Here is a 56,574-nt window from a genome sequence, read left to right on the forward strand (position 1 = left end):
TCCCATCCAACGGATCAACGAGATAAAAGAGGTCGCCAATCTCTGGCACAATCCCATTTGAAACTGCTTCTTCCGCGACGACCGGTATCTCCGGGGAGAGCTTTTCGAGCTCGCACAGGATAATGTGCTCGGCTGCGGCATCGGCCTCGGTAACAGGTGATGCATCTGATTTTGTTGAGATATCAAAATCAGATGCATAGATCTCCATGATCTTTGCCCCCGCTTTTAAGGCGATAAGGCTAAGTAAAATCGGGGAAATCTCTGTCACGTTCGAACTCCAAGGCACGCAGGCTAGGCATTAAAGAAACCGCAAGCGCACGGCACGGCCTCAGATTGAAGCCTTAGTCATCTCATCTATCGCACAAATGATATGATACAACGATGAGGCTGGAGCGGGTTCTTCAACAAATAACCCGTCCGGTGTAAGTTTATCCCGATATAGTCCTGCAATCGGCACATCGAAATATAATTCTAAGCCTTCGGCCGCCTTGATGAGTTTTGAGACGCATTCTTCCCTCTCCTCGGCGCTACCGGCTACAGATTGCAGAGCGACATACGCTTTCATTCGCTCTGTTTGGGCCCAAAGCCTCGCTTTTGCGTCTTTGACCGAAAAATCATCCCAGAGTTCGAATATCGTTACATTACGGTGATGGTCCGTGCCGTAATTTTCGGCAATCTCAACCAACCGTTTGGCTGGTGCGATGAACTTGTCGTCCCCGCTTATCGCTGCCCACCGAATTAGAAGCCACGCCCACTCAAACTGATGACCAGGCTCAATGATGCGCCCCATTTCCCCTTCAATCGGGTTCCAGTCGCCATCAAAGTATTCGCGCAAGGAACCATTTTCCGGATGCAAAAACTTATCGAGACAAAGCTCAGCAATCTCCGCCGCAATTTCCTTCCACCGGGCATCGCCGCCTGCCTCAACCCATGCAAGGCAGGCTTCGAACAGGTGCATATGAGGATTTGTTTTCAGCGGCAGCATACGAGGATTGGCTTCCTCAAAGCCCCTAACCGGATGTTTGTATCCGCTTATCAGCGCTTCACGGATTACAATGGCTCTCGATTCAAGATCTTTATCTTGCGGGCGAACTTTGAATGCCGTCGCATATGCGAGGAGCGCGAACGCGTGATCGTAAAAATCGAACTCTGCTCGGACGACCTCCTTATCTGCAGATACGACAGCGTTGAGCAAACCGTCATCTCTAAGCGCTGGTCCGTTAAGCCAAGCAAGACAGGCATCTATGACTTCGTCCGTTTCCCCAGGAAAACCCATGAGGCGGGCTTGGGCGTAACTATAAACTTGTCGGGCAGCGACGCGAGTTCGACGATTTGACCGTTCGGGAATTCCTTTCAAATTAATAGTTTCAAATACCCCCCCGTTGATTTTATCTACTCCCACATCTCGCCAAATCGGCAGCGCCGCGTCAAATAGCCACGATTTCAGTCTGGTTTGGGTCTGTGTCAAACGCTCGTTCAAATTGCTCATAAAAATGCCTCGACCGGTGAAATTGGATTTAGAGATACCTGAGCCCTTAAGGGATACCAACCAAAAAAAGCTTACCGGGGCTGAATTTGGAACTGGATAGCGATGACTTTTCCGCTTCCCCCAACAGGCGCATTTAGGCTCGAGTTACCTATGGTAACGACACGTATAAGCGGATCCCCACCTTCGGGCCGGTTACGCAGTCGCTCAAGTATGGGTTGCTCTCCGACAAGTGCTTGGTGAAAGGCCACCGAGCGCTCCAAAGAGAGGGCTTGAGCCGCGCGTCCTTCGACCGTGAAAGCATTGATATCGGCGGTTGCGACAATCGCGACTGACGCCATCTTTGCATCATTACTACATCCTTGCGCGTCCACCCCATACGCAAAACAAGGTAGGCGCAAAGCCAGACTTTTCGCCAGATCGATTACAGCCTTCTTACCCTCATCTGATAGATTGGCTGTGCCCGCCACAAAAATCCGATCGGCGTCAAAGGTCGTTGAGCCATCCGACAGACTAACGTTCGCGGCGGGCACAGTGCGGTTTAGATCGCCGTTGAGCGCGGAAGCAAACAAGGCCTGTGCAGCGGCAACCCTTTTGGAATCTTCAGTCTGCACATCGGCTGGAGACACACCTGAATAAGCGAAGCACTTTTTTTCTCCGGCGCCGCCTGATTCAAAAAGATCGGAGTCATTAAGGCAAACAATGCGGTTTTTGTAGTCGATATCGATGGCTGCATTTTTCGTCTGCAAACTGGTGGCAACCTTCAAGAGCGCTGTGGTTTGTGGATCTTTCGCTCTGGTGAGTTCAGAGGTCGTATCCCTGAAATTGAGGGCAAAATAGGCGAGCATGATGATGAATATGAACAGGACCCCGACCATCAGGTCCGTCATAGAGATGTAATAGCTTTCGCTCTCATGGGCCTCTTCAGACCGTCTGTGCCTGAAGCGCATCATGAGCGCGGATCCCGTGAAAGTGTGGTCTCGATGCGCTGAAGGCTCTTAAGATGCTCAAGCGCGACCTTCTCCGGCGGCATGAAATTCACGCAGCTGTCCAGCATGACAAAGAACTCGGCTTCCTGGCTTTTGATGGATGAGCGCCTTAAACGCGCAACGAGCCTCAGGATGATTGAGGAGGCCACCCCGGCTATAGACGTCCAGAATTTTGTAGCCGCAATCGCCAATAGCCCCATCAAAGAAGCTTGCATCGTCGCCCCGCTGGAGTCGGCCGACATAGCAAGCGTGGCTTCGGAAAGGGCCGCAACAATGCCGAGAAAGGTTATAACGAGACCGATGGCCACCATAATGTTTGCCCACCACTCGAGCCCTTTTGAGGACTCATCAAGGTGATCAAAAGCCTCTGCCGCGCGCACGGAGGTAACAAAACTATCGCCGTTTTCTACGAGAACACTGCGGTAATTTGACCAGCCAAGCAAAAGCGTCGCACCAGAGTTACCCGCACCGGCAGCGGAGGAAAACCGCCGGTCGATTTCGGGAAAACCTTTATAGAACGATGATGTTCTCCCTCGGCCATCGAGCGCATTGAGGAGGTTCCACCGATCACGCAGCTCAGAAACCAAAGGCTTATGCGCCTTAAATCCTGAGTAGATAACAAGACCGACTGTGAAGGCGAGTATGCAGCCGGCAAGACTGAGCGCGATACCCGGTGAGCCAAAGGCCGTAACGACGAGCGAAGTCACGGGATCTAGTTTGTGGGTCATGAAGTCTCTCTATGCGGATGTTAGCTAGGCAGCTATCGCCCCTCATTAAGCCGTAAAATCGGCACGGATATAAAGAACCGATGAGGATGGTTTATCGCTCCCTTGAGGGGCCGCCACGATCAATGGATCTTTCAAGATCAATTCCTGTATGCGTATGAACATAACCCGCGATCACTCCGGCCTGAAGCCGCTCCAGACTTCCTCCCGTCTGCAGCCTTTCCCAAAGCGCACTATAGGCATTAAAGGCGCAGCGATCCTCGGCGGGGATTTCAAATCCAGGTTTTTCCGCCCCGAGCGGCTTTTCATGGCCAGCGTCTCTAAATCGCGCAAACTTTCTTGTAGCCGCCATCTCAACACCTCGGTCTCTAAGCGCCTGTGCGTATCGCTCACGTAGGTACATAACCGAGCGCCAACCTGGACGAAAACGATCGCCTGCCAAAGACCTCGATTTTACAATGAGATGCAGGTGGGGGTACTCACTGGCTCTAGGGGAAGGGTCCGTCTCTTTCGTGTGCATGACTTTCACATACTGAAAACCCTCGAATGCCTCCGAGATCACTTCGGAGGCTGCGGAGTAGACGGTGCCAGGATCTACGGGCTTCGGGGCACAGAAAACAAAGCATTCGTATTCTTTATATGCACTTTCGTCAGGGATAGGACTTCCCCCATCGCGCCACTCAAGAGCGAGTGCGTGCAGCTGATCAGGACCTTGGATCTTTTCATCGTCCTCATTTGTAAGCGTAAGGTGTCCAGATCGGCTGACATAGTCCAATGCCCCCGCGACACTTCGGAAAGTCTTTCCTCCGCTCCACATCTTTACCACTGCCTCCGGAGCGCCCTTTGCCGCGTAGAACATTTCCGTGTGCCTGCGCTTTAGCCAGTCACCACGTCCGGCGGACAAGATGACCGTGCGAACCGCTAGACCGCTCGTAAGATTTATGCGCCGGGAGCCTTTCGCCTCGACCTCACCGTCGTTGAAAAAGGGTTCATTTCGTTTCTTTGGCATTGCCTCAGCCTCTAAGCGCCCACCTCATTTGATTGGCACGAACGAGCTCAGCTACGACATAAGTATGGCGTGCAATTTCGCAGGATACATCCTCAACCTGCTGCGCTACGTCCTTCGAGGATAGTGACCTCAAGGTTCGATTGAGCTTGAGAAGAGTTAAGTTCGATGACGTTAACGCTTCGAGTTCGAACTGGCCGAAGTGTGGCTCTCCCGTCAAATGTGCCCTGATGAGCCAATGGAGCCATCTTGCCTCACTTAGACCCACGGCCTGCGCAGCGGCGCTGATCGCGGCATACTCTGAGGCCGTGAGATAGGTTGCGCACGTTTTTGACACCTTCTCGCTGAGTCCCGGTTCAAATGTGAAGCGTGGCGGCCCCTCGGCTCTAACCAGATTGATGAGAGCTATTCTCACCGCTTCCGACAGTGTCAAACCATTGCTCTTAGCGTAGGCGAGCAGTTCGCTTTTCAGCGGTCCCAGTTGAGCCTGAATCCAGGAATTGTGCTCTGTCATGATCATCCTCCCAAGGGGGGAAATCTATCATCGCCTGTATATTGGTCAACTTCTATTTTAAGAAGAGTGAAAAAGATGGATACTCCTTCATCGCGGCGCGATTCAAAAGCTCTCTTATGAACCGGCCCGCACATTCGATGCGGTTCACCATAGTCTGCGCGTTGGACCTTGCTTTGCGCTGACAGCTAAGACCTCGGAGCTCAGAGTTAACGTTCTTGCCTATCGTTCAATTACGTCCCAGGTAGGCAATGAATAAAGGGTCAAGAAACACGCTGGATCCATGTTCGTTGGGATTATTGCAGACCACGCCCGGCTATCGGCGCTCGTCTTCGGCCTGAGTTTTCAGGTGACCGCAGTGGCAAGGTTTGTAGCTGACACCAGATTGATTGTGACCGCGAGAGGGACTGCCTTACACAAAACCAGTGGGCACCAGACCGAGCTTGTCCTCATTCCAGATGAGTGCGTGTGTCTCTGCAGAAATGTTCCCACCCGACAGGATGACCAAAACCGTCTTTTGCGCGTTTTGGGTTTTCAGCCAGCGCGTAACGCCCGCCATGGACATCGCGCACGTAGGTTCAATCACAAGCTTTAGAAGATGCGACAGCCACTGGGACCAGTAGGTGATCTCGTCCTCCTCAATCTCATAGAACCCGTCAATCTGTTGAAGATAGGCAAGCGTTCTTTCGGACACGGACAGGGTGCGAACGCCGTCGGCAATCGTCATAGGCGTCTCAGGGAAGCGAACGATTTTGCCGGATTGAACAGATTGATGCGCATCATTTGCCATCGATGGTTCGCAGGCAAAGACCTTTGCCTGCGGCCGCAACACCCGGGTCGCAAGCCATGTCCCGGACATTAGGCCACCACCGCCACAAGGCGCGAAAACCGCATCTGCCTGTACGCCGTCCTGGAGGGCTTCCAGGCAAGCAGTACCTTGGCCAGCGATGACATAAGGGTTGTCGTAGGGGTGCACGAAGGTCGCACCTTGCGAAATCAGATCCGCGACAGAAGCTTCAGCGATCTGACGATTTTCGGTTACGACAACCTCCGCCCCGCACGCGCGAGTAGCGGCGATCTTTACCGCCGAGGCCTGTTTTGGAATGAAGATTTTTGCCTTCACGCCAAGGGTCCGGGCCGCGTAGGCAACGGCCTGGGCGTGATTTCCGGATGAGAAGGCACAGACGGTACCGGCAAGCTCTCCCCACTCGCGGAGTGAAAGCAGCGTGTTCATCGCGCCGCGCAGCTTGAATGCACCTGTTTTTTGAAGGTTCTCTGCCTTAAAGACGATCCGATGGCCAAGGATCTGGTTGAGCGTCTCAGACTGAAAAAGGGGTGTATGATGGATGTAGCCTTCTATCCGTGCCTGGGCGGCGAGGATATCTGCTGGCGAGACATCAGACATTTGAAATTTCGCCTTCTGCGGGGGCACGAGAGAGACTCAAAAGAGGCAAATGATCAAACCAGTGCCGATTGCATCTGGGTTCGTAAAGATCGCCATGGCCGAGCTGGATCTCGACATTATCTTCAACTTTTTTGAAGGTCTTGTGCGCCGGTTGCCCACATACCGCGCAGTGAGCTTTAAGTTTAACGACTTCGTCAGCCATTGCCATGAGAAGCCCTGTCGCTGCGAAAGCTTCGCCTTTCCAGTTGGTATCAAGGCCTGCCGCCACAACGTCCGTGCCGCTTGCAAGGAGGTCCCTGATCAGCTCGACGACGTCACGGTCCATGTTCTGGAAAAACTGAACCTCGTCAAAGCACACGAGATCGGCCTCTTGCAGGCGCGCTTCGACATCTGAAAAGGCGTGCAAAACAACCGCCTCAGCGGCAAGCCCGTCATGAGTGATAACTTCTGTCCGGGAATAGCGCACATCAAATGCCGTCTTCAAAACGAGGACATCCTTACGCTCTCCGTTCCGCGCCCAGAGAATACGCTTGAGGAGCTCCGTCGTCTTCCCGGCAAACATAGGGCCGCAAATGACCGTCAATCGTCCATACATTTGCTTTCTCCCTTAACGTCGAATCAATACGCAGCTTAGCGTCCTGCTCAATGGCGCCAAAAGCCAAAACGCGGCTTGTCCACTATGGCGACTTAAGAAACGAAAATGTCACAAATCCGCTGACACTTGATCAAGTTATGATTGTGACACTTTTTAAAACGCGAGTTTACACGTAACGTGAGACGTTCTCTTGGCTTATCCCCGCAAAGCAAAAGAAAATGTCACAGCAAAACCCAGGTCTTTTCAAGCTGTCTCCTCGTGAGAAAGAGGTTCTTCGCCTTACCTTAGGAGGCCACACCCAGAAGGAAATCGCGCGTCTTCTGGATATTGGGCCTACCACCGTCAAAACGCACGCCAAAGCGGCCTGCATGAAACTCGGAAAAGACACAACGCGCGCGGCAGCCCGCATTCTCGCTGAGCACGAATGCTTATCCCCAGCCACCGCGGCGGCAGTCCTCCTTGAAGGAGGACCTCCCACAAAGAGGATCCCAGCTTCCGCGTCTGGTGACGATACTGCTCTGACAGGAGTGTCACGCTCGCAGGACGCCCTTGGTAGACTGTCAGATGCCGAAAGCAGCCCGCTCGATCAGGGTCTTAGCCAAGCCATCTCTAAGTCCACTGACAGATCGTCTGTGATGACGTGGGGCAAGCTTGAGAGGACGCTTAAAACAACAAGTACGGCTCAATGGCTTGCTATACTTGTTTTTGTCTCAATCGCGCTTGGCCTCACCGTCAGCTCACTCCTGTTTATCAGTGCGCATATGCTTCAAACCATCGACGGGATGATCCCCTAATGGCCGGAGGTCCGGCCTGACTGCAGGAGACGTAAAATGAAACGGACTGAAATTGTACACGCTGGCGCTGCGCGGCTAGTTCAGACAGAAGCCGCAATTGAAACGGCAATCTGCGAGACTGCCGATCTGATCAGTTATCTTGGTCGCACGCGCATGGAACAAAAGATAGCCCTCGAGGTAGGCGAAGGGGCGATGAAAAACCTGGTCGCTACGCTGACATCGCTCTCTGAAGCCCGGTCGTCGATTCTTCTGGTTCACGAGAACCTCAATACCGTCAAGAGCCAGCTGGGGTGCGCGACGGTTGCCCTAGGGACCGGCGAAAACAAATCGCCTCCAAAGCCGAAGGGGTTGCTCGTTGTGCCGGAGAAGGAACAGGCGGCATAATGGACCTGAGACAGGCAAACTTAGCTTGGAGCTGGCTAGGGCACATTCTCATGTGTGCCCTAGCTGCCTGGGCATTGTTCCGAGGCGGATTAACTGAAAGAACTGCAACCGCAATTGTGGGCCTGGGCTGGGTCATCACGCCATTGCTACAGTCAAAAGGAGTTGTAGGCCTGGATCTCGGCACCACCAGCGTCGATCTGGTCGTCTTCGTCCTTCTAACATGGTTGTCTTGCCGCACCCGGAAGTTATGGGTGCTTTTTGCCTCGTCATCAATCTTGCTGGGCGTCGCAGGTCATTTCTCTGTCATGCTGACGGATGACGTAAGTCTACCCGCCTATATCTCGAACAACGGTTTCTGGTCGGGCTATATGCTGCTGTTTGCGCTCTTCATCGGTATGGTGAACGCTGAGAGAACGCGACTATCTAATCAGTCCAGCACTAACATGCGAACCAGGGCCAAGACCCCCTTACGCTGATTAGCCGAGAGCTTCGAGAAATGCGAAGAGAGCTCAGCACCTTCCCGGGTCAACAGAAACTGCGTGACAGAGGCCTCGCTTTCAGAGCGATCAAGCTCCGTTTCGTTATCCAACCCTTCGAAAAAATATTCGATATGCACACCCAGGGCGCGTGCGGCGTCATGCATCTTAGACGCACTGATCCGGTTGAAACCCCTCTCGTACTTTTGCACCTGCTGAAATGTCAGCGATAAATGATTAGCCAGATCTGTCTGACTCATCCCTATTTCTTTGCGGCGCGAGCGAATGCGATGTCCAACGTGCACATCGACTTTATTGAGTGCTTCCAATGCCGTGCTCCTCAGGGCCGCAAATATGGCAACACGTTGCCTTAGTGCATATTGCCTGCATTTTGAAGCAACGCACAGACCAACGCAAAAAAAAGGTCACCCGGAAGGTGACCTCGATCTCAAGAATGACTGACGATCAAAGAAACAAAAGAATGACGTAACGTTAACATTTTATTTTGCACCGCACAATGAAAATCTCCCCCCCTCCCATAAACTCGGGAGGCAGATTTTGGGGTGCTGCATGCGTAAAGGGCTGATGTTCCGGGCCTGGTCTCGCCTCCCATCAGCATCCGAGGGCAACACCCTCCTGAGCCTTCTTCAGAAAATACTCAAGCATCAGAAAATGGTCCTCGAACATCACTGATCTCATTTTGAGTGCCGCCTCAATATCGACCCATTGCAACGCGGCAGCGTCGTCACCGGCCTCAAGCGTATCTAACGTCTGGCCGGTCAAATCAAAATGGACGGCATGCGTGACTGTGCGTCCACGCGAACTGCGGTTAGGATCGTCAAAGGTCTTTTTCTGAACCATGCAGGATCTGGCATAATCATAGCCAAGAGATAGCCCCGTCTCTTCCCGCAGCTCCCTCAGAGCCGCATCGAAAAGTGTTTCGCCCTCATCGACAAATCCTCCGGGAAGCGCCCAGAGCCCCCTGCCAGGCAGCCCCCCTCGTTGGATGAGAAGGACTTTGTTTTCGCATTGGATAAGTACATCTGCCGTGACGAGTACAGGCGGGTAAGGCGCGGCTTCCCAGCTTCTGCGATAGTTTAAAACGTATTGTTCTTCCTCCCAAAGACGGGCGCGCGTACCGTCGCCATCGGCGGCGGCCATCAGCTGCTGAACCTCAGGGGAGACGAGACTGCATCCGCCGGAGGCAAGCCATGTGTGCCTGGCTTCGTCCATGTCTTTTAAGACGCCCTGAGAAACGACTTCCACATTCCCACTGCGCCAATCATCCTTCAGGACGTTTGCATAGAAAGGATCAAAAAGGAGGATGTCAGCCTCGGGGCTGATCTCCGAGAATTGCCGTTTGCGCTCCTGGCGACTGAGAGCCTCTTTAATGGCGATCCCACGAACACCGATCGCCCCCAGCATCTCCATTTGTTCATCGACGGTAAATGGGTAGCGATGGGATCGAGGCGCGTCTGCCCCGATGAGGCATACCGTGACGGCGTAACCGGCATCAATCTTGGCTCTAAGCAGCGCTTCGCAGGCACGCGTTAGAGGATGAAACCGCGCAATCACTAGGCAAACACGATTCAAAGGAGATCCTTCCCTGTTCACAAATAACTTGCCAGCCGACAGCACTCGATTAGAATTCACAAGACGACCTGATCGGGGGGACACCGAATGCAAGACTCGTATAAGCCTACAGCGCGTTTCGACGCTCCAAAACTGCTAATTGCGTCTTTGGAAACACTCCTTGGCCTGATTGGTGCCGTAACGCTCATTTTGTATTTTGTGACCGGCTCCCTCTCAGGTGCAGGGCAAAAGGCTGATGCGGCGATTGCCGCTATCGGAGCCGTCGTCGCCGGTTTAGCCGGCCAGCCCTAGGCTAAAAGGCTTGACCAGGAGGCCTCACCCTCTTAATGCGCAATGCATTTCGTGAGCATCGAGGCGGACATGGTTCAACACCTTATCGAGAATAATCGTCGCTGGTCCCTCGAAAAGACACGGGTTGACCCTGATTTCTTTTCACGCCTTGTTCGTCAGCAACACCCCGAATACCTCTGGATTGGATGCTCTGACTCACGCGTGCCTGCCAATGAAATCGTCAATCTCGATCCGGGCGAGTTATTCGTTCACCGCAACGTCGCCAACCTGGCCCCCCAGCAGGACGCCAACTATCTGAGCGTCCTGCAATACGCGGTGAACGTGCTCAAGATTAAGCACGTCCTCGTCGTCGGCCACTACGGATGCGGCGGCGTGCGAGCGGCCATTGAATCCACAGATCATGGGCTTATAGACCACTGGCTGTCTCCCATACGCGATGTCGCGCATGAACACAGGCATGAGCTTGAAGGCTGCACGTCGCAAGACAAGCGCGTTGACCGACTGTGCGAACTGAACGTGATTGCCCAGGTGAGAAACGTCGCAACCAACCCCATCATTCTGAATGCCTGGCGCGAGGGACAGCCGGTTGCGATCCACGGGTGGGTGTACTCAATCGCTAACGGGCATGTCACAGATTTGAATATCTCGGTTCGAAATCTGGCCGATCGCGCGCGCATCTTCGACATTTAGGTCAGAACGCGCTCAACCGGGCTCTTGCACGACCAAGTATTGAAACCGTAGGAAAGACGGGCGCGAACAGCCCGCTACTTTTGCCTTGCTGAAAAAATAACACCGCTCCATGATCGGAACAACAGGCATGGCGCGGGAGGCAGAATGCAGACGATCTCGGTTGCCGTCACGACGTATAATGGCGAAACCTATTTAGAGCGCCAGCTTCAGAGCCTGCTCTTACAAACCCGTGCCCCTGACGAAGTTGTTGTCTGCGACGATGGCTCGACCGACAGGACCTGGGAGATTTTGCAGCGCCTGAAAGAGACCGCCCCCACCCGCGTACATATTTTCAGGAACGAAGACCGTCTTGGATTTCGGCGTAATTTTCTCAAGGCCGCCTCATTATGCCAGTGCGATCTCATAGCCTTTTGTGATCAGGACGATATCTGGGATCCCGAAAAACTCGAGCGGGTTATGAACACCTTCCGCCCCGGCGTTTCCATGGTGTTTCACGGCGCGCAGTTCATAGACGGCGCCGAAACCGACATAGGTGAGATGGGCCGCATATCGTCGACGACGAGGACCTTCAGCCCCTTAGAGCTCGATGCGTTCGTAAAGGTGCTGGGCTTTTCCATGGTGTTCCGACGGACACTTTGCCAGTTTGACGACCACCACTACCTGAGCATTGACGACACGGATGACACGCAAGTGGCTGCCCATGACCAGTGGTACACCTTCCTCGCCAGTGTTTTCGGTGAGGTTATGTATCTTCCCGACCCGCTTGTTCGCTATCGTTTACACGGCACGAACGCTATGGGCTTTCGTCGTAAACACGGTTTCATGGATTTGGTTTCGTCGTTTCAGCACTCGGGCCTGAATCTGAGAAAGCGTGTGCGGGTCTTGCGAGCCCGCTGCGAGATACTGGAACGCCTCGCAACAGAGCATACGCAGGCCAAAACGGCCCTTGAAAGCTATAGACATCTCGCAAACATTGGCGAGCTTCGCCTATCGCTCTATCTCGATACCAACCCCATCAGGCGCGCCCGCCGGTATTTTGGGCTGCGCAAGCTCGGTATCTATCGTTCGACGAAACTGCCTCTGTCGCGCTGGGATGAGCGAAAGGATCTTCTGGCAAGCCTTCTAGGCCCAGGGCTGATGCTGAAGGCATAGATACGCCGGGACCTTTAATCCTCAGCCCGTCACGCTGTTTCGTGACCTCAAGCGGCCTTCTTGTAAGCGCGGATATAGTCCACATACATGTAAGACGGGTTTGGCGTATTCGCGATGGACCAGCCTCCGCCCAGCGCCAGATTTACCAGGATCATCATCTCGTGTTTGTGCGTTTCAGGCGTCTTCGTACGCCACGTCTCAACGCCATCGAGATAAAAGATGATGAGGTCTGGTTCTACTGACACACCCCACGTATGGAAATCGGTCGTGAGGCTATTGGCCCGGACAGGCACCCGTGTGTTCCAGAAGGGGCCTATCTGTGTTCGATCCTTTGGCCAGAGCTTTACCGTCGAATGATAGACGTCGTTGAATTGCCCGTAATATTCCATCACGTCTATTTCGAGGCTCGGATCGTCAAACTGGCTCGGGACCATGCTGTCTAGCCAGAAGGCTGGCCATACACCTTCCCCCGGAGGCAGCTTGGCGCGCATTTCGAAATAGCCGTATTGCTGCTTAAACCCTACATTTCTGGCATCGACACTTGCCAGTAACCCAGACTCCCATTTGCCGTCTGCGCGCTTGCGGGCCTCGATGCGCAGAATGCCGTTGTCGACGCTAAACGGAAACCCCGGGACCGGATCGGCAAAGAGCGCGTCACCAAAATCACCGTGCCAAGGCGTGTGAGCCGTCCACTTCGTGCCTGGGCCGTTGGCGGAAACATCTATGGTGTCGAACTCGTCGTTGAAAGTCAGCGTGTAGCCGGCCTTTTCCATGCCCGTTGCAACCGAACTTGAAGACGAGGCCGAGGTGCCTGAACTCGCAGACGAAGAGGATGAAGAGGACGCGCTTGAGGATGAGACACCGGTCGCGGGGGCCGTACTACCACCTCCGCCGCCACCGCCGCCGCACGAGGCCAATAAGGCGGCCACGCCCGCAAAGACCGCGGCAAAACTCCTCACGAAAACCCGGGTACGCGACATACTCTGCTCCATGTGAGCGATGATCGATCACGGACAAACTGCGACCAATGAAAAGGCGTGTACCCAAAAGATCGCCTCGGTTCCGCTCACACATACACATAAGTTCGTTGTTAAAGTCTTGCCGACTGAGAGGAACAGTCCGGCCGACTTAACAGTGCCGCCCAAAAGCAGGCGATGTTCGCGCCTTCAGCCGTTGCACTGGCGAAGACAGCCGCACTCCGGTCACGTCAGGGGTACATTCGTTCTCAGCTCGTCAAGCCAAAGGCTCGCATCCCCGTCGGAAGGGGCGCGCCAGTCACCCCTGGGGCTCAAGGCACCGCCAGAAATGAGCTTGGGGCCATTGGGAACGGCGGAGCGCTTAAACTGCGAAATCGTGAAGAAGCGGAAGAGAAAGACCTCCATCCACTTTCGGATCTCCGAGAGAGTATAAGCGCGGCGTTCGGCCTGCGGATAGTCGGGTGGCCAGTCACCGAGTGCTTCGTTCTTCCAGGCGTGATACTGAAGAAAGGCAATTTTTGAGGGCTTAAGGCCATATCTCGTCAGGTAGTAGAGGGTAAAATCCTGCAAGGGATAGGGCCCTACCTTGTCTTCCGTGCGTTGCGCCTGTCCGTTTTGTACAGGCACGAGTTCGGGCGAGATCTCCCGCTCCAGGACCGATCGCAACACCCGACCGGCCTTTGCGTCAAACTCGGTGCGGGCAGCCCACCGTATCAGGTGCTGAATAAGCGTTTTGGGTGCCCCGCAGTTCACATTGTAGTGGCTCATATGATCGCCAACGCCATAGGTGCACCAGCCGAGGGCAAGCTCAGACAAGTCCCCTGTACCGACAACAAACCCATTATGCTGTCCGGCCAGACGAAACAGGAAGTCCGTTCGCAAACCCGCCTGAACATTTTCAAAGACGACGTCATAGACCGGCTCACCCTTGCCATAGGGGTGGCCAATGTCGATGAGCATCCGCTTTGACGCCGGACGAATGTCAATCTCTTCGGCACTGACGCCCAGTGCCCGCATCAGTTTATGCGCATCCGATTTTGACCCCGAGGTGGTGCCAAACCCCGGCATGGTATAGCCACGTATCTGGGCGCGCGGCAGCCCCAGACGGTCAAAGGCTTTACAGGCCACGATAAGCGCATGGGTCGAATCAAGACCGCCCGATACCCCAATGACGACGCTCTTTGCGCCTGTGCTCTCAATCCGGCGCATCAGGCCGTGAACCTGAATATTGAAGGCCTCAAAACAGTCTTCGTCCAGACGCTCACGCGCGTTTGGGACATAAGGGAAGCGATCAACGAGGCGATAAAAGTCTGAAAGCGTATGGGGTAGGTGAGTGAACAGATGGCGCGAAACCTCTGCGCCCGAAGTGATATGGCCCGCGTCCCTGAACGTACCCGTCCGAAGGCGCTCTTGCTGAATACGCTCAACATCGACATCCGCAATCGTCAGCGTGTCACTTAAAAAGCGCTCACCTTCCGCCAGAAGTTCGCCAAGTTCATAAATCAGTGACTGTCCATCCCAGGCGAGATCCGTCGTCGATTCTCCGGGCCCCGAAGCTGTAAATGCGTAGGCACACATCAGCCGCTCAGACGTCGCCTCACAAATGCGCTTTCTCACCCTGGATTTGCCAACCGTCACCGGAGACGCCGACAAATTGACGACTAAAGTGGCACCTTTAAGGGCAAGGTTCGTTGAGGGGGTTTGCGGCGACCACATGTCTTCGCAAATTTCGACGCCTAGCGCGAAGCTTTCAAACCCGCGGGCCTGAAAAATCTGGTGGGGCGTAACCCTTACACTCTGACCGGCGATTTCAAGCTGGGTGTTGAGATCTTGGCCGCTGCCGAACCACCGTTTCTCGTAGAACTCGCGATAATTGGGCAGAAAGGTCTTCGGGACGAGACCCAGAATCTGCCCATGATGTAAAACCGCTGCACAGTTATAAAGGACACCCTCAATGCGCAGCGGGACCCCGCAGACCACAATCGTACGCCAGGCCTTTGAGGCCTGTACCAACGCCTCCAGGCTCGCTTTCGCGGCGTCAAGAAGGGCGTCTTGCAAGAAGAGGTCGTCTAACGTGTAGCCCGTCAGGCTCAGCTCTGGAAACACAACGACATCCGCGCCGGCCGCGTCAGCGCGTGCAGCCACACTCAGATGCTCACTCAGATTGGCTTTAGGGTTTGCAATCTGAACCTTTGGAGTCGCGCACGCCACGCGCACAAAACCATGCGTCGCTGCAGAATAGAAGTTTTGGCCAGATTCTGTCATTGCGCCCTCATTCGGATCAACGAATACGGCTATATACGCCCATTTTTACCAAAGCCACAGGCCACGATTATGAGAATAGGCCAAAAAACCGAGAAATGTAGACATCTTCATCCTCACTTTTGGCATTTTGGTTTCCGTTGAAACATTATTCGATGCCCTGACCCGTTAAACCTTTTTGACTTGGGTTGCTGCCGTGAGGTCTGGTAAGGGATCGCAACTCCAACTGTGTGCGTGAGCGTCATGACCTTGCATCTCGAAGCGATCCAGGCGGCTGCCGAGCGGCTCAAGGGACACATCGCCGAAACCCCAATTGCGTTCTCACAAAAGCTGAGCGCAATGACGCGCACCAAGCTTTGGATTAAGTACGAAAATCAGCAGTACACGTCCGCCTTCAAAGAGCGGGGCGCACTCAACAAGCTCGCCATGCTAAGCGATAGTGAGCGCGCGCGCGGTGTCTTTGCCGCCTCAGCTGGAAATCATGCCCAGGGCGTTGCCTACCACGCTCAAAGACTAGGGATTCCGGCCACGATCGTGATGCCCCACGGGACCCCTTTCGTTAAGGTCCAAAAAACACAGTCCTATGGTGCAAGGGTCGTCATTGAGGGCGCAACCTATGATGAGGCGTCAACCCACGCACAGTCGATGTGTGAAGCTGTGGGCGGGGTCTATGTCCACCCGTTCAATGATTACGACGTCATGGCCGGCCAGGGCACCCTCGCCATAGAAATGCTCGAAGCGGTTCCCGACCTCGACGTCCTCGTCATCCCGATCGGCGGCGGTGGGCTTATCGCCGGTATGGCAACCGCGGCTAAGGCGCTGAAGCCCTGGATCAGAATTATCGGCGTGGAAGCGGCGATGTATCCGTCGTTTGTGGCGCGCCGCCGTGGCCTCAACATGCCGACGGGCGGCTCAACGATCGCCGAAGGCATCGCGGTGCGCGAAGTGGGCGACTTAAGCTTCTCTCTGGCCAATCCTCTGGTGGATGATGTCCTCGTGATCGACGAGGCCGATTTTGAACGGGCGATCGCGGCGTTTGTGAACGTTGAAAAAACGGTCGCCGAGGGTGCCGGTGCGGCTGGCCTCGCCGCCGTCATGCGCTATCCGGAGAAATTTGAAGGACTAAAAACAGGATTGGTTCTGTGCGGTGGCAATATCGACATGCGCCTTCTGGCGTCGGTTTTGCAACGTGAGCTCGTTCGCGAGAAGCGACTGGTCACCTACCGCATATTAGGCGATGACCGACCCGGAATGCTGTCTTTGATGGCCGATGTCATCTCCCGCAAGGGCGGCAACATCGTTGATGTCGCCCACAATCGTCTTGTGCTGGATGTCCCTGCCAAAGGGGCAGAATTCGATATTCTGGTCGAGACGCAAGATGCGCGTCACGCCCATGAAATTGCAGATGGTCTGCGTGCCACGGGCTACGCCCTGAGAATGGAATAGAGAGAAAAAACAATGCGTTTAAAATGGGTAAGACCGGTCTGTCTGTCTCTTTTTCTGACCTCAAGTCTGTCTCTGGCAGCCTGCAATCGCACCGATCCTGCCGCCGAGGCGGCCGCAGCGGCGAACATCAAGGCGGGCGAAGCCTTTCTGGCGGAAAAGGCCAAAGAGCCTGGTATTCAAAAACTCCCTAAGGGCCTGCTATACAAAGTTATCTCGCCGGCAAGCGACCCAAATGCGCCCAAACCCACTCTTCGCGATACCGTCAAAATCCACTACGAGGGCCGTCTCGTAGACGGAACGGTTTTTGATTCAAGCTATGAGCGCGGGGTGCCGGCCGCTATGCCCCTCGATGGCCTCGTCGAAGCCTGGAAGATCGCGGTGCCCCAGATGAAAACGGGTGAAACCTGGGAACTTTATGTGCCTGCACAGCTTGGTTATGGCGAAACAGGCGCGGGACCCATTCCGCCTAACAGTGTACTTGTCTTCAAGATTCAGTTGCTGGGGATCCAGCCCTGATCTAACCTGAGTTTCATTTTTTGATTATTTTCGTTTTGAGGTTTCTATGAGCACAGCCGTATTGGTTGCCGGCGGCGCCGGATATATTGGGTCACAAACCTGTAAGGTTCTGGCGTCTAACGGGTTTTTACCGGTAACCATCGACAATTTGTCGACCGGACACAAAGAGTCCGTCAAATGGGGCCCCTTGATTGAGGCCGACATTCGTGATGCCGTAGCCGTTCAGAAGGCCATCTCCGATTACGATATCAAGGCGGCCATCCACTTCGCGGCATTCTCGCTCGTGGGGGAAAGCACGAAAGATCCGGCAAAGTACTATGATAACAACGTCTCCGCCGCGACCGCGTTTGCCTCTCATCTCATCGAAGGCGGTGTAAAAGCTCTGGTCTTCTCGTCAACCGCCGCGGCCTATGGTGTGCCGCAGACGCGCCTCATCGGCGAAGACCATCCGAAGAAGCCGATTAACCCCTATGGCGATAGCAAACTCGCCTTTGAGACGGCCCTGCACTGGCTTTCGCAGGCCCACGACCTGAGCTATGTCGTGCTTCGTTATTTCAATGCCGCCGGAGCCGATCTTGACGGTGAGGTGGGTGAAAGCCATCGCTGTGAAACGCACCTTATTCCCCTGATCTGCCAGGCCGCACTCGGCACCGGCAAGGCGCTCACCGTGTTTGGCGACGATTATGCGACGAAAGACGGCACGCCCATTCGCGACTACATCCACGTCGTGGATCTCGCCAACGCGCACGTTGAAGCCATCCGCTACCTTCTGAACGGCGGCAAAAGCGATGCCTTCAATGTCGGCACCGGAGAGGGTCTGACCGTTCTCGAAGTTATCAAGGCGGCCGAGTCGATAATGGGCATGCCCGTGCCTCACAGCGTAGGTCCACGCCGTGAAGGCGACCCTGAGATACTCGTTGCCGACGTCAGCAAAATCCGCTCGACCTTTAACTGGTCACCACTTTACTCAGACGCGGACACGATCATCAGAACCGCGGCTCAGTGGCAGAAGACACGCCCGTACTGATCCGACGCGAGATCACTCAGAACAGGCCACCTCCTTTAGGAGCGGCGCTCAATGATAAAAAGGCCGGAGCATCTCTGAGATACTCCGGCCTCTTCATTTAATAAGTGGGACTGAGCGGGTCGTATGTGCCGTGCTCCGGCGATAGCGCCGTCTTGCGTGGCCCATCAGCGACCGCACGCCTCCCCAAATCCAACGCCTCAGATTTCCTGATTATAGGCGCCAACTTCAGGATGCGCGGCAAGACGAGGCTTGACCTCCTTGCGGAACAGATCGCGCATGTCATCCGCAGAATTCAGGCTCTCGACGACAACGACGAGTTCCGGCTTGTTGGACGAGGCGCGCACCAGAACCCAGGATCCGTCCTCCAGATGGACACGTGCCCCGTTGACCGTGATCACCTCGACAATCTTGCGACCGAGGATCTCGCCGCCCTTGGCATGCAAGTCGACGTATTCCTGTACGACTTTTTCGAGGACCTGATATTTGACCTCATCCCCACAGTGAGGCGACATGGTCAATGAGGTATAGGCCACCGGCAAAGCGTTTTTCAGTTCACTTAAGGCCTTACCCGGATTGCGATCGAGCATAGCCAGTACCGCCGCCGCCGCTACTAGGCCATCGTCATAGCCAAGACCGATCGGGCTATTGAAGAAGAAATGGCCAGACTTTTCGAAACCGGCCAGCGCCTTCAGCTCGGAAGTCTTGCGCTTGATGTAGGAGTGCCCCGTCTTCCAGTAGACGGTTTGGGCCCCATTGGCTTTCAGAATTTCGTCCGTCTTGTAGAGGCCGGTTGACTTCACATCGACAACGAAGGTCGCGTCTTTGTGAATAGCGGAGAGATCGCGAGCCAGCATAAGCCCGATCTTGTCCGCAAAAATCTCTTCGCCCGTGTCATCGACAACACCGCAGCGGTCACCGTCACCGTCAAAGCCCAGAGCCAGATCCGCTCCATGCTCTTTAACGGCCTTGGCCATCTCCATCAGCATGTGATGATCTTCGGGGTTGGGGTTATACTTCGGGAACGTGCTGTCAAGCAAGGTGTCCATTTCAATGACCTCAGCGCCCATGGCACGCAGGGCCTGAGGGGCAAAAGCGCCGGCCGTACCGTTGCCGCAAGCGCAGATGACCTTCAGCTTACGCTTCAATTGCGCCTTGGCGGCGACATCGGCCAGATAACGCTCTTGGACACCCGAAACGAGCTTGAGCGAACCACCCGCCCGCTCGACAGCGGCACCGGCCATGATGATCTCTTTCATACGGCCGATTTCGTCAGGACCGAAGGTCAGAGGGGCCTGGCACCCCATCTTCACGCCCGTCCAGCCGTTTTCATTGTGCGACGCGGTGACCATGGCGACGCAGGGCGCTTCAAGGTCGAACTGAGCAAAATAGGCAATCGGTGAGAGGCACAGGCCAATATCCAGCACCTCACATCCCGCCTGGATCAGACCGAGGATGAGCGCATTTTTGATATTGATCGAGTAAGAGCGATAGTCATGACCCACAACGATGCGTGGCTTGACCCCACGTTCGTGAATATAGGTGCCAAGACCGAGGCCGAGCGCCTGAATGCCTAAAAGATTGATTTCCTTCCCAAACACCCAGCGCGCGTCGTACTCGCGAAATCCGGTCGTCTTAACGAAGGCCTCTGTCTCGAATTCAAACGTGTTCTCAACGAGGTCCGTGCGCGGTAAAAGCAAGGTCATGAATTTCTTTCCGAAAATATTATACTGAATTTATTGAAAAAACGGGCTGAGCGCTTCACGGGCGGCCTGGCCAAGGTCTGCGCGCTTCAATGCCAGGGCAACATTGGCACGAAGAAGGCCAATCTTATCGCCGCAGTCATAGGTCACGCCGTCGTACTCAAGGGCGTGGAAGTCTTGGGTCTCCATCAGACGGAACATGGAGTCCGTGAGCTGGATTTCCCCCCCTGCGCCCTTTTCCTGAGTGGCGAGAAGCTCGAAGATTTCAGGCTGGAGAATGTAGCGCCCAGACACAATCAGATTGGAGGGCGCCGTGCCTTTTGCCGGCTTCTCTACCATGCCCGTCATTTTATTCAGGCGGCCGTTTTGGGCTTCTAGCGCAACCACGCCATACTGATGGGTCTGGTCCACAGGAACAGGCTCTACCACGATGATGTTGCCGCCCACCTTGTCATAGCCGTCAATGGCCTGCTTCAGCGCGGGCACGTCTGCGTCCATCACCATATCCGGCAAGATCACCGCGAAGGGCTCGTCGCCAATGATGTCGCGCGCGCACCAGACCGCGTGGCCAAGCCCCTTGGGCTGCATTTGACGCACAAAGCTCATCTCGCCAGCCTGCGGCAGTTCCGCGAGAAGTTCGTCCAGAATTGCGGTTTTGTTCTTGGCTGACAGTTGCGCTTCTAGCTCGACCTGATGGTCGAAATAATCTTCGATAGCGCCTTTGGATCGCCCCGTCACAAAGACGAAATGCTCAATGCCTGAGGCGCGGGCCTCGGCCACGACATAGGACAAAATGGGACGATCAACGACGTTCAGGAGCTCTTTCGGGACGACCTTTGTCCCCGGCAGAACCCGGGTGCCCAGACCCGCAACGGGAATAATGGCTTTGCGCACGCGCTTTTGTGTCATGTGAAATCCGTTAAATGATAATGTTCTGGGAAACGCATGCCCCCCAGGCTGAATAATCACTAACGTTTAATCCCCAGCTAACGCCGCTGCAAGCTTTGAACGTCGCCTGACAACCGATTAACCATCAATTCTTTAGTAAAGTTTTGCTTCAGAGATAAAAATCACCCCGGCAAATCCCATTGTAATTTTATACGCTTCGCGCAGGGCGTGTGAGGCCTCGCGCCCTCATAGCCGTTCCGTTTGGATTAATGAAACCCCTAAAGATCCCGAGGCGTCTTAAGCGCAGGCAAGCACATTGCGCCCTGTCGGTTCATTATGCGCTTGCCTTTGCCGCCTGGCGCGCAGACGTCAGGACCTGGCCTACCGCGACCTGGGTGTCTGATGCGGCATCATTCGCGCAAGCCGCAGCGACACTGCCTGATCTCGTGTCGACGAGGACTTCCGCATACCAGAAGGTGTTTGACCCGTTATGCCACAAGGTCCCGTCGGGTCGCACCACCCAGCCCAGCGCGTAGTCATCGCCAAAATGCGGCGTGTGCAGCGCATCCCAGCTCTCGCTCTTAAGCAAATTTACGGGTCGATCGCGGTGCGCTTGCAGATATGTCAGCATATCGCTCATCGACATATGGACTCGCCCGGCAGGCCCCAGGGCCACGGGATTGTCTGTCGGACGTCCAGGCCCGACCGGCAAAGGCTTACGGGTGTGGCCATTGACGGCGTGCCCCAGAGGCTGATCCACCTGCCCAGGACGGCCCGGCGCCCCGAACCCCGCACTTGTGATGCCCAGAGGTGTGAACAGCTCTGCCTGGATGAGGGTTTCCCAGCTTTTACCCGTCAGTTGCTCCAGAAGGGTCCCGGCAATGATATAGCCATTATTGGCATAAACGTTTTGTGCGCCTACGGGGCCAACCGGCTTCTGTTTCAACGCCGTCAGTGCCCATTTGCGCCGCTCCGCCCGGGGGTCAGGCAGGGGATCACGGCTGTAGAAAACCGTGTTTATCCCGTCGAGATTGGGCTGAAGCCCCGCACGGTGGCTCAGAAGATGCAAGAGGGTGGCGTCACGATAAGCCGTCGGGACGGGACGGCCGTTCTCATCCAGCACGTCGCCCACCTTGGTCGTCCATTTGAGTACACCGGCGTCGACCAGACGCGCGCACAGGGTCGCCGTCATCGACTTGGTGATCGAGCCCCAGTGCCATTGGTCTTCCATCTGCACGGCAATCTCGTCGTCACTGGAGCGCGCACCGGCTGCGAAGATCTCGGTTTGCGCGCCACGTGCCCACGCGGCCGCCATGGCGGGCGTATAGGCTGCGAGCCGCTTGTCGTTCAGCAACTCACGCGTCAGAGGCGGATGGACGGCTTCTGGTGCCGCTTCGGCCACCTCGCCGCGCGTGAAGCGAAGCGGCAGAGGGGCACCTTGGGTAAACGTGCCGTCGACATGGCGCTCATCCGTCAGCACGCCCTCGAAGGTCGCCTTGATCGCTGCAAAAGTCAGTTTGATGCGCTCGTCCTCAATGGAGGCGCTGGAGGCCGGGATGCGCGCATTTCCCTGATCAACACTGAAAAGGGTCGCGCCCTTGGCGTCTATCTCCAGCCGCAGGGTCAGACGCACCATCCCCGCCTCAAGCACGCCCGTCCAGCGTCCATAGAACGGGCTGTCGGCCGCTAGGGCGCCTGTGCCCGCCATCAGACCAAAAGCGGTCATGAGCGTTTGCATCTGACGGCGTGTCATCATCGGAAATCCTCCCCTGTGCGTACCAAGCATAGTGAATTGCGGCATCAGGTCGCTACTGAAATAATTGTAATGCAGCGGCTTGCGACAAGGGCTAAACTCTCACCATGAACACGAAGGCTGATCTTATCATCGTAGGCGCCGGTATGGCCGGTATGACCGCGGCTCTGGCTCTGGCCAAGGGCGGACTTAAACCGGTTCTAATCGAGCGGCAGCCTTTGTCCGAACAGGTAGAGCCAAGCTTCGATGGTCGCGCCTCGGCCATCGCCTACTCCTGTTTCCGGCAATGGCAGGCCTTAGGCGTTGGCGACGCGCTGGAGCCTTTGGCTTGCCGCATGGACGAGATCATGGTCACGGATGCCCATCTGCCCGGCGCATCAACTCAGAGACCCTCCCCCTTCTTTCTGCATTTCAATGCCGGCGAGATATCCGACCGCTCAGGCAATGAACCGCTGGGCTATATGCTCGAAAACCGCCATATCCGTGCGGTACTATATGAAGCTGTCCAAAAGGCCGGTATTCGCGTCATCTGCCCGGCCAGTGTGACGGGCATCGAAGAAACGACGACCCACATTGATCTGACACTCTCCACGGGTGAGACCTTGTGCGCCCCCGTCGCTGTGGCCGCAGAAGGCAGAAAGTCGGGGCTGCGCGAACATGCGGGCATCCGCACCATACGCCGGGATTATGGCCAAAGCGCCGTTGTTGCCACCGTCAAGATGCAATACCCGCATAACCATGTGGCATACGAGTATTTCCTGTCGTCAGGCCCCTTCGCCATACTGCCACTGACCGAAAATCGCGCCTGTCTGGTCTGGTCGGAAAGTCATGCCAAGGCCAAGGCGTTACTTGAGGTGCGACCCGAACTGTTCCATGCCCACCTGATGCAGCGTTTCGGTGATTTTCTGGGCGAGATCGAGCTTACAGGCCCGAAATTCATCTATCCGCTGTCGATGGCGCTGGCCGAGCACATGTATCGGGGACGTATCGCGCTTTTGGGGGACGCGGCGCACGGCATCCACCCCATTGCCGGTCAGGGGCTTAACCTTGGCCTCAAAGACGCCGCTGCCCTTGCCGAGGTTATCATCGAAGCGGCGCGGCTTGGCGAAGACCTTGGCTCGGAACTGGTACTTGAACGTTATGCCCAGTGGCGGCGCTTTGAAAATGTCTCAACATCGATGATCATGGATGCCTTCGTGCACCTGTTCTCAAATAACAATCCGCTGGTGCGCCCGCTGCGCGATCTGGGTATGGGGATTGTCAACAATATCGCTCCCGCGCGGCGCTTCTTCATGGAGGATGCCGGCGGTGCGACCGGCGACCTTCCGAAGCTGTTGCGCGGCGAAACCGTTTAGTATCGGGACGACTACCCAAACCGTTTTCAATAAGGCACACGCTTTGATACCTAGAGGTGGGGGAGCGACCCGGTTTTCCTAGGCCTCTGATGTAAACGTCGCCAGAGAGTCTCGCTGCGCACGTCCTTTAAGAGGGGGAGTTTCGCACCCGGATTTCTGTAATATCTGGTACCGAGGGCACAATACCGTGCTTGTATGCCGGGGGTCCGCCACGTCGCGCGCGTCTATCGTCTTGCGATGACGCCAGCCAGCAGGCGTGCTTCAGCCGAGCGCGATGACCCGGCGCGCCAGATGACGACGATGTCGCGATAGGCGTGGTCAGAACGCAGATGGCGGATGGCGACGGAGGAGCGTTCAACCAGTCCGGACTCGACAGCCATTTCGGGCAGGAGCGAGACGCCCAACCCGGCATCGACCATCTGAACCAGTGTGTTGAGCGAGGTGGCCGCAAAGCCGCCATTGAGCGCCTGATTAACGTCACCCGCACCCGGCGCATTCCATTGACAGGCTGCCAGGGCGTGATCACGCAGACAGTGCCCGTCTTCAAGCAGGATCAGCTCCGCCGATTTCAGCGCCTCCGGCTCGATTTCGGCTTGCTGCGATAGCGGATGGTCTTTCGGCATAACGGCCAGTATCTCGTCTTTGCAGATAAAGGCGTGATCAAGCCCGCTCAGATCATAAGGTAAGGCGATGACCGCCGCATCCAGACTGCCGCTTTTCAGTGAACTGATAAGGCGCGAGGTCTGATCTTCGCGCAGGAACAGCCGCAACTGCGGAAACTCCTGACGCAGCTTAAGTAAGGCCTGAGGTAACAAAAACGGCGCAATGGTCGGGATAACGCCCAGACGAAATCGTCCGGCCAGCGGCCGGTTGGCGCCCTTGGCAGCCTCAACCAGATCTTCTGCGCGCGCCAGTATGTCCTCGGCACGGCGCAGCACGTCTTCACCGACGGCGGTCAGGATAACCTGCCCCCGTGAGCGGTCGATCAGGCGCACACCGAGCGCCTTTTCAAGCTCAGCAATGCCGGAAGAGAGGGCGGGTTGCGAAACAAAGGCGGCTTCGGCGGCAGCGACGAAGCTTTTATGCTCATTGAGCAGCTTGAGATACTGGAGCTGGCGCAGGGTCGGTAGCATGACGCCAACATAAGCAATCTTTATTAAAATCGCAAATTTACGACATCGAACTTATGCAAATAGCCCGGTTGGACTAGCGAAAACTTAGATCATCCCTGTCAGGTTTGCCGTGAGGGTGAATGGAGGCGCGCATGACAGACCACTTCGCACAGCAATCGCAGTCGTTTTTGGACTACGCGGAACCGCCAACAGAACCGCTTCTGGCGCGCCCCTTGCCAGAGACAGACACGTCTGCCTCACATGTCTTTCGTTCCAAAACACAGAAGCTTAAGCTTAAACCTAAGCCTTTTGGGGCTCGAAGCGTCGGGCCTGATCGACCAGCATAATCGGCACGCCCGAACGGATCGGGAAGGCCAGACCCGCGGTTGGCGAGAGAAGTTCCTGCGCCGTCTTGTCATAGGTCAGGGGACGGCGCGTAACGGGGCAGACGAGTGCTTCGAGAAGACGCGGGTCAATTTCTGACGTATCGGGAACGGGCGAGTCGCTCGCTGGTGTTTCGATTTCAATTTCGGACATAGACTTTCCCTTAGCTAAACAGCAGCGTCGACAGCTTGCGACGCCCAGCCTTGGTGATGTCGGACATCTGCCCCGCTGCGGCAAAAATCTTGAACAGATAGTCACGCGCTTTCTGGTTTTCCCAGTCGGGTTCGGCCTTGATGATAGCCAGAAGCTCATCAATCGCCGCGGGCAGTTCGCCCTGCCCCGCAAGACCGCGCGCCAGATCGTAACGGGCCGCATGATCAGCGGGGTCTGCGGCCAGACGCGCGCGCAATCCGTCCAGTTGCGTCGGTGCACCGTCCGCCAGTTCGAGTGCGGCCCGCAAGCCCTGAATATCGGCATCCTTGGCATCAGCCGGTGCCTGATCGAGGACGGCCTTCGCCTGTTCGGGCTGTCCGACCTTCATATACATCTTCGCCACACCGGCGATGGCTTTCAGGTTTTGCGGGTCCTGATCCAGCACGAAGGAATAGGCCTCCATCGCGCCGCCCAGATCCCCCTGCTCCATCGACTGCGCCGCCAGCGCCAGCGCGTCTTCGATTGATGGCGCCCCGTCGTCACCACCGACGCCCAGTTTTTCGATAAAAGCCTTTAGCTCCGATTCCGGCTTGGCGCCCATGAAGCCATCCACGGGCCGGCCACCGACAAAAGCATAGACAGTGGGGATCGACTGCACGCGCAACTGACCGGCAATGGCGGGGTTCTTGTCCACATCGATCTTTACAAGCTTCACCTTGCCGTTGGCCTCAGTGACAACCTTTTCCAGCGCGGGACCCAGCTGGCGGCAGGGCCCGCACCAGGTCGCCCAGAAATCGACGATGACGGGAACCGTCTGCGAAGCTTCGAGCACATCGGTCACGAAAGTCGCGTCGGAGCCGTCGATAATATGGGGGCTTAAGGCCATGATCTGCTCAACCTTTATTCTGTGACATCTTCCTACTCAGGATGGGAAGCCAACGCAATCGGCGCAAGGCGTCGCGCCTGAATTATTCCGGTGAGGGCTCTCTGGCGGGCTCGCCGGGCGCTTCGCCCAAAGGCTCCGGGTCGCGGAAGGATTTGAGCGGCAGTTCCGGGATCAGGCCGGTCGCCAAAAGCCCCAGAATCGACACTAAAAACCCGGCAAACATTACGCCTTTGATGGCGTCAGAGATCGTATCGCGCACGACCGGATCGAGCGGTGCTCGTGCGCCGCCGCCATGAACAGACATTTCTGTCTGACTGGCCAGCGCCATGCGTTCCAGTTCGGCGAGAGACAGGACCTGTTCATGCGCCGAACTGGCTTTCGGAGCCATAACCATCAGATTGTGGGTGAGGACCGCGCCGAAGACCGCCACCCCTATGGTAGAGCCGATCTGGCGGAAGAACTGACCGGCGCTGGTCGCCACCCCCAGGTCACGCCGCTCGACGGCGTTTTGTACCGCCAGATTGAACAGGCTTTGCGCTGGCCCGAGACCAATCCCGACCAGGGCCACGCGCCACACGACGTCCCATACCCCGGCGGTATTGGGCATTGTGGCCAGGCACAGAGCGCCGAGCGCCGTCAGGGCCGCCCCGCCCAGCATGATCAGTCGGTACTTTCCGAACTTATGGACCAGAAGACCCGATAAGGTGGCCGAGGCAATCAGCCCCACGGTCAGCGGCATCAGGGCCAGCCCCGAGGTTGTAGCCGATAGGCCGAGCGCCAGTTGCATCAGCAGCGGCAGGAAGGAGACCAGGCCCATAAAGGCCATGAAGATCAGCACCGAAGCCAGATTGGCGCTGGCGAAGGTGCGGTTACGGAACAAAGACAGGGAAAGTATGGGGTTTTCGACCCTGGCCTCGACAATCAGAAAGACCACCAGCGAAAGGGCCGCACCGAAAAACAGGCCCATCACCACCGGCGAGGTCCAGCCGTCTGTGCCGCCGAGACTTAGGCCCAGCAGGAAGGGCAGGAAGGTTGCCAAGAGAAGGATCGCCCCGGCAAAGTCGATCTTGCCGCCCGTGCGATGCAGGAGCTTCGGCGTTTTGACCAGAATCATGAACAGGGCCAGCCCAGCCAGCGGCAGGTTGATATAAAAGACCCAGCGCCAGCCCGCTATGGGCAGACCGAACAGGTAGACCGTACCCATATCGGTAAAGAAGCCGCCGATCAGCGGACCTACCACGCTCGCAACACCAAAGGTCGCGCCGAACAACCCACCCAGCTTGGCACGTTCACGCGGCGGGTAGAGGTCGGCGATCACCGCAAAGGCCGAGGTCATCAGCGCCGCGCCACCCAGCCCCTGAATGGCCCGAAAGACGATCAGTTGCACCATACCGCCGCCCAGTACGGGCAGGTCGCCAAATTCTCCGGCCATACCGCACAGGCCTGACCCGATAATGAAAATGATGACGCCGATGACCAGAATCGGTTTGCGGCCATAGATGTCCGACAGCTTGCCATAGATCGGCACCATGACGGTCGAGGCCAGTAGATAGGCCGTCGTCACCCACGCGTAGAGATCAAGCCCGGAGAGATGTGCCACGATGCGGGGCATGGCCGTGGAGACGATGGTCTGATCCAGAGCTGACAGCAGGAAGACGATCATCAGCGCAATGACTGTGACCCGGCGCTCGGCAGGCGTAAAGGTTTGCGGCGTGTCCATGCGGTCCTCTTAAGGGTCTTGACCGCACCTTACCGGTAGTCTCAGCGATCGCGCTACTGCAATCGTTTCGGCGCACTGACAAAACACGCCAGCGCCTTATGCGCCGCGGCCTCTGTCGTGAGGGATGGAGAGCGCAGGCGGTCGTGAAAACGGGGGCGCTCACGCCATCCCTTCAACGGCGAGGCTAGGATATCAAGAAACACCAGACCCGCAAAAACCGGCTCGTGCCCAGGCAGGATCAGCTTCGGGCTATCAAGTCTTATCCGCGCCATCAGATGCCAGGTATCGGGGCCATCCCCGCTGTCATCGCGCACGACTGTTAAGTCCTCAAAATCATCGGGGGTAAACTGCCGCTCCAAACGGTGCCGTCCGCGCGCCACGGTCAGGGTTAAACACCCCGGCCGGATCTCCCATTGTTCATCCGGAGACAGAGCGCCAAACACCATAAAGGCCAGCCCGACCGACAGCCCGCCGGCCATAATGAAACCGAAGAACAGGCTGAACACAGAGAGAGGCCAAAGACCCCGCCCCAGTTCGACGACAACCATCACACAGGCAAACAAGCCAACGCCGGTCAGCATCCATCGGATAAAGGTTGGCATGGGTCCGCCGAGACGGATCACCTCATCCGGAGCTTCAGAGCTTTGTGCATCCATGCCTTTTCATAACATGGATCGGTGAAGCAACCGCGACCAAACGCGGTTAATCAGCCCTGCAGATCTAACGAATAGCCGGCGGAACGCACGGTACGGATCGGGTCATAGTCGGTATCGGCATTGAGCGCCTTACGCAAACGACCGATATGCACATCGACCGTGCGGGCTTCGACATAGACATCATTCCCCCACACCGCATCAAGGAGCTGTTCGCGGCTGAAGACGCGCTTGGGATGCTGCATGAGATAGTCGAGCAGCTTATATTCCGTTGGCCCCAGATGCACGTCGCGGCCCGAACGTTGTACACGGTGCGACAGGCGATCAATGACGATTTCGCCAAACGTGACGCGGTCTTCCGAAAGTCCCGGACGGATGCGGCGCAAGACGGCGCGGATGCGTGCGACCAGTTCGACCATCGAAAACGGTTTGATCACATAGTCGTCGGCACCCGTATCAAGGCCCCGGATACGATCGGTTTCCTCCGAGCGCGCCGTCAGCATGACGATGGGCAGGTTGCGGGTCTCTGTCTGTGCACGCAGACGGCGCGTCACTTCGATACCCGACACCTTCGGCATCATCCAGTCGCAGACCAGAAGGTCCGGCTGACGCTCATTAATCATCATGAGGGCTTCGTCACCATCAATGGCAACCCCTACCTCATAGCCCTCTTTTTCGAGGTTATACTGCAGAAGCGTGGACAGGGCGTCTTCGTCTTCGGCGATAATGATGTAGGGTTTTACGCTCATGACTGTTCCTGATAGCCCCTATAGGGTGGACATTTTCGGGCGATCCTCGACATAGTCTTCGCCCGTGATTTCGTAATGGATGTGTTCGGCCATATTGGTCGCGTGATCACCGATCCGCTCCAGATTCTTGGCCATAAAGAGAATGTGAGTACACGCCGAAATCGTGCGCGGATCCCCCATCATGTAGGTCAGAAGTTCGCGGAACAGCGCGTTATAATGCTCGTCCACCTCGGTGTCCGACGACCAGACGGCCATGGCCATTTCGAGCTTGCCGGACTTATAGGCATCAAGCACATCACGCAGGCGCGACGACACCAGCTTGCCCATACGCTCAATCGATCGTGTCAACGGCGACATAGGCTCGGCCTCGGCGATCACCAGCGAGCGCTTGGCGATATTCTTTGCCAGATCACCCGTACGCTCCAGCGAGGTGGCAATCTTCATGGCCGCCACCGTCTTGCGCAGATCCGCCGCCATGGGTTGCCGCAGAGCGATCAGACGGATGCACTTGCGTTCAACATCGCGTTCCAGCTCATCGAGCTTGCGGTCGCGTTCAATGACGCTCTGCGCCAAAGCCACATCACGGCGCGCCACGGCTTCGACCGCGTCGGCGACCTGAGCTTCGGCAAGCCCGCCCATCAGCATCACTTCCGCGCTGAGTTGGTCGAGTTCTTCGCCGTAGGTTCTGACGATGTGATTGTTCATGGCGCAAAGTTCCTTAGCGAAAGCCCATATGTTGAATTTGTGACAAGCTTATTACACCATGCCGCCTACAGCGGCAAAACTGTCATTTTTCGCTTAGCGCGCGTTCACAAACCCTATGGCCGCGCTTTCTTTGTAGCGGCCAGGCTGTGGGAAGCAGGCGGTAAAGCTGGTGTAGGTCTCGACCGGTCCGGTCGGGGCGACATCAAGCCCGCCGTAGGGCAGAAGGTCTTTGTCGTCGAGCGAAGACGGTTTCGCCACGGATTCGACCCCCAGCGCGCCGCGGTGGCGATTGATGATGTGCTTGACGATGGCCAGCCCCAGCCCTGTGCCCAGCCTGTCACCTGATTTCTGGCCCTCAACCCGGTAGAAGCGCTCGGCCAGTCGCGGCAAAAATTCGCGACGGATGCCCGGTCCGCGATCGGTAACGCGCACAACCGTATACCAGGATCCGCGCTGATCAGGCCTTAAGAGCACCAGTTTGGCCGCTGACGGATCGCGCGCACCAAACGCCTCTTCCAGGGTGCAGTCATTGAAAACTTCGATCTCTATGGTCGAACCAGCCGGAGCGTATTTGAGCGCATTGTCAGAAAGGTTCTGCACCACCTGCAACACCTGATCGCGATCAGCCGTCAGGGAATACTCACCCGGTGGCGGCGCCTTGAGCGAAAGCCCGACACCTTTTTCCTGAGCCAAAATGCTAAGGCTATCCATCACGTCACGGGCGCAAAGCGAGACGTCCGCTTCCCCCGACGGCGGCACGTGTTCGTTCATCTCAATGCGGCTAAGAGACAGAAGGTCCTGTATCAAACGCCCCATGCGATCGGCCTGCGACGCCATGATGTTGAGGAATTTGTCGCGCGCTTTAATATCGTCCTTCGCATGGCCGCGCAGGGTTTCGATAAACCCTGTCAGAGAGGCCAGTGGTGTGCGCAACTCGTGCGAAGCATTGGCAAGGAAATCAGCGCGCATCCGCTCAATGCGACGGATGTCGGTCTCGTCGCGGATGACGAGCAGCGCCAGACGCCTCAGCCCGCCTTCGGCGACCGGCAGAGGTGAGGTCCAGGCGCGCCAGAACTTATCCTGAGCGCCGGAGGTTTCAAAGACGGTGTCGCGCTCCATATTGCCAAACAGAGCCTCATCGACCGCCTCCAGCACCTCGGGATACCGCAGAGACGAGACGAGCAGACCGCCTTCCTTGGCGATGCCAAAAGCTTCGACGGCGGCCTTATTGGCAAAGACGATCCAGCGCCCGGCGATGTCATTGGGCTCAATCCCGGACACGATCATGACAGGATCAGGGATGGCGCGCAGCACCTCCTGAAAGCTAGGCCCCTCCGGCTGAACGCGTGTGCGCTCCGGAACCGGCAAAGCATCCGGGACGACGGCGTTTTTGAGCCTCTGCAACTCGCTATAGGTCATAAACAGGCTGACAGCCAAAACACCGACGGCGACCCATACCAGCCACTGCGCACCCGGTGCCATCAGGGCGAGCGCAATCAGGACCAGAAGGCCCAGAACAAGAGGCAGAAAGATGCGCTTGCGGGGTTGCGCCGCCATATATGTCGGCTCCTGATATGTCGGCGCCCATAAGACCCCGGCGTGCGTTAACAACCTGTTATCCATCAAAGGCCTCCGCCCCGGTTTTTATGGGCAGGACCTAAGCCGATTTGAAGACAGGGGCGTGACAGGCCGGTTAAAAAGCGAAACGGATTGTCCGGACGCTGCTCGTTATCCTAAGGACGGGTCTGACCGCTGCCGCGCACCACGTATTTGAAGGTGGTCAGCTGTTCGGCCCCAACAGGGCCACGGGCGTGCATCCTTCCCGTAGCAATGCCAATTTCCGCCCCAAGTCCGAACTCCCCGCCGTCGGCAAACTGCGTGGAGGCGTTCCAGATGACGATGGCGGAATCGACTTCGTTTAGGAAGGCTTCGGCGGCTTGCGGGTCTTCGGTGATAATGGCCTCGGTGTGCTGCGTGCCATAGGTGCGGATATGCGCGACCGCCTCACTAAGCCCATTGACCACCCGCACCGCCAGGATCTTGTCGAGATATTCGGTGCGCCAGTCGTCATCGCTTGCCGCTGCCATCGGCTGGATGGCGCGTGCCGCCTCGTCGCCGCGCAGTTCACAGCCTTTCTCGATCAGGGCCAGAGCGATACGTGGCAACAGGGTTTCGGCCACCGCCTTATCGATCAGCAAGGTTTCGGTCGCCCCACACACCGACACGCGGCGCATTTTGGCATTCAGCACGATAGAGACCGCCTTGTCCGCATCGGCCTCGGCGTGGACATAGGTGTGGTTCAGACCTTCGAGGTGAGCCAGAACCGGCACACGCGCTTCGGCCTGTACCCGTGCCACGAGCGATTTGCCTCCGCGCGGAATGATCAGATTGACCGCATCATTGAGCCCCCCCAGCAGCAAGCCCACGGCGTCACGATCAGCGGTCGGCACCAGTTGAACGGCGGCAGGAAGTTCGGCCTCGGCAAAAGCCTTCTCAAAGGCAACGAAGATGGCTTTGGCCGAGTTCAATGCCTCAGACCCGGTACGCAGGATAGCCCCGTTGGAGGAGCGGATACAAAGAGCCGCCGCATCGGCGGTCACGTTCGGCCGTGATTCATAGATGATGCCGATAACGCCGATGGGCGTGGACACGCGCGCAATATCGAGCCCATTCGGCCGTTCCCAGCGCGCCAGTTCCTTACCCACAGGATCGGGCAGAGCCGCCACGTCTTCTAGCCCCCTGGCCATGGCTTCGACGCGATCCGGATTGAGTACCAGACGCTCGACCATGGCGCTGGACAGACCCTTCTGTGACGCCGCCTCCACATCGGCCGCGTTGGCGCTCAAAATAGCGTCTCGCTGCGCGCGGATATGTTTCGCGGCACTAAGGATCAGCTGCGTGCGCGCCTCCGGACCCGCCAGACGCAAGCCTTCCGCCCCGGCCTTGGCCTTGGCGGCCAGATCGGTCATCAGTTGGGTGAGGGTGAGGTTACCGGAAGTGTCCATTGCCTTATCCTGTGTGAACTTACTGGGTCACGCTGTAGATTACCGCGGTTGCATCATCCGCCGTCGCCAAAATTCGTTCGTATGAGTGCGCATCAAAACCGGGCCGTTGCATTAAAGCATCAAGCCAGTAAGTCACTCCCCTTGCACCCGATGGCAGCGTTATCTTTTGCGGAGCGTTCACAGGATGCAACCCGGAGCGTTTAATCAATGCCCCCCGCTTACAATACACATGATAGAACCGCTTATCCTTCCACGGGCCCTTAGCCTTAACGGTTGCTTCAAGTGTTACCTTTTCTACATCCGCCCATTTGAAAGCCAGCCCCAAAACGCCATCTTCCTTTTCGCCAAGCATGGACGTCTCAAAGCCATCGGATAGCACCGTAACAGAGATTGGATGTAGACGCTCCGCAGACTTTCGCCACCAGAAAAGGCTTTGCAGAGACAGGAAGAGAAAAAGGACTACCAATCCTAAAATATGAACTTCTGACATTCCACACCCCTTCAGACCATCACCAGATCGTCACGGTGAATGACCTCATCTCCTGAGGTGTAGCCCAGGAGAGCTTCAATCTCTTTGCTGGCGCGCCCCTTGATGCTGGCGATATCATCGGAGCTATAGGCCGCGATACCACGCGCCAGTTCGCGCCCGTCGTGCAGGACCGATACGCTGTCGCCCTTATCAAAGACGCCCGCGACCGAGCTGATGCCCGAAGGTAGAAGCGATTTTCCCAAAGCCAGCGCGTTAGCGGCCCCGGCATCGATATGGATTTGCCCTGCAGGCACCACCGTCCCGGCGATCCACGCCTTATAGGCCGCCCCCGACGAAGCCTGAGCCACAAACAGGGTGTAGCGTGCGCCCTGCCCCAGCGCCGAAAGAGGCCGAAGGCCCTGACCGTTCATGATGGTGGTCGAACATCCCGCCGCACCGGCGATGCGGGCTGCGGCAATCTTGGTAGCCATGCCGCCTGTGCCGACGCCGGCGGCCGCATTGGCTCCCCCGGCCATGGCCTCGATATCCGGCGTGATGGTTTCGACCACGCCGATATGTTCCGCTGACGGATTGTTACGCGGATCAGCGGTGTAGAGCCCGTCAATATCCGACAGCAGCACCAGTGCCTCAGACCGCACCAGCATGGCCGCGCGCGCCGCCAGCCGGTCATTGTCGCCATAGCGGATTTCTTCGGTCGCCACGGTGTCATTCTCATTGACGATCGGCACGACGCCCAGCTTGAGCAGGGTGTCCGCCGTTTCGCGCGCATTAAGCCAGCGACGGCGGCGCTCGGTGTCTTCACGCGTCAAAAGAACCTGCGCGACCTTGATCCCATGTTCAGAAAAGACCTCGTCCCAGGCACGCATCAGGATCGGCTGCCCGGCGGCGGCCGCCGCCTGTTTACGATCAAGCGGCAATTGCCTTGTGTTAAGCCCCAGATAACGCCGGCCGAGAGCGCCCGCTCCGGAGGAGACGATCATCACCTCCACACCGGCCTTGCGCAATCGCGCCACATCCTCGGCCAGACCGCGCATCCACAGCGTGTTGGCCGCGCCCGTTTGCGGATTGACGATCAGGGCCGAGCCGACCTTCAGGGTCACGCGCTTCGCCTGCGCGATATGCGCCGGAAAGTCCGATTTTATAGCCGCGACCGTCATGGAAAGTCTTTTCTCAGGCGTCTGAAAATGATAGGCCCGCCGCGAGCTTTTTATCGCGGGCGAAACCCTTGCGCCTATTAGCGGACAATCCCTTGTTGAAGCAAGAAGGGTTTGAATGCTTTTAAGAAATGGTAACAAAATGAACTATATCGGCACGCGCGGTTTCAAAGATCAACGCAGTTTTGCGGGCGCTCTGCTCGACGGTCTGGCCCCCGACGGCGGGCTTTATGTACCGCAGGCATGGCCGACACCGGATTTCGATCTGTCTGGCGTGTCAAAGGGCGGCTATGCCGACCTGACGGTAAAACTACTCAAGCTGTTTGGCGTGGACGTTCTGGGCGATCAGGCGGTCAAGGCGGCAGCTCAGCGCACCGAGGACGCCTTTCTGCGCGACGGGGCCGTGCCGCTGACGCGGCTGGAAGACGATCTCTATCTGCTCGAGCTCTATCACGGTCCGACCCACGCCTTCAAAGACATGGCCATGCAGATGATGGCGCCCCTGACCGATGCCGCCCTTTCACAGCGCGGCGAAAAACTGACCCTGGTGACGGCCACCTCCGGCGATACCGGTGCAGCCGCTGTGCGCGCCTTTGCAGGTTCTGAACACGTCAAGCTGATCGTTTTTCATCCGCTCGGCCGCGTCTCACCCGTACAGCGTCTTCAGATGACGACGGTTCAGGCCGATAATGTGCTCAATGTCGGGGTAAACGGCGATTTCGACGACTGCCAGAAGATCGTCAAGGCGCTGCTGTCTGAGCCTTCCTTGAAAGCACAGGGCCTGATCTCCTCGGTGAATTCGATCAACTGGGGCCGCCTGTTGGGGCAGGTCCCCTACTATCTGGCCGCCGCTGCTCATTCGGGCCTCAACACGCCGGAATTTATCGTGCCGACCGGCAATTTCGGTGACGCCTTCGCCGGATGGGTGGCGCGTCAGATCGGCGGGAATGTCGGTCACCTGCACGCTGCCGTAAACCGCAACGATGCCCTTAATCAGGCCATCAATAACGGCCGCTATGTGCGCCGTCAGGCCGTCGAGACGGCCTCGGTCTCAATGGACGTGCAGGCACCGTCAAACTTTGAGCGGCTGGTCTTTGAAGCCTCCGGCCGTGACGCGGACGCAACGCGCAACCTGTTCGATGCCTTTGGACAGTCCGGTGAAGTGGCATTGTCCGGTAATCTGCAAGAGGCCCTGAAATCTGAAGTTTCGGCCTCGAGCGTCTCTGAAGACGAGACCAAGGCCACCATCAAACTGGCCTATGAGCGCTGGGGTCAGGTCATCTGCCCGCATACCGCCGTGGCGCTTTCGGCGGCCCTGACTCGACGCGAAGCTGGCGAAGGCACGGGCGGACAGATCGTTTTGGCCACAGCGCACGCCGCCAAGTTCCCGGCCTTTGTGACCGAGGCGCTGGGCTTTGAGCCCAAGGCCCCGGACGCCATCACCGATCTTTATGGGCTGACCGAAACCCTGACCGAAATGCCAGCAGACATCACCGCGGCCGTCACGACCGTTAAGGCCTTTATTGAGTGGATAGATTAGTCAGGCGCAAAAAGCCCGCGGCCGCGCATCCATCGCTGCACCGCCTCATCACGAGTGAAGGAAGACCGTCAGGCGAGGCCCGGCGGTCTTTTTTTCAAACCTTTGGCCCTCACCCGGCGAAAGGCTTTTTTTAAGCATTTGCGCTATCCCTGAGCAGAAGCGTTTAGGGAGCGGCCTATGAGTGGCGAGACGATTTGTAGCGGCTGTCGCGACGGGACAGGCTTTGAGCTACCGATAACCATGGCGTTCCAACCGATTGTCGATGTGGTCAGGAACGGTTTTTGCCCAGGAAGCCCTTGTTCGGGGCGTAAATGGTGAGGGAGCCGGGTTCATACTGGATCAGGTTTCAGATCAAAATCGCTACGCGTTTGATCAGTCTTGTCGTGTCAAGGCCATTGAGCTGGCGGCGCAGTGGGATAGTACTCACGAGGGCGAACGGCTCTCGATTAACTTTTTGCCAAATGCCGTCTATGAACCGCGCGCCTGCATTCGGCTGACCTTGGCGACCGCTATGCGGTTCAGTTTTCCGCTAAATCGGATCATTTTCGAATTCACCGAAACTGAAAAGCTCGATACGAACCACCTCCTCAATATATTGAGATCGTACCGGGCCATGGGTTTTATGACCGCCATTGATGATTTTGGCTCTGGCTACGCGGGTTTGAGCCTCCTCTCAAACTTTCAGCCTGACCTCGTCAAAATTGACATGGAGCTGATCCGCAACATCGACAAAGACCGAACCAAACGCATCATTCTGGCAAACACGCTTCGCATGCTTCACGACCTTGACGTCAAGGTCATTTGCGAGGGCGTGGAGACAGCGGAAGAATTCGAGGTCTTACGCGACATGGGGGTTAGCCTCATTCAGGGATATTACCTGGGCAAGCCCTCCCTAAGGCAGCCCTTATCATCCAACTGGCCACAGCCTGCCGCCGCGCCCCTTCAAACAAAGGGCTTTGGTTGAGACGCCGAGACGCAAGGGGCGGCGCCCACTGAGCTTGCGATCGCTCTTGTAACGGCATTTTCGTAACACCACCGTCTGTGTAAAATGCGGGTTGAAACCGCATATGGCCCGGCATGTGTCATTCACTCAGCGCAGCGACAGTCCTTTGATCTCTAAAAGCAACCGAAGGCGAAACGGGTCGTGTCCCACCGGGTGGTGTAATTGGGTAAGAGCGAAGCGCTAGGCTCGCGGCCCCATTCAAGGGCCAGGCGAGCCTGAAGCGTCGCGGGTTGGTCATCAGTGATTTTCGGATATGGTTTGGGTTCCTACACTCATTCCAGAGACGAAAGAACCACCGATGACCAAAGAGATGATGGCCCTGAAAGGGCTTGTTGAAAAGACCTCCGACAGCGATTTGTTGCGTGAGATGATAGGTTTTGCCGCCGAGCGCCTGATGGCAATGGAGGTCGGCACTGTGACCGGCGCGGCTTACCACGAGAAGAGCGGCGAACGTATGGTCCAGCGCAACGGCTATCGCGATCGGGATTGGGAAACACGCGCCGGCACGGTCGAACTGCGTATTCCGAAACTTCGCAAAGGCAGTTATTTCCCGAGCTTTCTGGAGCCACGGCGCATGGCCGAGAAGGCACTGACTGCCGTTATCCAGGAAGCTTACGTTCAGGGCATCTCGACGCGGTCTATCGACGACCTGGTCAAGGCCATGGGCATGAGCGGCATCTCGAAAAGCCAGGTCAGCCGCCTTTGTGAGGAAATCGATGAGCGCGTGAAGGCGTTTCTCGATCGTCCGATCGAGGGGGAATGGCCTTATATCTGGATCGATGCCACCTACCTGAAAGTTCGCCGTGGGGCCCGGACTGTCTCCGTCGCCGTCATCATCGCTGTGGGCGTCAATACCGACGGCCGCCGGGAGGTTCTTGGCATGGAGGTCGGCACGTCAGAAGCTGAACCGATCTGGGCAGAGTTCTTACGCAACCTGACCCGTCGTGGTCTGCGCGGCGTCAAGCTGGTCGTCTCCGATGCACATATCGGGATCAAAGGCGCGGTATCGAAGGTTTTGAACGCCACCTGGCAGCGGTGCCGCGTACACTTCATGCGCAATGTCTGCGCCCATGCAGGCAAGAGTGGCCGCCGGGTCGTCTCGGCCTTCATCGGTACCGCCTTCGCTCAGGAAACGCCTGAAGCCGCCAGCGCACAATGGCGAAACGTCGCCGATCAGCTCAGGCCCAAAATGCCAAAGCTGGCAACGATCATGGACGAGGCTGAGCATGACGTCCTGGCCTACATGACCTTCCCAAAGGAGCACCGCATCAAGCTTCACAGCACAAACCCGATTGAGCGTCTCAATGGCGAAATCAAGCGCCGTTGCGATGTCGTGGGCATCTTCCCGAACGACGATGCCATTATCCGCCTCGTGGGCGCCATCTTGCTGGAGCAGAACGACGAGTGGACGGTTCAACGCGGCCGCTACATCACCCTTGAAACCATCGCACAACTCAGCGATGATCCCGTTCTCAGCATGCCAGCCGTGGCAAGCTGACGAAAATCCGGACCCGTCCGGAAACCACTGATGCCTAGCGCTCAGTTACACCACGTCACGGGACACGATCGCGAAACGCATTAAGGTCTTTTTGAACAATCTTCACTACTCCCGGTCCGGGGACTAAATAGTTACCGCATAAGCAACCCGAAAGAGGTGGTGTAGCGACGTGGCCAGGGCACTTATCATCGAAGACAGTCCGATCCAGTCCAGGATAATTGGACGGATGATCACATCACTGGGCTTCGACGTCCATTATGCGCAAAATCTGACTAAGGCATCCGGACTTTTGAGAACCTTGAAGGTCGATGCCGTCTTTCTCGACATCTTTGTAGGCGACCACAACGCCCTTCAGTTTGTTGACACGCTCCGAAAGCTTGCCCCCCTGGCGGTATTTGTCCTCATGACGGCCGGCTCAGAAACGGAGTGTGTTGAGGTCACGCTCTCCAAGGCGAGGCTCGCGCGTGCCGATTTCGTACTCAAAAAGCCTTTCAACCCCTCAGATATCGAAGCCATATTTGCGCGGACATTTGACACAAGTGCCGGGCTCAAACGTCGCAAACACATTCTTGTCATAGAAGATAGCGCGCCGATCAGAACCATCTGTGAACGTGTTCTGGCCTCCATCGGATATAGGGTCACTATCAGTGAGACCATGGAGGACGCCTTTGCCAATGTGGATATCGCACACGTCGACCTCGTTTTATGCGACATGTTCATGCCGGGCATGGGCGGGTTTAAAGGCATCCGTTCGATCCGGAGAACCTGGCCGAAGGTTCCGGTGATTGCCATGTCTGCCGGCATCGATCAGGCGGTAAAAAATCACGATGTGCTGGCGGCAACGGCCAAGCTTGGCGTAAACGCGCAACTCAGAAAGCCCTTCGAGGCATTTGACCTCGTCGAGGTCGTGGCGGCGGTCCTCGATGAAACCCACACGCTAGAGGTCGTTTAACGCCGCTCGCCGCCGCGCTGATGCACCCTCGCGCCGCTTGACCTTGCACCAAACGCGCTTATCAGGGCGCGACGGTCGCTCTGTTTTAACGTCAGGCCACTTTTGCAGCGACCCGATCCGCGTTCGAAACATTGAGTTCATTAAGAGCGACAGGTTTGCCAAACAGATACCCTTGCATGGTATCACAGTGCTCTGTTCTCAGGATTTCAAACTGCTGTTCAGTCTCAACCCCTTCAGCGGTCGAGACGATCCCAAGACTTGAACACATTCCCGAAACCGCTCGAATAATGGCCAGAGACTCAGATCGCTGACCGAGATCGCGCACAAACGACTGGTCGATCTTTATCTTGTCGAACGGAAATGCGCTTATGTAGCTGAAAGACGAATAGCCCGTTCCGAAATCATCCAAAGAGATACGTACCCCTAAGGCTTTAAGGGCACGCAAGATCTTGAGAGCTTCCCCCGCATCACCGATCATCACGCCCTCGGTAATCTCAATCTCGAGCCGGTTGGGGTTTATCCGCGAGTCCTGTAACGCCCGGGTCACGACGCTCACAAAGGCGCGTGAGCGAAACTGTACCGGCGAAACGTTCACCGCGATCGTCGTGTGTTCGGGTAAAGCGGCCGCATCCTTACAGGCTTTACGAATGACCCACGATCCGATTTCCTCGATAATGCCCGTTTCTTCGGCCACCGGAATAAACTCATTGGGCGAAACAATGCCGCGCACCGGAGATTGCCAGCGCAATAAGGCTTCGTAGCCGCACACCCGTGCAGACTTCACACAAAAGATCGGCTGATAAACAAGGAAAAACTCGCGGCTTTGCGCAGCCTTTCGCAGATCCGCCTCAATTTGTTGCCTTTCCAGATAGGTTTCATGAAGTTTCGCATCGTAGACGGCAATATCGTTGCGACCGCTCCTTTTTGCCGCGTACAAGGCCTGATCGGCATGTCGCATCAAATCAATCGGGGCGGCATGAGGATCGTCGATAAACTCGATACCCACACTCGCTCCGATCACAATCTCAAGCCCATCAATCTCATAAGGTGCGCTTAAGTGGCTCACCAACCGCTTAGCCACCTGGTGCGCGTCGTGATGCGCGCTCACCTTCTCGAGAAGGACCGCAAACTCATCTCCTCCTAAACGGGCCGCCAGGTCCCCTGGTCGCAGCACGTCAACCAGGCGGCGCGCGACCTTTGCTAAAAGCGCATCACCGACGCCATGACCGTAGAGGTCATTGACCGCTTTGAACCGATCAAGATCGAGACTGAGTATGGCGGCCATGGAGCGGGCGCTCGCACGCGCCACCAGGTCTGCCAGACGCTTTTGGAAGAGGTTTCGATTGGCAAGTTCGGTGAGCGCATCAAAATTGGCCATGCGTTCGATAGTGGCCCGTGCGAGGTGCGACTCGGTAATATCGGCAATCACATCGAGGTAGCCTCCGCCCTCAACGCCGGTGCGCGACACCCGCACCGTACGCCCAGACGGCCACACATACTCCCCTTCACTGTGCCCTGTCTTCGGTATGGCCAGGTATTCCAGTAACTGCATCAGGCGCGCATTACTCGCACTCATGCGTCGCCCCGCGGCTTCAAGCGCCTGGACGAGTGACAAACCTCGGGCGTTGTTTGCCTTATCCACGTCGAAAAAGGTCAAATAGGCCCGGTTATACTCACAGATATGACCGTCCCTGTCGTAGAGACATATTCCGTGCGGCAACGTCTCGATCGTCGCTTGAAAGCGTTGACCGTTTTCTCGCAGATCCCGCAAGCTCTGACGAAGTTTTTCGTTTGCCGTTTCAAGCTCGTCCGTCATCAGTTGAGTGGCGCGATCCACCCTTCGACTTTCAAGCTCGTATTCGCCGTAAGCTCTGTCTACAAGGTCGAGGAGCGTGTTCAGGTCCAGTGCACCGGTTTCGTCGGTGGCTTTTTGAAGTTGGCGGTGGAGCAATCTGTGCATCACGCCACCTCCGAAAGGAGTGTAAGACACATGGTCTGATTGTGCAGGCCTGCCGTCGAGTAATCGGGATAGGGCGCAATTTCCCCATAGGAATAAAAGCCAAACTGCAAAGCCGTTGGGCCAAGGCGTTGCCCAACCGCCTCAACTTCATCGAGGGTTCGCTGACCCATCAGGAGGCGTCGGCCGACACAGGACACGGCAAGGCACACTTGCGGCTCCAGTTCAGGATCACGCGCTCTCAGATTCAACAAGGCTTTCTCAATGGCCGCTTCCGCGCCTGAAACAAGATGATTGGGCTGCCCCCTCATAAGGCGCGCGGGCCAGTTTTGCGGAATGCTCCCGGCAAAGGTGAGGGTTTTGGCAGACCTGTCTATGCTCAAAACCGTTCTGACGACTTCTCGCGTGGGATGGTCAGGATCATGGATCTTTAGAGGGAACATAAGGGCCGAGGCCGGGAGCTGGGCGGCTTCCTCACCAAGGTAGGTTTCGTAAAGATCAAGCGCCGGGCCGCCGTCAAGTGCCTCAAGGACGGTCCCCGAAGCGGATGTGACCTCGCGCTCAGGACCAAAAGCCTTCCAGCCACCGCCCGTGGCTGTGCCGACCCTTAATCCCTCACCATAAAAGCCAACAGCGACAATCTCGTTTGATGAAATGTGATCAGAGTTCAAGACGTAGGTTTTCTCAAACGCCGCGCCATCACCGGCAAGCCCGCCTGTGATGATAACCTCTTCACCGACACCCTCAGAAAGCCCCTTGATGAGTGCGGATCCATCTACGTCAAGACCGGGACTGAGAAGGAGAATGTAGCGTAGGTCCTGTCCAAGGAGAGAGGCCGCAAGGCGCTTGCCAGCCTCGTAGGACTGCGCTTTTGTTTGCAGCTCAACAGAGGCTTGGCGCAAGCGAACCTTGTCAAACGAAAGTGCGATGCCGCTCCATCCCTCCTCATCAAGCGACGTCCCCTCGATCAAGGTACCCGTGGTCGTACCTGTGATGATCGCGTCAGGCGCGGCCTGGCACAACCGCGAAAGATGATCGCAAGTGCCTGTAAGGCTGTGCTCAAAGGCCTGTCGGGTACCAAAAAGAAGGATTAACTGAGCCTGAACAAGCGCCTTCAACGACGCCTCATTACCCAGGCAAGCTTCATTTACGCGAAACGACCACACGATAACCACTCCACTGTGAAGTGGCGTTATGCGCGCAAAACTTTATTTGAAACTTAGGAAAATCGGTTAAGACGGGTTAACGCTCCCAAACCCTTTAAGACCAACGATGTCGACCTGCACGACAATCGCACAGCGCCATGCCTCTGGCCGCCTGCACAGACTAGTCCTGCGGCGCGGACACCCGGTAGCCTCTGGCGCGCAGCTTTTCGAGCACACCCCCTTTGCGCAACAATTGGCCTAACGGCAAGACGGCCACCGTCTTACCCGGTTTGTTCAGGGCCTCGCTTACGGCGCTGACGGAATCGGTAATGCTGCGGTTCAGCGTCGCTGTGGCCATTGGCGATCCCGACAGGCACTTCATGAGGACCGAGCCCTGATAGAGGCTGCGTAGGGTAGCTATATCCCCGACGGACCAGGCCTGAGCGGCGCGCGGTGCGCGTTCCATATCGAAGTCGATATCGTCGAGCGTATAGCGCAGACACGCTTGGCTCGCCTCTTCGCTCATGGCATTGACCGCCTTGAACAATGGTCCGCTGTCGTAACGCCCGACGGCGCGAGAAGACACACCGGCCGTGCGCGCCAGACGTTTGATCGTGGTCAGCGGTTCGTTCTCACTTAACCCATGTTTTTGAAGCACCTCACGGCGCAAGCGCGCCCCTGCCCAGACCGGTTTGTCTTTGGCAAAATCCTTTATGGGCACGCCCGCCCGGCGCGCCGTGGCCTCGTACCGGGCATAGAGCTCACCGGGCAAAGCGTCTTTCAGTTTACCACGATCGGGTAAGACCTTGTTGCGCATCAGGGACCATACGTCGCCGGGACCTGTGCTGTTATCGGGCGGCGTGATCAGAGCATTGGCCCCGCGCAGGGCATTTTCGATCCGTGTCGTCTTCCACGCCTGCTTTTTGGGAAACACCGGCAAAACACCGATAATGATGACCTGACTGTCGTCATCCGACACGCGCCACAACGCCGGACCGACCGCGGCCCGGCCACGCACCACGACCTCATCGGCCCAATCCTCCTGCGCAAAGGCGGCAAAGGGCGGGATTAAGGCGCACAGGCTCAAGAGGAGCGGACCAAAGATCACGAAGAGGTGGCGCAACAGGCTCATGGCGGCGAGGATGAACCCATTTGGCAACGGTTTTTTGACAGACCTTCATCGAAACCCCGCGCTAAGACGCCTTCAGCGCCTTAAAAGGCGGCTTACTATGGCCACGCTTAAGACCTTCGTAGCGGATAAGGACGACTGGGTAGCTTCTATCCGAGGTCTAAGGCGCTAAGACGCCAAAAATGCCAGCCTGGACGGTCAGTACCGGCGCAGTCGGAGGTTGGTTGCAAGGACTGCGCCGGAACCGGTAGCGCATCGGAAAATTGATGCATAACGACGATATCTCGATTCGTTCGTATCGCAAGCCGAAAGACCGATGTTTTCAATTTGCGATCACAATATCGTAAAGCGCGCATTGCCGTTAACCACACGTTCACAAAATTGGATAACGGTGTAATCCGAAGAGCGCCCGCTTATACATGAGAAGGCTCGAAGGAGACGACAGAAACTTCACCTGGTTACGGGTTATTCCCATGCTGAGGTCTAAGGCGTTCTGACGCCTGTGGCCCGATTGCGTGTCAGAACCCGACCAGGATCAGATTGGCAGAAATCCGAAGACAGGAAGTCGCCTATGGAAAAACGTAGTGCTGGTTACGAGTTTGAGGCTGACAAAGAAACCGAGAGGCACAGCGCCGCCGTCCTCTTTCACCCCCATTTCTGGTCACAAAGAGACGTCACTGCCCCGCTGATGCGGATCCCGCTGTCTCAGGCTCGGCTCCCAGACTCTGTTCGCGCAGAAGATCTGACCCTGACATTGGGTCGGGTTCTCAATGAAATCGCCCGGCTTGAGACGTTACGACAGTTAACGCCCACCACCACCTCAACAGAGGCTTCACAGGCCGCAGATGCGCTTTCCGATTACGTCCTTAGACTTTTCGAAATGAGACACATCAAGACGCAGTGCCGCCGAGGAATGCCGGACTAACGTGCCATTCCCCTCAATTGAGATCATAGCTGGTCGAAAATCTGAACCTGTCCCCAAGCCGTACGTATATAGTTCTTTTGAGAGTTCCCATGCTTTACGTCCCCAATACGCTCAATTGCGCCTTTCAAGAGCTTTTGGAAGGCGTCATCACACCCGCTCAAAGCCTGTCCTGGCTGATGTCGCATTTCCCCCATGGGGGCTCAGATGATGAGGCCGCTCAGCGAATAACAGATGTGGTCATAATGCAGATCGAGGACGTGGCGCTCCGGCAAACAACGATTGGAGAGGCGGTCAACGTTCTCATCTCTCTGGGGGCCCGCTAGAGGTCTCTTGCTCGATGCCGGAGCAAGCGGCCCCTTATCCGCCACTCCTTCTGTTTCAGCCCGAAGAACGCAACCGCCGACGCCGCAATTTCTTACCAAGTATCAATCTGTTAAAGCGGAGTTAAGGGGTGGCGGGATAGTGTATCTGAGTACTGAGTAATACCCCGGTATCCCTATGCCACAAGACGTCTCTGATCGCGAAAAGCTGGGCGCAGCCGACATGTTTGTCGTTTGTGCGATGGCCATGGTTTGCCTTCTTGCCCTGTGGCTCGTCTACCTTGCGCCGCGCGTGAGCGAACCTGTCGCCATTGTTTCCTCTCCCTGGCAAGATCGCACAGCCGCTGAAATTGCCGCCCGCGCGGGGGGGAATCTTCTGGAGAGCGGCTACAACGGTGGGCTGATTGTCGCTCAGTCTGACGACCCCGATTTTGCGCGCAGACTCGCGGCCGAAGGGGCGTTGATCATTTTTAACCCGCGTGTGTTTGCGGGATGTGGAGCACCCAAATCATGAACGAGTTGAGAAGCGTACAGCTTGCCTTTTCTAAGGCCGTCATAGGGTTTTTGTGGCTAAACTGCGCTCTCCTGGGGATCATGCCGGTCGTACTGGGGGCGGGGAGCGTAGGGGTCGGGCCTCTTTTAATTTCGGCCCTATTATGCGGCGTCGTGACATTTTCCTGGAAGGTCGACCCGACAGGTTTGCGAACACGCCTGACGTCATCGCTGGCCTTAGCGACAATTGTCGCCCTTCTTGTTTATGAGTTTGACGGCCGGGCCTATCAGCTTGACATGCACATGTACTTCTTTGCCTGCCTGGCATTTTTGGCTGGCTGGTGCGACTGGCGTGCGCTCATCGCCTATTCCGGACTTGTGGCCGTTCACCATTTAGGAGTGACCTATCTCCTGCCCTCTGCGGTGTTTCCCGAAACGCAGCCAAACCTCACGCGCGTTCTGATACACGCCGTTATTCTCGTCTTGCAAACAGGTCTTCTCGTTTGGCTGGTTGCCCGCATGCAAACCGCTTTTGGCGCGGCGGAGCGTGCGCTAAACGCCGCTAAAAGCGCTGAAGCCGAAGCGCTGACGCTCGCGAAATTGCAGGACGAGGCCAAGGAAGAGGAATTGCGTCAGTCGACAAAACGCGATGGTCTCGCCAGAGATCTCGTTTCAAAGGTTCAGCGTCTCGTTAAGGACTTTAATGACACCACGTCTGAAATTTCTACAGCGGTTAAAAGCTTAAGCGGATCGGCGGCTGAGACCCACCAGACCGCTCAACGCGTTACCCAATCGGCTCGATCTGCCTCGTTGAGAGTGGAGACTGCGGCTGAGGGGTCCGACCTCCTCGCGGCGTCGATTGAAGAGATCAACAAGGAGGTTTCGCGTTCGGCTTCCATCGCTCAGACGGCAGCTCAGGAAGCGCAGACGACGCGAACAAACGTCGTCAATCTCTCCGAATCCGCCGCCAGGATAGGCGATGTGATTGAGCTTATCCGGGCGGTCGCGTCACAAACCAATTTGCTCGCACTCAATGCGACCATTGAAGCCGCAAGAGCCGGTGAGGCCGGCAAAGGCTTTGCCGTGGTCGCAACGGAAGTGAAGTCGCTGGCGAACCAAACCTCAAAGGCCACCGACGAGATTGCTGCAAAAATCAATGAAATTCAGGCGGCAACAGAGATGACGGTCGGCTCCATTAATCGAATTGTCTCGACGATCGACAATATCTCCGACAGTACCGCCGCCATTGCGCAAGCTATTGGTGAACAAGGCAGCGCCACGCAAAACATTGCCACGAACGCTGCCGAGGCGGCCTCAGAGGCTCTGAGTGTGTCCGACGAAATGTCTAAGGTCTCTAACGCAACCGAAGTCACAGGCGCGGCCGCCGAACACCTGCAGGGCCTTTCAGAGGGACTGGCGGGGCAGGCCCGCTCACTTGAGAGCGAAGTGAGCCATTTTGTCGATCAACTCCGAAGCGCCTGAGGTCCTAAGTCCGTTTCCAGCGAAATCGGTCAAGTTGACGGCTTGCAACAAAACGCGTCCTGGCAGCCTGCGTGTTGTGACGCTGCCAACGCCCTGGAGTCATTTGAGACACCAAGTGAAAAACCCCGCCTCAGAGGTATCTGAAGCGGGGTTTTTTAATCTCAACCTTCTTTTCCGGGCCTTGCTACTTCACGCCCAGCTTCTTCTGCAAGTCCGACGAGGAGGTCGTATACTGGAAGCGCAGCTTCTTGTCCGGGAAGACGTAGCGGAAGACGGCCTGGGCTGCCAGCGCGCCTTCGTGGAAGCCCGATAGGATGAGCTTCAGCTTGCCCGGATAGTAGTTGATGTCGCCGATGGCAAAGATTTGCGGGGTCGAGGTTTCGAACTTCTCCGTATCCACCGGGATCAGGTTTTCGTGCAGGTTGAGGCCAAATTCCGCCACGGGACCGAGCTTCATGGTCAGGCCGAAGAAGGGCAGGAAGGTATCCGCGTCGATGTGGATTTCCTTGCCGTCATTGTCTTCGATCGTGACGCCGGTCAGCTTGTGTCCCGTTTCACCAGACAGGGCGGTGGCCTGACCGATGATCAGATCCATCTTGCCCTCTTCGACCAGCTTGCGCATCTGAGCCACGCTGTGCGGGGCAGCGCGGAAGTCGTCGCGGCGGTGCATGAGAGTCACGCGCTCGGCGATGGGTTGCAGGTTGAGCGTCCAGTCGAGCGCCGAATCCCCGCCGCCTGAAATCACGATACGCTTGCCGCGGAAGGCTTCCATTTTGCGCACGGCGTAGTGAACGCCGATGCCTGCGCCGATGTATTCAAAGCCATCAATGCCGGGAATGGGCGGCTTTTTGGGCTGGAACGATCCGCCGCCGGCAGCGATCAGGATACAGCGCGCGATGACCGACGTTCCCTGATCGGTCGTCACCTTCCACTTGGTCGTGCCGTCGTCCTGCTCAAGCTTTTCAACGGCCACAGCCATTTCACCGAGGTGGTATTTGGCACCAAACGGCGCGATCTGTTCAAGCAGGCGATCGGTGATTTCCTGACCGGTGATGATCGGCCATGCCGGAATGTCATAGATCGGCTTTTCCGGATAAAGCTCGGCGCACTGACCGCCCACCTTGTCGAGAATGTCGATCAGGTGCGCTTTGATATCGAGCAGGCCCAGTTCGAACACGGCGAACAGGCCCACCGGGCCCGCGCCGATGATCACGGCATCGGTTTCCCAGGCCTGACCGGCTTCGAGGACTTCGATAGCGGGGGACGGGTGCGCGTCACTCATTTTTGTCTCCGGAACGCAAAGATTAGATTTGTTAAACGATGGATGCGCTATATAGAGCGCAGGGTTTAGATTGGATAGGTTTCAATGTCGCGTGACCGTCTGCCGCCGCTGTCGGCGCTTCGGGTATTCGAAGCCGCCGCGCGCCACGAGAGTTTCAAGCACGCCGCCGAGGAGTTGTTCGTTACACCCGGCGCGGTATCTCAGCAAATCCGCTTGCTGGAAGAACACGTCGGTGTCGAGCTGTTTGTGCGCGACGGTCGCCGCGTGGTGTTGAGCGACGCGGGCAAGGCCTCTTCGATCATTCTCAAAGAAGCCTTTGAAAAGATGTTCGAGGCGACGCGCATCATGCGTCAGACGCAGCAAAAGGGCCGTGTCACTGTGTCGGTGGCCCCGAGTTTCGCGGCCAAATGGCTGATGCCGCGTCTGGGCGACTTTTCGGCGGCCAATCCGGACATCGATGTGTGGGTATCGGCGGATATGGCCCCGACCGATTTCGCGGTCTCCGACATTGATCTGGCCATCCGTTATGGCACGGGCAATTACAACGGGCTGAATGTCGAGCACCTGCTCGAAGAAGCGGTCCTGCCCGTCTGTTCGCCCGCCTTGTATGAGGCGGCCCCGATCCGCAAGCCGGCGGACCTCACCCACCACACGCTGTTGCATGATGTTTCCTCGGACCTCGATCCGTCCGACCCCGACTGGGCTATGTGGCTTAAGGCGCATGGTGCCGAGGAGATCGACGCCTCGCGCGGGCCGCGCTTCAATCAGAGCCATATGGTGATCGAAGCGGCGGTCGCCGGCCGGGGCGTGGCTTTGGCTAAACGCACCATTGCCGAGGCCGATCTGCGCGCGGGTCGTCTGCGGGGTCTGTTCAACGAAAAGGACGCACCGGTCAGCTTCGGCTATCATCTGGTCTGGCCACAGACGCGCGAGCCTTCGATGGCGCAGGTACGCTTTATGGACTGGCTGCGCGCACAGGCGCGCGATCTCGGCCACGCCTCGGCGGCGCCGCAGGACAGACCGGTCTTTGCCGCTCAGGGAATATAAATCCCTCCCGTTCACCCTTCGCTCCAGGGGGGAACGGGCAGGCCTTTGGACCTCAGGAACTCAGCGTTAAAAATCTTGGAGGCATAGCGGTTGCCATAGTCGCACAGGACGGTCACGATCGTCTTGCCCGGCCCCATGGTTTTGGCCATCTTGATCGCGCCGGCGACATTCAGCGCCGCAGACCCGCCGACCAGCAGGCCTTCGTAACGGTCGAGATCATAAAGCACCGGCAGCCAGTCTTCGTCAGCCACCTGACAGGTGAAGTCGGGCGTGAAGCCTTCCAGATTGGCGGTGATGCGCCCCTGACCGATGCCTTCGGTGATCGAGGTGCCTTCAGATTTCAGTTCGCCCGTCGTATAATAGCTGAACAGAGCCGCACCGAACGGATCCGCGAGACCGATCTTTATCTCCGGACTAAACGCCCGCAGCCCCAGGGCCATACCGGCCAGCGTACCACCCGATCCTACCGAGCAGATAAAGCCGTCGATCTTGCCGTCAGTCTGCGCCCACACTTCCGGGGCCGTGCCGTCGATATGGGCCTGACGATTGGCGACATTGTCGAACTGATTGGCCCAGATGGCCCCGCCCGGCTCGGTCTTGGCCAGTTCTTCGGCCAGACGCCCGGAATATCGGACGTAGTTGTCCGGATTGGAATAGGGAACGGCATCAACCTCGATGAGCTTCGCGCCCAACATGCGGATGGCGTCCTTCTTTTCCTGCGCCTGCGTGCGCGGAATGACGATCACAGCCTTATAGCCCAGCGCATTGGCCACCATGGCCAGACCGATACCGGTATTGCCCGCCGTGCCTTCGACAATGGTGCCGCCGGGCTTCAAAAGACCCTTCGCCTCGGCATCTCGGATGATCCACAGAGCGGCGCGGTCCTTGATCGACTGCCCGGGATTAAGGAATTCCGCCTTGCCGTAGATGTCGCAACCGGTCTCTTCCGACGCGCGTTTGAGGCGGATCAGCGGCGTATTGCCCACAAGGTCGAGTACGGAAGAAACGGTCCTGGCCACGAAACAACTCCTGTTTTCGCCTTTGCGCCTATGGGATTTAAGCCGCAATCCCAAGCGATAGATTCTTACCGGCGGGTTTAGCGCGACTTACAGATCGGCGCGCGCCCTTATAAGACAAGGGTTTGAGGATGGTCAATCGGCAGTGCACAGCTCGAATGACGAAGCGCCCTCAATCAACGGCCCTATTGTCGAAAGGGCGTCGCATTGCGTATAGGCTTTTCACCTCGCCTGGGGATCAGGAGAGACACAAGACATTAGAGGCGTTCGGGCATATGGCCGTTTTCACCAAGGTATCTCTGGAAGAGGCCCGCGCCTATCTGAGCCGCTATGAAATCGGCGACCTGATCCATCTGGAAGGCATCGAAGAAGGCGTTTCCAACACCAATTTCAAGGTTGAGACGACGACCGGTCTCTATGCCCTGACCCTGTTTGAGGCCGCGACGCCTGAAAAAGACCTGCCCTATTTCATGGACTACACCCTGCACCTTGATCAAAAGGGCTACCCGGCGCCAGGGCCGGCGATCATGAAAGATGGGGCAACGGTCGGTCGCATCAATGAAAAGCCCTGCGCACTGATCAAATGGCTGCCCGGGCGCTGGCCACGCAATCCCGATACGAGGCACGCCACCTCGGCAGGTCAATATCTGGCCCGTCTGCATGAGGCTGGCCGAGACTTCCCGCAGACACGCGAGAACAGCATGGGCATTGCGCACTGGGAGGCCCTGATCAGCCGCTGCGAACCGCGCGCTTCGCAATCGGCACGCGCTGTAGCCGTGCTGGCCGATTTCCGCGACGAGGTGGCGTGGTTGAAAACACGATGGCCCTCGGATCTGCCCTCGGGGGCCATCCATGCCGACTATTTCACCGACAATGTGCTGATGGACGATGAGGGGCAGGTCACCGGCGTTATCGACTATTACTACGCCTGCACCGACTTCTATGCCTACGATCTGGCCGTAGCGCTCAACGCCTGGGGCTTTACGCCCGGTGGGCAGCCCCTGCCCGACATGATCGCCGCCTTTGTGAATGGCTATCACGAAGAGCGCGCTCTGTCAGAGGCCGAAATCGCCGCCCTGCCGCTGTTTGCGCGCGGGTCTGCCGTGCGTTTCACCCTGACGCGGCTCTATGATTTGCTAAACCATGACCCCTCGTGGGTGGTCAAACCGAAGGACCCGGAGGCGTTTTACCGGCGGCTCGACTACCATCGCTCCATCGGTTCAGGTCTAGACTATTTTTGAGCGTCGATGGCGCCTGTTATGCGACACCTCCAGGCCTTGCGAAAGACGGCTCATTTCCGTCCAACTCAAACCCCGGCCTGACGCCGCAGATATTGTCTCACATCGAATGCGCGAACGACCAGGACTGGGCTTCTAACCCGCTTCATTCATCGTAACGGCGTTAGCCTTTCCGTTTAGAACGGCTTTTTCACAGACGCGCTTGTTGGCGTCGTGTTTTCCGCCACGCGCTGGGTTTGATTTTGCTCCGATGGGGGTTGACGGTGATGGCGGCGGCTTTGAGGGCGTAGCCCCGTCGTTTATGCGGGCGCGGCTTTGAGGGACGCCATGATATCGCGGAAGAGCGAGGCCTCCGGGCAAGCTGCGGCGAAGGCAATCCTTACGCGATGGGCGGTCTCTTTGATCCGAGCCCCGATCTTCAGAAGGCGCAAGCGGATGGTATTGAACTCAGCGGTCGCCATCTTATGGGCCTTGGGGATCTGATCCCGGACAGCCAGCATCAGCCAGTAGGCAGCGGTGTGAAGGATCAGGCGCATCTGGTTGGCCAGAGGGCAGCGACAAGAGGTGCGATCACTTTTAAGCTGGGTCTTGTGGAGCTTGATCAGATTTTCAGCATTGCCTCGGGCACAATAGAGTTTGGCATAGAGGGTTTCCGGATCGGGATCGGGATCGGGATCGGGATCGGTCAGGGATGTGACGACGAAGCGATTGTCGAGGCCCATAGGCGTGGCTTCAATGCGGGCGATAACGCGGCGCTCACAGCCCCAGGATTTGGCTCCATGACGGACTTCGGTGTAGCCGCGCACGGCCGCGGCGTCCTGTTCGGCCCGAACGACACGGATGTGGTCAGCAAAGGCTTCGACCTTAGCATGCAAAGGCTTTGAGCCGGCGAGCCCGAAGATATAGTCAACGCCCTTGCGCTCAGCCCATGCCATGACTTCGGGTCGGGCATAGTGGCTGTCACCGCGCAGGGTAATGTGGGTTGTGGGCCAGTGTTTGCGGATCTGGCGCACCATCCTACGGACCCAGCCGCGCACCTCTTTGCCTGACGGTGTTTTGCCGGGTCGCAGGATGACGACGACCGGTCGGCCTGTGCTCACATCGTAGACGTGGATGGGCTTAAAGACGTATTCCCCTTCATGGGCATTGAAGAGCGACAACTGCTGGCGGCCGTGAACCACGTCGACCGTGTCATCGATATCGAGGGTTACGGCGGCGGGAACAGCCGAACCGAAACTGGCGCAGTACTGGTCGATAAGACCGTAGGTCAGCTTGATCGAGCTACGCAGGTCCGGCGCATTCTCAAGGCGCGACAAGGTCGGTTGTGAGCACAGGTCCTTGCCGCCTTCGGGCAGGCGTCCGCACGCAAGCTTGAAGGCCGGATCGGTGCGCAGGAAAGCCAGATCGTTGCCATCTTCATAGCCACAGGCGATGGCGAAGATGCGGATCTTGAGAATGGAGGCAAGGGAATGGGTTACCAGGAAGGGGTTGCGTCGATCCGGTATCAGCCGCCAAAGCCGATCAATGATCCCGATCCGGCGCTCAACCGCAGACAACAGCATGACACCGCCATCCGAACTGATGCGTCCGCCATCAAAGGCAGCCGTGATTTTCTTGCGCGAAACGCTTGGCAAATCGAACGGAAGATCGGTATCTTGGTCCATGGCGGGTGTGGCCTTGGCGGTCTTTGGTTTAAGTTCGGTGTGGTAACCAGAATCTATTCCAAAACAACGCTTTACGCTACACCCGCTGCACCTTTTTGCCGCCACCGTGATTTAGGCGGGTTAGGGCTAGGGTCTATAGCTCCTTGGATGGCACCTATGACTATCACCTCCCGCCGACACCTGTTTGCTGCCTGCCTGGCCACAGCGGCCACACTCCCCGCCAGCGTCGCCCTGCCCGCCACCGCCGCGCCCGCCGTCAAACCGCGCTGGGGCAAAGGCATCGAGGGTCAGCGTAAGGCCGATCTGGGCAATGGCACCTATCTCAATCCGATCATCGCCGGAGACCACCCCGACCCGACCCTGCTAAAGGACGGCGCAAACTACTATATGACGTTTTCGTCCTTCTATGCCTATCCGGGCCTGATCCTGTGGCATTCGACCGATCTGGTGAACTGGGCGCCCATAGGCCCGGCCCTGTCGAAGCCGCTGGGCACCATCTGGGCCGTGGACCTGTGCAAGCACGGCGACCGCTATTTCATCTATATCCCCGCCGCCCCCGACGGCGGTGAATGGTCGATCTACGCCATCTGGGCGGACCGCATCGAAGGCCCGTGGAGCGAGCCGGTCGATCTCAAAATCAAGGGCTGCATCGACCCCGGCCACATGGTTGGCGAAGACGGCAAGCGCTATCTGTTCGTCAACGGTATCCGCAAAATCCGCTTAACCGATGACGGTCTGGCCACCGATGGCGATCTGGAGCCCGCCTATCAGCCGTGGACCTATCCCGACGACTGGGTGACGGAAAACTTTGCCCCCGAAGGCCCCAAGCTGCTGCGGCGCGGCGATTATTTTTACTTGATCACGGCGGTGGGCGGCACGGCCGGTCCCGTGACCGGGCACATGGTCATTGCCGCGCGTTCAAAATCCATTCATGGGCCGTGGACCCATTGCCCGCATAATCCGCTGGTCCGCACGCAAAGCGACGCCGAACCGTGGTGGTCGCGCGGTCACGCCACACTGGTCGAAGGGCCTGCCGGCGACTGGTGGATGGTCTATCACGCCTACGAAAACGGCTACCGCACGCTGGGCCGTCAGACCCTGCTGGAGCCGATAGAATGGACGAAGGACGGCTGGTTCCGTGCCAAGGGCGGCGATCTGTCGAAGCCCCTGCCCAAGCCCAAGGGCGGCAAGACAGGCACGGCGGGCTTTGCGCTGTCGGATGACTTCAGTCAGGACCGCTTTGGCGTGCAGTGGGCCTTTCACGACCCCAAGCCGGACGAGATGACGCGCGTGAAGCGGGAAAACCGCAGCCTGCGCATCGCCGGGCGTGGCACCTCGCCCGCCAACAGCGCGCCCCTGACCTGTGGCGTCGGGGACCAGTCCTACCGCATCGAGGTGACGCTGGAACTGGAGGGTGAGGCCGAGGCGGGGCTATTGCTGTTCTATAATCACAAGGCCTTCGTCGGCATCGGCTTTGACGGCGAACGCACGCGCACCTGGCAATATGCCGAAGATCAGGCGTGGAACCGCCAGAGGCTGAAGAGCCGCACAGTGCGCCTGCGCCTGACCAATGAAGCTAATGTCGTGACCTGGCACTCTTCGGTGGACGGCGGTCAGAACTGGACGCGCCACCCGACGCGCATGGAGGTTTCCGGGATGCACCACAATGTGTTCGGTGGCTTTCTCAGCCTGAAACCGGGGATTTACTGCACCGGGACAGGAAGCGTAAAAGCGAAAGACTTTAGCTACAACGCCATCACCTGAATGCGCTCAATTCAGAAAGCACATTTATAGCATCAGGAGCGGCGTGATCGGTTGACAACGGGCTGCCCACAAGCTGACGGTTATTGAACCTGCAGACGATTCTTCATTGCGTTGGGCTTGGGAGTGTAACAAGAGTTGCGATCGAATCAGGGCCGAGGCTAGCGCCTCCCGTGCGCATGCCTAGTGTCGTTGGTGCACCGTCAAAGTTCCTTGGCGCCGCTCACATGCTCCCATCCGGACCCCGTCACGGGGGAGAAAGCGCGGGCCCATAGACTAGTGCTCTCCTGACCCAAAACGCCTGATGAGGAGCACGCCGGCACGATAACTCGACGCGACCTTTTTCCCTGTTTGCAAAAGCGGACTGTCCGCCACATCTCCAAGAGCCTGGTCAGCATTTACGAAGGTAACTAGGACGAACCTCTTCCGGACGGGCACAGCCCAAAGCACCGCCGCGCCGACGCTCTGAAGCCCTGCCCCCAATCGGTATGGATGCAGGCCCGTTGTCGCCGCTTCGCTGTTATCTACACCGTAATACGCCTGGTTGCTTTTTCTATCACCGTATCGGGCATAGAGTGTGGTCTGTAACATTCCGATGCGCGTTATGTCCTGGCGAGCGGCTGATAGAAAGAGACCGTTTCCTCCATAGACATTGCTGATGTCTTGGGTAAAGCGACCGCCGACGGATATCTTATCCCCAATTCTATAGAAAGCATAAGCGCCGAGGTCAGCCGCTAATCCGGGCACCTCAAGTCCCGGCAATTGATTAGACTTCCCGCCGTAATGTGGCCGAACCTGTACGCCAGCAATCATACGGTCTCGAAGAACGACATTGTAGCCTAGTCCACTTAAGGGATCGCCGTAAACCCTGCCTCTGTAGTTAAAAGAGGCCCAAGGGATCGCATTCACTTTGTCTGGGTTACCACCGTTAGGACTGAAGCCATATACCGCGCCACCGCCGAGATCTATTGTCCACTTCGACTGCGGCCCGACCGGTTTAAATGGTTGCGCCTGAGCTCTGACTTCGCCTGCGAGCGGCGCGGTGACGGCGATAGAAATGGCGAGTAGTTTCCGCATCGCAAAGGTCCCGA

General features: G+C 57.3%; 54 protein-coding genes (1 of these 54 running past the window's edge). 21 read left to right on the forward strand and 33 right to left on the reverse strand.

Features of this window, described 5'->3' with window-relative positions; genetic code table 11:
- The 8 genes from cysQ to ASTEX_RS11330 form a co-directional block, all read right to left on the reverse strand.
- Positions 1-268, reverse strand: the beginning of a protein-coding gene (cysQ, locus tag ASTEX_RS11295) for a 3'(2'),5'-bisphosphate nucleotidase CysQ (RefSeq protein ID WP_013479771.1). Its footprint begins 533 nt before the window's first position; 268 of the gene's 801 nt are visible here — the first part of the coding sequence; its start codon is at positions 266-268; the stop codon falls past the left edge of the window.
- A 60-nt stretch (positions 269-328) separates the two neighbouring features.
- Positions 329-1,489 (reverse strand): AGE family epimerase/isomerase, encoded by a 1,161-nt coding sequence (locus ASTEX_RS11300; protein WP_013479772.1) that lies wholly within the window; start codon positions 1,487-1,489, stop codon positions 329-331.
- A 71-nt stretch (positions 1,490-1,560) separates the two neighbouring features.
- A complete protein-coding gene (locus ASTEX_RS19365) occupies positions 1,561-2,439 on the reverse strand; it encodes a hypothetical protein (RefSeq protein ID WP_013479773.1) in 879 nt (292 codons plus the stop codon).
- Entirely contained in the window at positions 2,436-3,203 is a 768-nt protein-coding gene (locus ASTEX_RS11310; protein ID WP_013479774.1) for a hypothetical protein, read from the reverse strand. Before ASTEX_RS11310 ends, ASTEX_RS19365 begins: the two co-directional genes overlap by 4 nt.
- 91 nt (positions 3,204-3,294) lie before the next feature.
- Positions 3,295-4,209: a relaxase family protein gene (locus ASTEX_RS19370; protein ID WP_013479775.1), complete on the reverse strand. Its 915-nt coding sequence runs from the start codon at positions 4,207-4,209 to the stop codon at positions 3,295-3,297.
- A 4-nt stretch (positions 4,210-4,213) separates the two neighbouring features.
- Positions 4,214-4,720: a hypothetical protein gene (locus tag ASTEX_RS19375; RefSeq protein ID WP_013479776.1), complete on the reverse strand. Its 507-nt coding sequence runs from the start codon at positions 4,718-4,720 to the stop codon at positions 4,214-4,216.
- 409 nt (positions 4,721-5,129) lie between these two features.
- Complete coding sequence (locus tag ASTEX_RS11325) at positions 5,130-6,122, reverse strand: serine/threonine dehydratase (protein ID WP_041658648.1); 993 nt, start codon at positions 6,120-6,122, stop codon at positions 5,130-5,132.
- Complete coding sequence (locus ASTEX_RS11330; RefSeq protein WP_013479778.1) at positions 6,115-6,717, reverse strand: thymidine kinase; 603 nt, start codon at positions 6,715-6,717, stop codon at positions 6,115-6,117. The genes ASTEX_RS11325 and ASTEX_RS11330 overlap by 8 nt, the downstream gene beginning before the upstream one ends.
- Positions 6,718-6,935: 218 nt before the next feature.
- On the opposite strand from ASTEX_RS11330, the gene ASTEX_RS21120 reads away from it, so the two are divergent.
- Together ASTEX_RS21120 and ASTEX_RS11340 are read left to right on the forward strand one after the other, a co-directional pair.
- Entirely contained in the window at positions 6,936-7,511 is a 576-nt protein-coding gene (locus ASTEX_RS21120; RefSeq protein WP_013479779.1) for a response regulator transcription factor, read from the forward strand.
- A gap of 36 nt (positions 7,512-7,547) precedes the next feature.
- Positions 7,548-7,895, forward strand: coding sequence for a hypothetical protein (locus ASTEX_RS11340; RefSeq protein WP_013479780.1), 348 nt, complete (start codon positions 7,548-7,550; stop codon positions 7,893-7,895).
- A gap of 427 nt (positions 7,896-8,322) precedes the next feature.
- On the opposite strand, the gene ASTEX_RS11350 is transcribed toward ASTEX_RS11340, so the two are convergent.
- Both ASTEX_RS11350 and ASTEX_RS19380 read right to left on the reverse strand, forming a co-directional pair.
- A complete protein-coding gene (locus ASTEX_RS11350; protein WP_013479782.1) occupies positions 8,323-8,700 on the reverse strand; it encodes a helix-turn-helix domain-containing protein in 378 nt (125 codons plus the stop codon).
- A 283-nt stretch (positions 8,701-8,983) separates the two neighbouring features.
- Entirely contained in the window at positions 8,984-9,964 is a 981-nt protein-coding gene (locus ASTEX_RS19380; RefSeq protein WP_013479783.1) for an NUDIX domain-containing protein, read from the reverse strand.
- An 87-nt stretch (positions 9,965-10,051) separates the two neighbouring features.
- On the opposite strand from ASTEX_RS19380, the gene ASTEX_RS11360 reads away from it, so the two are divergent.
- The 3 genes from ASTEX_RS11360 to ASTEX_RS19385 all read left to right on the forward strand — a co-directional run bounded on the left by ASTEX_RS11360 (position 10,052) and on the right by ASTEX_RS19385 (position 12,097).
- On the forward strand, positions 10,052-10,255 hold the full coding sequence (locus tag ASTEX_RS11360) for a hypothetical protein (RefSeq protein ID WP_013479784.1): 204 nt from the start codon (positions 10,052-10,054) through the stop codon (positions 10,253-10,255).
- A gap of 69 nt (positions 10,256-10,324) precedes the next feature.
- The gene (locus ASTEX_RS11365; protein WP_013479785.1) at positions 10,325-10,945 is read left to right on the forward strand and encodes a carbonic anhydrase; all 621 of its coding nucleotides are present in this window, start codon (positions 10,325-10,327) and stop codon (positions 10,943-10,945) included.
- Between the two features lie 144 nt (positions 10,946-11,089).
- Entirely contained in the window at positions 11,090-12,097 is a 1,008-nt protein-coding gene (locus ASTEX_RS19385) for a glycosyltransferase family 2 protein (RefSeq protein WP_013479786.1), read from the forward strand.
- A gap of 47 nt (positions 12,098-12,144) precedes the next feature.
- Here the strand turns inward: ASTEX_RS19385 and ASTEX_RS11375 are convergent, their stop codons facing one another.
- On the reverse strand, positions 12,145-12,870 hold the full coding sequence (locus tag ASTEX_RS11375) for a glycoside hydrolase family 16 protein (protein WP_144004660.1): 726 nt from the start codon (positions 12,868-12,870) through the stop codon (positions 12,145-12,147).
- Between ASTEX_RS11375 and ASTEX_RS20315 the strand changes: the two genes are divergently transcribed.
- Positions 12,869-13,093: a hypothetical protein gene (locus ASTEX_RS20315; protein WP_144004661.1), complete on the forward strand. Its 225-nt coding sequence runs from the start codon at positions 12,869-12,871 to the stop codon at positions 13,091-13,093. The two genes, ASTEX_RS11375 and ASTEX_RS20315, sit on opposite strands and share 2 nt — an antisense overlap.
- Before the next feature lie 206 nt (positions 13,094-13,299).
- On the opposite strand, the gene ASTEX_RS11380 is transcribed toward ASTEX_RS20315, so the two are convergent.
- A complete protein-coding gene (locus tag ASTEX_RS11380; protein ID WP_013479788.1) occupies positions 13,300-15,339 on the reverse strand; it encodes an NAD(+) synthase in 2,040 nt (679 codons plus the stop codon).
- 240 nt (positions 15,340-15,579) lie between these two features.
- On the opposite strand from ASTEX_RS11380, the gene ASTEX_RS11385 reads away from it, so the two are divergent.
- The 3 genes from ASTEX_RS11385 to galE are packed head-to-tail and all read left to right on the forward strand — an operon-like array spanning position 15,580 to position 18,325.
- On the forward strand, positions 15,580-16,782 hold the full coding sequence (locus ASTEX_RS11385; RefSeq protein ID WP_013479789.1) for a threonine ammonia-lyase: 1,203 nt from the start codon (positions 15,580-15,582) through the stop codon (positions 16,780-16,782).
- A 12-nt stretch (positions 16,783-16,794) separates the two neighbouring features.
- Positions 16,795-17,298: a BamJ family beta-barrel-assembly machinery protein gene (gene bamJ, locus ASTEX_RS11390; protein WP_013479790.1), complete on the forward strand. Its 504-nt coding sequence runs from the start codon at positions 16,795-16,797 to the stop codon at positions 17,296-17,298.
- A gap of 46 nt (positions 17,299-17,344) precedes the next feature.
- The gene (gene galE, locus ASTEX_RS11395; RefSeq protein WP_013479791.1) at positions 17,345-18,325 is read left to right on the forward strand and encodes a UDP-glucose 4-epimerase GalE; all 981 of its coding nucleotides are present in this window, start codon (positions 17,345-17,347) and stop codon (positions 18,323-18,325) included.
- A 197-nt stretch (positions 18,326-18,522) separates the two neighbouring features.
- Here the strand turns inward: galE and ASTEX_RS11400 are convergent, their stop codons facing one another.
- The 3 genes from ASTEX_RS11400 to ASTEX_RS11410 form a co-directional block, all read right to left on the reverse strand.
- Entirely contained in the window at positions 18,523-20,028 is a 1,506-nt protein-coding gene (locus ASTEX_RS11400; protein WP_013479792.1) for a phosphomannomutase/phosphoglucomutase, read from the reverse strand.
- Positions 20,029-20,058: 30 nt separating this feature from the next.
- Entirely contained in the window at positions 20,059-20,934 is an 876-nt protein-coding gene (locus ASTEX_RS11405) for a UTP--glucose-1-phosphate uridylyltransferase (protein ID WP_013479793.1), read from the reverse strand.
- A gap of 313 nt (positions 20,935-21,247) precedes the next feature.
- On the reverse strand, positions 21,248-22,669 hold the full coding sequence (locus ASTEX_RS11410; RefSeq protein WP_013479794.1) for a serine hydrolase domain-containing protein: 1,422 nt from the start codon (positions 22,667-22,669) through the stop codon (positions 21,248-21,250).
- A 104-nt stretch (positions 22,670-22,773) separates the two neighbouring features.
- Here ASTEX_RS11410 and ASTEX_RS11415 point away from each other — a divergent pair, with 104 nt between their 5' ends.
- Complete coding sequence (locus ASTEX_RS11415; RefSeq protein WP_013479795.1) at positions 22,774-24,021, forward strand: UbiH/UbiF/VisC/COQ6 family ubiquinone biosynthesis hydroxylase; 1,248 nt, start codon at positions 22,774-22,776, stop codon at positions 24,019-24,021.
- 224 nt (positions 24,022-24,245) lie between these two features.
- Here the strand turns inward: ASTEX_RS11415 and ASTEX_RS11420 are convergent, their stop codons facing one another.
- From ASTEX_RS11420 to proB, 11 genes are all read right to left on the reverse strand, one after another.
- On the reverse strand, positions 24,246-25,154 hold the full coding sequence (locus ASTEX_RS11420) for a hydrogen peroxide-inducible genes activator (RefSeq protein WP_013479796.1): 909 nt from the start codon (positions 25,152-25,154) through the stop codon (positions 24,246-24,248).
- A 279-nt stretch (positions 25,155-25,433) separates the two neighbouring features.
- Entirely contained in the window at positions 25,434-25,670 is a 237-nt protein-coding gene (locus ASTEX_RS11425; protein ID WP_013479797.1) for a Trm112 family protein, read from the reverse strand.
- 10 nt (positions 25,671-25,680) lie between these two features.
- Entirely contained in the window at positions 25,681-26,556 is an 876-nt protein-coding gene (gene trxA / locus ASTEX_RS11430; protein ID WP_013479798.1) for a thioredoxin, read from the reverse strand.
- Between the two features lie 82 nt (positions 26,557-26,638).
- Entirely contained in the window at positions 26,639-28,276 is a 1,638-nt protein-coding gene (locus tag ASTEX_RS11435) for an MFS transporter (RefSeq protein WP_013479799.1), read from the reverse strand.
- A gap of 53 nt (positions 28,277-28,329) precedes the next feature.
- A complete protein-coding gene (locus ASTEX_RS11440; RefSeq protein ID WP_041658649.1) occupies positions 28,330-28,932 on the reverse strand; it encodes a hypothetical protein in 603 nt (200 codons plus the stop codon).
- A gap of 50 nt (positions 28,933-28,982) precedes the next feature.
- On the reverse strand, positions 28,983-29,678 hold the full coding sequence (gene phoB / locus ASTEX_RS11445) for a phosphate regulon transcriptional regulator PhoB (protein WP_013479801.1): 696 nt from the start codon (positions 29,676-29,678) through the stop codon (positions 28,983-28,985).
- A gap of 18 nt (positions 29,679-29,696) precedes the next feature.
- A complete protein-coding gene (gene phoU / locus ASTEX_RS11450; protein WP_013479802.1) occupies positions 29,697-30,383 on the reverse strand; it encodes a phosphate signaling complex protein PhoU in 687 nt (228 codons plus the stop codon).
- Between the two features lie 93 nt (positions 30,384-30,476).
- Positions 30,477-31,940 (reverse strand): ATP-binding protein, encoded by a 1,464-nt coding sequence (locus ASTEX_RS11455; RefSeq protein ID WP_013479803.1) that lies wholly within the window; start codon positions 31,938-31,940, stop codon positions 30,477-30,479.
- A gap of 176 nt (positions 31,941-32,116) precedes the next feature.
- Positions 32,117-33,388 (reverse strand): glutamate-5-semialdehyde dehydrogenase, encoded by a 1,272-nt coding sequence (locus ASTEX_RS11460; protein WP_013479804.1) that lies wholly within the window; start codon positions 33,386-33,388, stop codon positions 32,117-32,119.
- A 19-nt stretch (positions 33,389-33,407) separates the two neighbouring features.
- Positions 33,408-33,878, reverse strand: coding sequence for a hypothetical protein (locus tag ASTEX_RS11465; protein WP_013479805.1), 471 nt, complete (start codon positions 33,876-33,878; stop codon positions 33,408-33,410).
- An 11-nt stretch (positions 33,879-33,889) separates the two neighbouring features.
- Positions 33,890-35,035 carry a glutamate 5-kinase gene (gene proB / locus ASTEX_RS11470; RefSeq protein WP_013479806.1) on the reverse strand — a complete coding sequence of 382 codons (1,146 nt, stop codon included), beginning with the start codon at positions 35,033-35,035 and terminating at the stop codon, positions 33,890-33,892.
- Between the two features lie 139 nt (positions 35,036-35,174).
- On the opposite strand from proB, the gene thrC reads away from it, so the two are divergent.
- The 4 genes from thrC to ASTEX_RS11490 all read left to right on the forward strand — a co-directional run bounded on the left by thrC (position 35,175) and on the right by ASTEX_RS11490 (position 40,025).
- Positions 35,175-36,572: a threonine synthase gene (gene thrC, locus ASTEX_RS11475; protein WP_041658650.1), complete on the forward strand. Its 1,398-nt coding sequence runs from the start codon at positions 35,175-35,177 to the stop codon at positions 36,570-36,572.
- A gap of 262 nt (positions 36,573-36,834) precedes the next feature.
- Positions 36,835-37,536 (forward strand): EAL domain-containing protein, encoded by a 702-nt coding sequence (locus ASTEX_RS11480; protein WP_245532503.1) that lies wholly within the window; start codon positions 36,835-36,837, stop codon positions 37,534-37,536.
- Between the two features lie 337 nt (positions 37,537-37,873).
- Positions 37,874-39,073 (forward strand): IS256 family transposase, encoded by a 1,200-nt coding sequence (locus ASTEX_RS11485; RefSeq protein WP_013478932.1) that lies wholly within the window; start codon positions 37,874-37,876, stop codon positions 39,071-39,073.
- A 169-nt stretch (positions 39,074-39,242) separates the two neighbouring features.
- Positions 39,243-40,025 carry a response regulator gene (locus ASTEX_RS11490; RefSeq protein ID WP_013479808.1) on the forward strand — a complete coding sequence of 261 codons (783 nt, stop codon included), beginning with the start codon at positions 39,243-39,245 and terminating at the stop codon, positions 40,023-40,025.
- Between the two features lie 91 nt (positions 40,026-40,116).
- On the opposite strand, the gene ASTEX_RS11495 is transcribed toward ASTEX_RS11490, so the two are convergent.
- The 3 genes from ASTEX_RS11495 to ASTEX_RS11505 form a co-directional block, all read right to left on the reverse strand.
- Positions 40,117-41,985: a putative bifunctional diguanylate cyclase/phosphodiesterase gene (locus ASTEX_RS11495; protein WP_013479809.1), complete on the reverse strand. Its 1,869-nt coding sequence runs from the start codon at positions 41,983-41,985 to the stop codon at positions 40,117-40,119.
- A complete protein-coding gene (locus ASTEX_RS11500; protein WP_049781665.1) occupies positions 41,985-43,157 on the reverse strand; it encodes an FIST N-terminal domain-containing protein in 1,173 nt (390 codons plus the stop codon). Before ASTEX_RS11500 ends, ASTEX_RS11495 begins: the two co-directional genes overlap by 1 nt.
- A gap of 151 nt (positions 43,158-43,308) precedes the next feature.
- Positions 43,309-44,259, reverse strand: coding sequence for a TraB/GumN family protein (locus ASTEX_RS11505; protein WP_013479811.1), 951 nt, complete (start codon positions 44,257-44,259; stop codon positions 43,309-43,311).
- A 568-nt stretch (positions 44,260-44,827) separates the two neighbouring features.
- Between ASTEX_RS11505 and ASTEX_RS11510 the strand changes: the two genes are divergently transcribed.
- The 4 genes from ASTEX_RS11510 to ASTEX_RS11525 all read left to right on the forward strand — a co-directional run bounded on the left by ASTEX_RS11510 (position 44,828) and on the right by ASTEX_RS11525 (position 47,475).
- Complete coding sequence (locus ASTEX_RS11510) at positions 44,828-45,181, forward strand: hypothetical protein (RefSeq protein WP_013479812.1); 354 nt, start codon at positions 44,828-44,830, stop codon at positions 45,179-45,181.
- Positions 45,182-45,270: 89 nt separating this feature from the next.
- Positions 45,271-45,504: a hypothetical protein gene (locus ASTEX_RS11515; RefSeq protein ID WP_013479813.1), complete on the forward strand. Its 234-nt coding sequence runs from the start codon at positions 45,271-45,273 to the stop codon at positions 45,502-45,504.
- A gap of 175 nt (positions 45,505-45,679) precedes the next feature.
- Positions 45,680-46,015 carry a hypothetical protein gene (locus tag ASTEX_RS11520; protein WP_013479814.1) on the forward strand — a complete coding sequence of 112 codons (336 nt, stop codon included), beginning with the start codon at positions 45,680-45,682 and terminating at the stop codon, positions 46,013-46,015.
- Positions 46,016-46,095: 80 nt separating this feature from the next.
- The gene (locus ASTEX_RS11525; protein ID WP_049781666.1) at positions 46,096-47,475 is read left to right on the forward strand and encodes a methyl-accepting chemotaxis protein; all 1,380 of its coding nucleotides are present in this window, start codon (positions 46,096-46,098) and stop codon (positions 47,473-47,475) included.
- 184 nt (positions 47,476-47,659) lie between these two features.
- Here ASTEX_RS11525 and ASTEX_RS11530 read toward each other — a convergent pair whose 3' ends face one another.
- Positions 47,660-48,757: an NAD(P)/FAD-dependent oxidoreductase gene (locus tag ASTEX_RS11530; RefSeq protein WP_013479816.1), complete on the reverse strand. Its 1,098-nt coding sequence runs from the start codon at positions 48,755-48,757 to the stop codon at positions 47,660-47,662.
- An 84-nt stretch (positions 48,758-48,841) separates the two neighbouring features.
- Here ASTEX_RS11530 and gcvA point away from each other — a divergent pair, with 84 nt between their 5' ends.
- The gene (gene gcvA, locus ASTEX_RS11535) at positions 48,842-49,804 is read left to right on the forward strand and encodes a transcriptional regulator GcvA (RefSeq protein ID WP_013479817.1); all 963 of its coding nucleotides are present in this window, start codon (positions 48,842-48,844) and stop codon (positions 49,802-49,804) included.
- An 11-nt stretch (positions 49,805-49,815) separates the two neighbouring features.
- Here gcvA and ASTEX_RS11540 read toward each other — a convergent pair whose 3' ends face one another.
- The gene (locus tag ASTEX_RS11540; protein WP_013479818.1) at positions 49,816-50,823 is read right to left on the reverse strand and encodes a cysteine synthase A; all 1,008 of its coding nucleotides are present in this window, start codon (positions 50,821-50,823) and stop codon (positions 49,816-49,818) included.
- 272 nt (positions 50,824-51,095) lie between these two features.
- Here ASTEX_RS11540 and ASTEX_RS11545 point away from each other — a divergent pair, with 272 nt between their 5' ends.
- The gene (locus tag ASTEX_RS11545; RefSeq protein WP_013479819.1) at positions 51,096-52,061 is read left to right on the forward strand and encodes a homoserine kinase; all 966 of its coding nucleotides are present in this window, start codon (positions 51,096-51,098) and stop codon (positions 52,059-52,061) included.
- Positions 52,062-52,357: 296 nt separating this feature from the next.
- Here ASTEX_RS11545 and ASTEX_RS11550 read toward each other — a convergent pair whose 3' ends face one another.
- Positions 52,358-53,722, reverse strand: a complete 1,365-nt coding sequence (locus tag ASTEX_RS11550; RefSeq protein ID WP_013479820.1) for an IS1380 family transposase — start codon at positions 53,720-53,722, stop codon at positions 52,358-52,360.
- Positions 53,723-53,878: 156 nt separating this feature from the next.
- On the opposite strand from ASTEX_RS11550, the gene ASTEX_RS11555 reads away from it, so the two are divergent.
- Positions 53,879-55,486 carry a family 43 glycosylhydrolase gene (locus ASTEX_RS11555; RefSeq protein WP_013479821.1) on the forward strand — a complete coding sequence of 536 codons (1,608 nt, stop codon included), beginning with the start codon at positions 53,879-53,881 and terminating at the stop codon, positions 55,484-55,486.
- Between the two features lie 273 nt (positions 55,487-55,759).
- On the opposite strand, the gene ASTEX_RS11560 is transcribed toward ASTEX_RS11555, so the two are convergent.
- Complete coding sequence (locus tag ASTEX_RS11560) at positions 55,760-56,560, reverse strand: MipA/OmpV family protein (RefSeq protein ID WP_013479822.1); 801 nt, start codon at positions 56,558-56,560, stop codon at positions 55,760-55,762.
- Positions 56,561-56,574: the final 14 nt, after the last annotated feature.

The sequence above is a fragment of the Asticcacaulis excentricus CB 48 genome (assembly GCF_000175215.2).
Classification (GTDB): domain Bacteria; phylum Pseudomonadota; class Alphaproteobacteria; order Caulobacterales; family Caulobacteraceae; genus Asticcacaulis; species Asticcacaulis excentricus.

What these genes read in the sequence shown, in the direction of transcription:
- ASTEX_RS11325 (WP_041658648.1), bottom strand. Translation starts at nt 6,122, where the DNA reads ATGTCTGATGTCTCGCCAGCAGATATCCTCGCCGCCCAGGCACGGATA.
- ASTEX_RS11560 (WP_013479822.1), bottom strand. Translation starts at nt 56,560, where the DNA reads ATGCGGAAACTACTCGCCATTTCTATCGCCGTCACCGCGCCGCTCGCA.
- ASTEX_RS11340 (WP_013479780.1), top strand. Translation starts at nt 7,548, where the DNA reads ATGAAACGGACTGAAATTGTACACGCTGGCGCTGCGCGGCTAGTTCAG.
- ASTEX_RS11375 (WP_144004660.1), bottom strand. Translation starts at nt 12,870, where the DNA reads ATGGAAAAGGCCGGCTACACGCTGACTTTCAACGACGAGTTCGACACC.
- ASTEX_RS11310 (WP_013479774.1), bottom strand. Translation starts at nt 3,203, where the DNA reads ATGACCCACAAACTAGATCCCGTGACTTCGCTCGTCGTTACGGCCTTT.
- ASTEX_RS11485 (WP_013478932.1), top strand. Translation starts at nt 37,874, where the DNA reads ATGACCAAAGAGATGATGGCCCTGAAAGGGCTTGTTGAAAAGACCTCC.
- ASTEX_RS11520 (WP_013479814.1), top strand. Translation starts at nt 45,680, where the DNA reads ATGCCACAAGACGTCTCTGATCGCGAAAAGCTGGGCGCAGCCGACATG.
- ASTEX_RS19365 (WP_013479773.1), bottom strand. Translation starts at nt 2,439, where the DNA reads ATGATGCGCTTCAGGCACAGACGGTCTGAAGAGGCCCATGAGAGCGAA.
- ASTEX_RS11455 (WP_013479803.1), bottom strand. Translation starts at nt 31,940, where the DNA reads ATGGCGGCGCAACCCCGCAAGCGCATCTTTCTGCCTCTTGTTCTGGGC.
- ASTEX_RS20315 (WP_144004661.1), top strand. Translation starts at nt 12,869, where the DNA reads ATGCCCGTTGCAACCGAACTTGAAGACGAGGCCGAGGTGCCTGAACTC.
- ASTEX_RS11425 (WP_013479797.1), bottom strand. Translation starts at nt 25,670, where the DNA reads ATGTCCGAAATTGAAATCGAAACACCAGCGAGCGACTCGCCCGTTCCC.
- ASTEX_RS11365 (WP_013479785.1), top strand. Translation starts at nt 10,325, where the DNA reads ATGGTTCAACACCTTATCGAGAATAATCGTCGCTGGTCCCTCGAAAAG.
- ASTEX_RS11510 (WP_013479812.1), top strand. Translation starts at nt 44,828, where the DNA reads ATGGAAAAACGTAGTGCTGGTTACGAGTTTGAGGCTGACAAAGAAACC.
- ASTEX_RS19385 (WP_013479786.1), top strand. Translation starts at nt 11,090, where the DNA reads ATGCAGACGATCTCGGTTGCCGTCACGACGTATAATGGCGAAACCTAT.
- phoB (WP_013479801.1), bottom strand. Translation starts at nt 29,678, where the DNA reads ATGAGCGTAAAACCCTACATCATTATCGCCGAAGACGAAGACGCCCTG.
- ASTEX_RS11480 (WP_245532503.1), top strand. Translation starts at nt 36,835, where the DNA reads ATGTGGTCAGGAACGGTTTTTGCCCAGGAAGCCCTTGTTCGGGGCGTA.
- ASTEX_RS11405 (WP_013479793.1), bottom strand. Translation starts at nt 20,934, where the DNA reads ATGACACAAAAGCGCGTGCGCAAAGCCATTATTCCCGTTGCGGGTCTG.
- ASTEX_RS11545 (WP_013479819.1), top strand. Translation starts at nt 51,096, where the DNA reads ATGGCCGTTTTCACCAAGGTATCTCTGGAAGAGGCCCGCGCCTATCTG.
- phoU (WP_013479802.1), bottom strand. Translation starts at nt 30,383, where the DNA reads ATGAACAATCACATCGTCAGAACCTACGGCGAAGAACTCGACCAACTC.
- ASTEX_RS11495 (WP_013479809.1), bottom strand. Translation starts at nt 41,985, where the DNA reads ATGCACAGATTGCTCCACCGCCAACTTCAAAAAGCCACCGACGAAACC.
- ASTEX_RS11380 (WP_013479788.1), bottom strand. Translation starts at nt 15,339, where the DNA reads ATGACAGAATCTGGCCAAAACTTCTATTCTGCAGCGACGCATGGTTTT.
- thrC (WP_041658650.1), top strand. Translation starts at nt 35,175, where the DNA reads ATGAACTATATCGGCACGCGCGGTTTCAAAGATCAACGCAGTTTTGCG.
- ASTEX_RS19370 (WP_013479775.1), bottom strand. Translation starts at nt 4,209, where the DNA reads ATGCCAAAGAAACGAAATGAACCCTTTTTCAACGACGGTGAGGTCGAG.
- ASTEX_RS11300 (WP_013479772.1), bottom strand. Translation starts at nt 1,489, where the DNA reads ATGAGCAATTTGAACGAGCGTTTGACACAGACCCAAACCAGACTGAAA.
- gcvA (WP_013479817.1), top strand. Translation starts at nt 48,842, where the DNA reads ATGTCGCGTGACCGTCTGCCGCCGCTGTCGGCGCTTCGGGTATTCGAA.
- ASTEX_RS11385 (WP_013479789.1), top strand. Translation starts at nt 15,580, where the DNA reads ATGACCTTGCATCTCGAAGCGATCCAGGCGGCTGCCGAGCGGCTCAAG.
- ASTEX_RS11400 (WP_013479792.1), bottom strand. Translation starts at nt 20,028, where the DNA reads ATGACCTTGCTTTTACCGCGCACGGACCTCGTTGAGAACACGTTTGAA.
- ASTEX_RS11410 (WP_013479794.1), bottom strand. Translation starts at nt 22,669, where the DNA reads ATGATGACACGCCGTCAGATGCAAACGCTCATGACCGCTTTTGGTCTG.
- ASTEX_RS11530 (WP_013479816.1), bottom strand. Translation starts at nt 48,757, where the DNA reads ATGAGTGACGCGCACCCGTCCCCCGCTATCGAAGTCCTCGAAGCCGGT.
- ASTEX_RS21120 (WP_013479779.1), top strand. Translation starts at nt 6,936, where the DNA reads ATGTCACAGCAAAACCCAGGTCTTTTCAAGCTGTCTCCTCGTGAGAAA.
- ASTEX_RS11555 (WP_013479821.1), top strand. Translation starts at nt 53,879, where the DNA reads ATGACTATCACCTCCCGCCGACACCTGTTTGCTGCCTGCCTGGCCACA.
- ASTEX_RS11360 (WP_013479784.1), top strand. Translation starts at nt 10,052, where the DNA reads ATGCAAGACTCGTATAAGCCTACAGCGCGTTTCGACGCTCCAAAACTG.
- ASTEX_RS11330 (WP_013479778.1), bottom strand. Translation starts at nt 6,717, where the DNA reads ATGTATGGACGATTGACGGTCATTTGCGGCCCTATGTTTGCCGGGAAG.
- ASTEX_RS11550 (WP_013479820.1), bottom strand. Translation starts at nt 53,722, where the DNA reads ATGGACCAAGATACCGATCTTCCGTTCGATTTGCCAAGCGTTTCGCGC.
- galE (WP_013479791.1), top strand. Translation starts at nt 17,345, where the DNA reads ATGAGCACAGCCGTATTGGTTGCCGGCGGCGCCGGATATATTGGGTCA.
- proB (WP_013479806.1), bottom strand. Translation starts at nt 35,035, where the DNA reads ATGACGGTCGCGGCTATAAAATCGGACTTTCCGGCGCATATCGCGCAG.
- trxA (WP_013479798.1), bottom strand. Translation starts at nt 26,556, where the DNA reads ATGGCCTTAAGCCCCCATATTATCGACGGCTCCGACGCGACTTTCGTG.
- ASTEX_RS11505 (WP_013479811.1), bottom strand. Translation starts at nt 44,259, where the DNA reads ATGAGCCTGTTGCGCCACCTCTTCGTGATCTTTGGTCCGCTCCTCTTG.
- ASTEX_RS11460 (WP_013479804.1), bottom strand. Translation starts at nt 33,388, where the DNA reads ATGGACACTTCCGGTAACCTCACCCTCACCCAACTGATGACCGATCTG.
- ASTEX_RS19375 (WP_013479776.1), bottom strand. Translation starts at nt 4,720, where the DNA reads ATGACAGAGCACAATTCCTGGATTCAGGCTCAACTGGGACCGCTGAAA.
- ASTEX_RS11440 (WP_041658649.1), bottom strand. Translation starts at nt 28,932, where the DNA reads ATGGATGCACAAAGCTCTGAAGCTCCGGATGAGGTGATCCGTCTCGGC.
- ASTEX_RS11465 (WP_013479805.1), bottom strand. Translation starts at nt 33,878, where the DNA reads ATGTCAGAAGTTCATATTTTAGGATTGGTAGTCCTTTTTCTCTTCCTG.
- ASTEX_RS11420 (WP_013479796.1), bottom strand. Translation starts at nt 25,154, where the DNA reads ATGCTACCGACCCTGCGCCAGCTCCAGTATCTCAAGCTGCTCAATGAG.
- ASTEX_RS11525 (WP_049781666.1), top strand. Translation starts at nt 46,096, where the DNA reads ATGCCGGTCGTACTGGGGGCGGGGAGCGTAGGGGTCGGGCCTCTTTTA.
- ASTEX_RS11435 (WP_013479799.1), bottom strand. Translation starts at nt 28,276, where the DNA reads ATGGACACGCCGCAAACCTTTACGCCTGCCGAGCGCCGGGTCACAGTC.
- bamJ (WP_013479790.1), top strand. Translation starts at nt 16,795, where the DNA reads ATGCGTTTAAAATGGGTAAGACCGGTCTGTCTGTCTCTTTTTCTGACC.
- ASTEX_RS11415 (WP_013479795.1), top strand. Translation starts at nt 22,774, where the DNA reads ATGAACACGAAGGCTGATCTTATCATCGTAGGCGCCGGTATGGCCGGT.
- ASTEX_RS11515 (WP_013479813.1), top strand. Translation starts at nt 45,271, where the DNA reads ATGCTTTACGTCCCCAATACGCTCAATTGCGCCTTTCAAGAGCTTTTG.